At 72.4% G+C, this 57,671-nt stretch carries 47 protein-coding genes, 1 tRNA gene and 1 pseudogene (2 of these 49 only partly in view); 28 read left to right on the top strand and 21 right to left on the bottom strand.

From position 1 onward, the window contains the following. Positions 1 to 441, bottom strand: the beginning of a protein-coding gene (locus tag FB457_RS17280) for a pyridoxal phosphate-dependent aminotransferase (RefSeq protein WP_047017041.1). The gene continues 750 nt to the left of window position 1, outside the view; 441 of the gene's 1,191 nt are visible here — the first part of the coding sequence; the start codon lies at positions 439 to 441; its stop codon lies beyond the left edge, outside the window. A gap of 100 nt (positions 442 to 541) precedes the next feature. Between FB457_RS17280 and FB457_RS17275 the strand changes: the two genes are divergently transcribed. The 7 genes from FB457_RS17275 to fbaA all read left to right on the top strand — a co-directional run bounded on the left by FB457_RS17275 (position 542) and on the right by fbaA (position 7,101). Next, on the top strand, positions 542 to 766 hold the full coding sequence (locus FB457_RS17275) for a hypothetical protein (protein ID WP_047017040.1): 225 nt from the start codon (positions 542 to 544) through the stop codon (positions 764 to 766). Between the two features lie 224 nt (positions 767 to 990). Next, positions 991 to 1,509 (top strand): DUF2617 family protein, encoded by a 519-nt coding sequence (locus FB457_RS17270; RefSeq protein WP_047017039.1) that lies wholly within the window; start codon positions 991 to 993, stop codon positions 1,507 to 1,509. A gap of 118 nt (positions 1,510 to 1,627) precedes the next feature. Next, positions 1,628 to 3,280: a polyamine aminopropyltransferase gene (locus FB457_RS17265; protein WP_145782329.1), complete on the top strand. Its 1,653-nt coding sequence runs from the start codon at positions 1,628 to 1,630 to the stop codon at positions 3,278 to 3,280. 178 nt (positions 3,281 to 3,458) lie between these two features. After that, entirely contained in the window at positions 3,459 to 4,370 is a 912-nt protein-coding gene (locus FB457_RS17260) for an SRPBCC family protein (protein ID WP_145782357.1), read from the top strand. Positions 4,371 to 4,580: 210 nt separating this feature from the next. Continuing rightward, positions 4,581 to 5,336: an aldose epimerase family protein gene (locus FB457_RS17255; RefSeq protein WP_145782356.1), complete on the top strand. Its 756-nt coding sequence runs from the start codon at positions 4,581 to 4,583 to the stop codon at positions 5,334 to 5,336. 10 nt (positions 5,337 to 5,346) lie between these two features. Further along, positions 5,347 to 5,904, top strand: a complete 558-nt coding sequence (gene pyrE / locus FB457_RS17250; RefSeq protein ID WP_047017035.1) for an orotate phosphoribosyltransferase — start codon at positions 5,347 to 5,349, stop codon at positions 5,902 to 5,904. Between the two features lie 174 nt (positions 5,905 to 6,078). Then, positions 6,079 to 7,101 carry a class II fructose-bisphosphate aldolase gene (fbaA, locus tag FB457_RS17245; RefSeq protein WP_018839944.1) on the top strand — a complete coding sequence of 341 codons (1,023 nt, stop codon included), beginning with the start codon at positions 6,079 to 6,081 and terminating at the stop codon, positions 7,099 to 7,101. A gap of 272 nt (positions 7,102 to 7,373) precedes the next feature. On the opposite strand, the gene FB457_RS17240 is transcribed toward fbaA, so the two are convergent. Then, positions 7,374 to 7,784, bottom strand: coding sequence for a hypothetical protein (locus FB457_RS17240; RefSeq protein WP_253911331.1), 411 nt, complete (start codon positions 7,782 to 7,784; stop codon positions 7,374 to 7,376). A gap of 276 nt (positions 7,785 to 8,060) precedes the next feature. On the opposite strand from FB457_RS17240, the gene FB457_RS17235 reads away from it, so the two are divergent. The 4 genes from FB457_RS17235 (at position 8,061) to FB457_RS17220 (ending at position 11,677) form a co-directional block, all read left to right on the top strand. Next, a complete protein-coding gene (locus tag FB457_RS17235) occupies positions 8,061 to 8,474 on the top strand; it encodes a DUF3151 domain-containing protein (RefSeq protein WP_047017034.1) in 414 nt (137 codons plus the stop codon). A 195-nt stretch (positions 8,475 to 8,669) separates the two neighbouring features. Next, positions 8,670 to 9,560 carry a tryptophan 2,3-dioxygenase family protein gene (locus FB457_RS17230; RefSeq protein WP_047017033.1) on the top strand — a complete coding sequence of 297 codons (891 nt, stop codon included), beginning with the start codon at positions 8,670 to 8,672 and terminating at the stop codon, positions 9,558 to 9,560. Continuing rightward, positions 9,553 to 10,932, top strand: a complete 1,380-nt coding sequence (gene kynU / locus FB457_RS17225) for a kynureninase (protein WP_145782328.1) — start codon at positions 9,553 to 9,555, stop codon at positions 10,930 to 10,932. Before FB457_RS17230 ends, kynU begins: the two co-directional genes overlap by 8 nt. Next, positions 10,919 to 11,677 (top strand): alpha/beta hydrolase, encoded by a 759-nt coding sequence (locus tag FB457_RS17220; protein WP_145782327.1) that lies wholly within the window; start codon positions 10,919 to 10,921, stop codon positions 11,675 to 11,677. Before kynU ends, FB457_RS17220 begins: the two co-directional genes overlap by 14 nt. A 107-nt stretch (positions 11,678 to 11,784) precedes the next feature. Here the strand turns inward: FB457_RS17220 and FB457_RS17215 are convergent, their stop codons facing one another. Both FB457_RS17215 and clpB read right to left on the bottom strand, forming a co-directional pair. Continuing rightward, positions 11,785 to 12,351: a type III secretion system chaperone family protein gene (locus FB457_RS17215; protein WP_047017030.1), complete on the bottom strand. Its 567-nt coding sequence runs from the start codon at positions 12,349 to 12,351 to the stop codon at positions 11,785 to 11,787. Between the two features lie 160 nt (positions 12,352 to 12,511). Then, positions 12,512 to 15,118 (bottom strand): ATP-dependent chaperone ClpB, encoded by a 2,607-nt coding sequence (gene clpB, locus FB457_RS17210; protein WP_047017029.1) that lies wholly within the window; start codon positions 15,116 to 15,118, stop codon positions 12,512 to 12,514. An 891-nt stretch (positions 15,119 to 16,009) separates the two neighbouring features. Here clpB and FB457_RS17200 point away from each other — a divergent pair. The 3 genes from FB457_RS17200 to FB457_RS17190 are packed head-to-tail and all read left to right on the top strand — an operon-like array spanning position 16,010 to position 18,996. Further along, complete coding sequence (locus FB457_RS17200) at positions 16,010 to 17,011, top strand: hypothetical protein (protein ID WP_078898358.1); 1,002 nt, start codon at positions 16,010 to 16,012, stop codon at positions 17,009 to 17,011. A gap of 31 nt (positions 17,012 to 17,042) precedes the next feature. Next, positions 17,043 to 18,023, top strand: a complete 981-nt coding sequence (locus FB457_RS17195) for a helix-turn-helix domain-containing protein (RefSeq protein WP_047017028.1) — start codon at positions 17,043 to 17,045, stop codon at positions 18,021 to 18,023. A 7-nt stretch (positions 18,024 to 18,030) separates the two neighbouring features. Next, positions 18,031 to 18,996 carry a hypothetical protein gene (locus FB457_RS17190; RefSeq protein WP_047017027.1) on the top strand — a complete coding sequence of 322 codons (966 nt, stop codon included), beginning with the start codon at positions 18,031 to 18,033 and terminating at the stop codon, positions 18,994 to 18,996. A gap of 217 nt (positions 18,997 to 19,213) precedes the next feature. On the opposite strand, the gene FB457_RS17185 is transcribed toward FB457_RS17190, so the two are convergent. Then, complete coding sequence (locus FB457_RS17185; RefSeq protein ID WP_253911330.1) at positions 19,214 to 19,531, bottom strand: helix-turn-helix domain-containing protein; 318 nt, start codon at positions 19,529 to 19,531, stop codon at positions 19,214 to 19,216. A 220-nt stretch (positions 19,532 to 19,751) separates the two neighbouring features. On the opposite strand from FB457_RS17185, the gene FB457_RS17180 reads away from it, so the two are divergent. Then, on the top strand, positions 19,752 to 22,994 hold the full coding sequence (locus tag FB457_RS17180) for an NACHT domain-containing protein (protein WP_047017026.1): 3,243 nt from the start codon (positions 19,752 to 19,754) through the stop codon (positions 22,992 to 22,994). Positions 22,995 to 23,002: 8 nt separating this feature from the next. On the opposite strand, the gene FB457_RS17175 is transcribed toward FB457_RS17180, so the two are convergent. The 4 genes from FB457_RS17175 to dnaK are packed head-to-tail and all read right to left on the bottom strand — an operon-like array spanning position 23,003 to position 27,362. Continuing rightward, positions 23,003 to 23,473 carry a heat shock protein transcriptional repressor HspR gene (locus FB457_RS17175; protein WP_047017025.1) on the bottom strand — a complete coding sequence of 157 codons (471 nt, stop codon included), beginning with the start codon at positions 23,471 to 23,473 and terminating at the stop codon, positions 23,003 to 23,005. 5 nt (positions 23,474 to 23,478) lie between these two features. Further along, positions 23,479 to 24,666: a molecular chaperone DnaJ gene (gene dnaJ, locus FB457_RS17170; protein ID WP_047017024.1), complete on the bottom strand. Its 1,188-nt coding sequence runs from the start codon at positions 24,664 to 24,666 to the stop codon at positions 23,479 to 23,481. 42 nt (positions 24,667 to 24,708) lie between these two features. Continuing rightward, positions 24,709 to 25,500: a nucleotide exchange factor GrpE gene (gene grpE / locus FB457_RS17165; RefSeq protein WP_047017023.1), complete on the bottom strand. Its 792-nt coding sequence runs from the start codon at positions 25,498 to 25,500 to the stop codon at positions 24,709 to 24,711. Beyond that, the gene (dnaK, locus tag FB457_RS17160; RefSeq protein WP_047017022.1) at positions 25,497 to 27,362 is read right to left on the bottom strand and encodes a molecular chaperone DnaK; all 1,866 of its coding nucleotides are present in this window, start codon (positions 27,360 to 27,362) and stop codon (positions 25,497 to 25,499) included. The genes grpE and dnaK overlap by 4 nt, the downstream gene beginning before the upstream one ends. Positions 27,363 to 27,741: 379 nt before the next feature. On the opposite strand from dnaK, the gene FB457_RS17155 reads away from it, so the two are divergent. The 5 genes from FB457_RS17155 to FB457_RS17135 all read left to right on the top strand — a co-directional run bounded on the left by FB457_RS17155 (position 27,742) and on the right by FB457_RS17135 (position 36,263). Then, entirely contained in the window at positions 27,742 to 30,042 is a 2,301-nt protein-coding gene (locus FB457_RS17155) for a (Fe-S)-binding protein (protein WP_145782325.1), read from the top strand. 255 nt (positions 30,043 to 30,297) lie between these two features. After that, positions 30,298 to 31,809, top strand: a complete 1,512-nt coding sequence (locus tag FB457_RS17150) for an FG-GAP repeat protein (RefSeq protein ID WP_047017020.1) — start codon at positions 30,298 to 30,300, stop codon at positions 31,807 to 31,809. Positions 31,810 to 31,977: 168 nt separating this feature from the next. Further along, complete coding sequence (locus FB457_RS17145) at positions 31,978 to 33,459, top strand: FG-GAP and VCBS repeat-containing protein (protein WP_047017019.1); 1,482 nt, start codon at positions 31,978 to 31,980, stop codon at positions 33,457 to 33,459. Between the two features lie 138 nt (positions 33,460 to 33,597). Further along, the gene (locus tag FB457_RS17140) at positions 33,598 to 35,091 is read left to right on the top strand and encodes an FG-GAP and VCBS repeat-containing protein (RefSeq protein WP_145782324.1); all 1,494 of its coding nucleotides are present in this window, start codon (positions 33,598 to 33,600) and stop codon (positions 35,089 to 35,091) included. Between the two features lie 299 nt (positions 35,092 to 35,390). Then, positions 35,391 to 36,263 carry a Yip1 family protein gene (locus tag FB457_RS17135; protein ID WP_047017017.1) on the top strand — a complete coding sequence of 291 codons (873 nt, stop codon included), beginning with the start codon at positions 35,391 to 35,393 and terminating at the stop codon, positions 36,261 to 36,263. Positions 36,264 to 36,279: 16 nt separating this feature from the next. Here the strand turns inward: FB457_RS17135 and dcd are convergent, their stop codons facing one another. Together dcd and FB457_RS35260 are read right to left on the bottom strand one after the other, a co-directional pair. Beyond that, positions 36,280 to 36,855: a dCTP deaminase gene (gene dcd, locus FB457_RS17130; protein ID WP_047017016.1), complete on the bottom strand. Its 576-nt coding sequence runs from the start codon at positions 36,853 to 36,855 to the stop codon at positions 36,280 to 36,282. A gap of 28 nt (positions 36,856 to 36,883) precedes the next feature. Then, positions 36,884 to 37,054: a hypothetical protein gene (locus tag FB457_RS35260; protein WP_164492553.1), complete on the bottom strand. Its 171-nt coding sequence runs from the start codon at positions 37,052 to 37,054 to the stop codon at positions 36,884 to 36,886. A gap of 201 nt (positions 37,055 to 37,255) precedes the next feature. On the opposite strand from FB457_RS35260, the gene FB457_RS17125 reads away from it, so the two are divergent. The 4 genes from FB457_RS17125 (at position 37,256) to FB457_RS17110 (ending at position 42,666) form a co-directional block, all read left to right on the top strand. Continuing rightward, positions 37,256 to 37,329 (top strand) — tRNA-Gly (locus FB457_RS17125). A 1,239-nt stretch (positions 37,330 to 38,568) separates the two neighbouring features. Next, positions 38,569 to 40,761 carry a P-loop NTPase family protein gene (locus tag FB457_RS17120; RefSeq protein ID WP_047017015.1) on the top strand — a complete coding sequence of 731 codons (2,193 nt, stop codon included), beginning with the start codon at positions 38,569 to 38,571 and terminating at the stop codon, positions 40,759 to 40,761. 5 nt (positions 40,762 to 40,766) lie between these two features. Continuing rightward, complete coding sequence (locus FB457_RS17115; RefSeq protein ID WP_047017014.1) at positions 40,767 to 42,365, top strand: type 1 periplasmic-binding domain-containing protein; 1,599 nt, start codon at positions 40,767 to 40,769, stop codon at positions 42,363 to 42,365. A 73-nt stretch (positions 42,366 to 42,438) separates the two neighbouring features. After that, positions 42,439 to 42,666, top strand: a complete 228-nt coding sequence (locus tag FB457_RS17110; RefSeq protein ID WP_047017013.1) for a hypothetical protein — start codon at positions 42,439 to 42,441, stop codon at positions 42,664 to 42,666. 497 nt (positions 42,667 to 43,163) lie between these two features. On the opposite strand, the gene FB457_RS17105 is transcribed toward FB457_RS17110, so the two are convergent. Genes FB457_RS17105 through FB457_RS17090 form a run of 4 tightly spaced genes read right to left on the bottom strand, consistent with a single transcriptional unit; the run spans position 43,164 to position 47,192 of the window. Beyond that, positions 43,164 to 44,225 carry an ABC transporter ATP-binding protein gene (locus tag FB457_RS17105; protein WP_047017012.1) on the bottom strand — a complete coding sequence of 354 codons (1,062 nt, stop codon included), beginning with the start codon at positions 44,223 to 44,225 and terminating at the stop codon, positions 43,164 to 43,166. Next, complete coding sequence (locus tag FB457_RS17100) at positions 44,222 to 45,067, bottom strand: ABC transporter permease (RefSeq protein ID WP_253911329.1); 846 nt, start codon at positions 45,065 to 45,067, stop codon at positions 44,222 to 44,224. The genes FB457_RS17105 and FB457_RS17100 overlap by 4 nt, the downstream gene beginning before the upstream one ends. Further along, the gene (locus FB457_RS17095; RefSeq protein ID WP_347611859.1) at positions 45,064 to 45,957 is read right to left on the bottom strand and encodes an ABC transporter permease subunit; all 894 of its coding nucleotides are present in this window, start codon (positions 45,955 to 45,957) and stop codon (positions 45,064 to 45,066) included. The genes FB457_RS17100 and FB457_RS17095 overlap by 4 nt, the downstream gene beginning before the upstream one ends. Continuing rightward, complete coding sequence (locus FB457_RS17090) at positions 45,927 to 47,192, bottom strand: ABC transporter substrate-binding protein (protein ID WP_186461990.1); 1,266 nt, start codon at positions 47,190 to 47,192, stop codon at positions 45,927 to 45,929. Before FB457_RS17090 ends, FB457_RS17095 begins: the two co-directional genes overlap by 31 nt. 167 nt (positions 47,193 to 47,359) lie before the next feature. On the opposite strand from FB457_RS17090, the gene FB457_RS17085 reads away from it, so the two are divergent. Beyond that, positions 47,360 to 47,977: a CDP-alcohol phosphatidyltransferase family protein gene (locus tag FB457_RS17085; RefSeq protein WP_047017009.1), complete on the top strand. Its 618-nt coding sequence runs from the start codon at positions 47,360 to 47,362 to the stop codon at positions 47,975 to 47,977. On the opposite strand, the gene FB457_RS17080 is transcribed toward FB457_RS17085, so the two are convergent. Next, positions 47,952 to 48,680 (bottom strand): TVP38/TMEM64 family protein, encoded by a 729-nt coding sequence (locus tag FB457_RS17080; protein ID WP_052770373.1) that lies wholly within the window; start codon positions 48,678 to 48,680, stop codon positions 47,952 to 47,954. The two genes, FB457_RS17085 and FB457_RS17080, sit on opposite strands and share 26 nt — an antisense overlap. Continuing rightward, complete coding sequence (locus FB457_RS17075; protein ID WP_145782323.1) at positions 48,677 to 49,456, bottom strand: methyltransferase domain-containing protein; 780 nt, start codon at positions 49,454 to 49,456, stop codon at positions 48,677 to 48,679. The genes FB457_RS17080 and FB457_RS17075 overlap by 4 nt, the downstream gene beginning before the upstream one ends. A gap of 204 nt (positions 49,457 to 49,660) precedes the next feature. Between FB457_RS17075 and FB457_RS17070 the strand changes: the two genes are divergently transcribed. Next, positions 49,661 to 51,070 carry a dihydrolipoyl dehydrogenase family protein gene (locus tag FB457_RS17070; protein WP_047017007.1) on the top strand — a complete coding sequence of 470 codons (1,410 nt, stop codon included), beginning with the start codon at positions 49,661 to 49,663 and terminating at the stop codon, positions 51,068 to 51,070. 455 nt (positions 51,071 to 51,525) lie between these two features. Here the strand turns inward: FB457_RS17070 and FB457_RS17065 are convergent, their stop codons facing one another. Further along, positions 51,526 to 52,629 carry a radical SAM domain-containing protein gene (locus FB457_RS17065; protein ID WP_222439504.1) on the bottom strand — a complete coding sequence of 368 codons (1,104 nt, stop codon included), beginning with the start codon at positions 52,627 to 52,629 and terminating at the stop codon, positions 51,526 to 51,528. 1,011 nt (positions 52,630 to 53,640) lie between these two features. Here FB457_RS17065 and FB457_RS36215 point away from each other — a divergent pair. After that, positions 53,641 to 53,718 (top strand): annotated as a pseudogene (locus FB457_RS36215) (ion channel); the annotation flags it as partial. A 353-nt stretch (positions 53,719 to 54,071) separates the two neighbouring features. Continuing rightward, positions 54,072 to 54,245, top strand: coding sequence for a hypothetical protein (locus FB457_RS36210; protein WP_253911328.1), 174 nt, complete (start codon positions 54,072 to 54,074; stop codon positions 54,243 to 54,245). An 80-nt stretch (positions 54,246 to 54,325) separates the two neighbouring features. On the opposite strand, the gene FB457_RS36205 is transcribed toward FB457_RS36210, so the two are convergent. From FB457_RS36205 to FB457_RS17040, 3 genes are all read right to left on the bottom strand, one after another. Beyond that, the gene (locus FB457_RS36205; protein ID WP_253911327.1) at positions 54,326 to 54,487 is read right to left on the bottom strand and encodes a BON domain-containing protein; all 162 of its coding nucleotides are present in this window, start codon (positions 54,485 to 54,487) and stop codon (positions 54,326 to 54,328) included. Positions 54,488 to 55,082: 595 nt separating this feature from the next. Continuing rightward, positions 55,083 to 56,834 carry an IlvD/Edd family dehydratase gene (locus tag FB457_RS17045; RefSeq protein WP_047017004.1) on the bottom strand — a complete coding sequence of 584 codons (1,752 nt, stop codon included), beginning with the start codon at positions 56,832 to 56,834 and terminating at the stop codon, positions 55,083 to 55,085. A 12-nt stretch (positions 56,835 to 56,846) separates the two neighbouring features. After that, on the bottom strand, positions 56,847 to 57,671 hold the 3' portion of the coding sequence (locus FB457_RS17040) for an Nramp family divalent metal transporter (protein ID WP_047017003.1). It continues 636 nt past the right edge of the window; 825 of the gene's 1,461 nt are visible here — the last part of the coding sequence; the start codon falls outside the window, past its right edge — the gene reads right to left on this strand; the stop codon is at positions 56,847 to 56,849.

The raw sequence follows: 57,671 nt of genomic DNA, 5'->3' as shown, positions 1-57,671 counted from the left end.
CGCGCCGGGGCGCAGGGTGACCGGGACACGGCGGGCGCCGGCCATGGCGATGCAGGCGGCGTACGAGTCGTAGTAGGGCTCCAGGGCGATCACCTCGTCGCCCGGCTCCAGCAGCGCGAGCAGCGCCGCGGCGACCGCCTCGGTGGCCCCGGCGGTGACGAGCACCTCCGACTCGGGGTCCCACTCCAGCCCGTACCACCGCCGCTGGTGCTCCGCGACGGCGTGCCGCAGCTCGGGGATCCCGGGCCCCGGCGGGTACTGGTTGCCGCGGCCCTCCCGGATGGCCCGTACGGCCGCCTCGGCGACCTCCGCGGGGCCGTCGGTGTCGGGGAAGCCCTGGCCCAGATTGATCGAACCGGTGCGTACGGCGAGGGCCGACATCTCGGCGAAGATCGTGGTCACGAAGGGGGTCAGACGGCTGCTCAGCGGTGGACGTCCCATGGGGACATGCTTGCACGGCGGAGGGTTGAGGAGGCCGTGCGCGGGGCACATCCGGTGATACAGCGGACCTCCGCGGGGGCGGGGGAGATGGGAAGGTCCGATGGGATTCATCGTTTTCGGCGTGGCCGCGATCGGGTTGGTCGTGGCGTTGTCCTTCACCCTCTCCAGGCATCCCGCCGACCGCGGCGTGCCGTCCGGCACGCGCCGCAGGGGCTTCGCCGGCAGGAGCGGCGGCGGGGCGGACACCGGCTACTGGGGCGGGGACTCCGGCGGCGGGGACTGCGGCGGGGGTGGCGGCGGTGACGGAGGCGGCGGCGGGTGCTAGTTGTCACATAGTGAACAACTGACCAGTCGCGCGCCCGCCCGATGGAAACCCGGTGAAGAAGGGTAAAAACGCTGTCGGCGGGCCGCACTTCATGATTCCGTATTTCCCGGGCGCATTCCCCTTCTGCCGGGGCGTGCCCGTGTGCCTCTCGGCCTGCGCCCGCACTCGCGGTCCCGCCATGTGGCGGGCGGCCCGATGTCTTCCATCTGCCTGCGGAGCGACCCATGCTCACCACTCTCAAGACCTCGTACACGGATACCCGGGCCCAGGACCTCGCATGGCGGCTCGGGATGGAGCCCATGCCGGCCCTCGCGGTGCTCGACCTGCGCCTCGGCACCGCCGACGTACAGCTCAGACTCCTCGGTGCCTCCCATCAAGTGCTGCTCAGCGACGGCGACTCGGCCTGTTCCGAGACCGTCGCCTGCCTGCCCGGCAGCAACACACCGCTCCCTCTCGGCGTGGCCAAGCAGGTCGCCGGGTGGGAGTACGAGTTCGCAGCCCGGGTCGAGACGCTCACCCGGGGGGCCTTCGAGTCCCGCGCCCAGGAGCTGCTGGCGCTGGTCGCCGACCACCCGCGCGGGCTCGCCGGCACGTTCCCCGGCAGCCCGCACGCGTTCACCGCGCTGCTGGTGCACCGTCAGGGTGACGTCGTCGGCTGGCGCACGTGGCACTCGTATCCGCAGGAAGGACGCCTGGTGGCGACGCGGACGACAATGGCCGCGCGGGTCGCGGAGCCGGTCTAGGACGGTCGCCGGGCGCGCCGCCGGCGCCCTGGACCGGGGGCAATTCACCCATGTCCAGGGCATATTGCACACGTGTGGGTGACAAGAGGCGGCACCGGCGCAAACGTATCGTTCCTCCGTGATCGAACCGTACGAGCAGACGACGCGCGCCCCCGGCCGCGCCCCCGCGCTGCCGGGCGCGCCGCCGCCCGCCCTGCCGGTGCCGCCCGCCACCGGGCGGTTTCTCGTGCTCGCCACGGTCTTCGTCTGCGCGGCCTGCGGGTTGGTGTACGAGCTGGAGCTGGTGGCTCTCGGGTCGTACCTGATCGGCGACTCCGTCACCCAGGCGTCCGTCGTGCTGTCCGTCATGGTCTTCGCGATGGGCGTCGGCTCGCTGCTGGCCAAGCGGCTGCGGATCCGCGCGGCCGTCGCCTTCGGCGGAGTCGAGGCGGTGCTCGCGCTGCTCGGCGGCCTCTCGGCGATGGCGCTGCACGCGTGCTTCGCGTGGTTCGGCCAGCCGCGGTTCGTGCTCGTGGCGTACGCGCTGGCGATCGGCGTGCTGATCGGCGCCGAGGTGCCGCTGCTGATGACGCTGATCCAGCGGGTCCGGCGGCAGGACCCGGGCGGCGCGGTGGCCGACCTCTTCGCCGCGGACTACGTGGGGGCGCTGGCCGGCGGCCTGGCCTTCCCGTTCGTGCTCCTCCCGTGGCTCGGGCAGCTCGCCAGCGCGCTCATCACGGGGGCGGTCAACGCGACGGCGGGATGCGCCCTGGTGCTCTATCTCTTCCGGCGCGACCTGAGCCGGCGTGCGCGCTGGGCGCTGTTCGCGGGGAACGCGACGGTCCTGGCGCTCCTCGCGCTCGCCGCACTTCTGTCCGCCCCTTTCGAACGTGCGGCCAGAAACGCGGTCTACGGCTCGGAGGTGCGGGTGGCGCAGACGACCGACGTGCAGGAGATCGTCCTGACGGCGGAGAAGGGCGGGTCCGTGGAGCTCTACCTCGACGGGCAGTTGCGCGTCGACTCCGCGGACGAGCAGCGCTACCACGAGGCGCTGATGCGGCCCGCGCTGGCCGCGCCGGACTCGCGGCGGCGGGTCCTCGTCCTCGGCGGCGGCGACGGCCTCGCGGCCCGCGAGGCGCTGCGGCACGCGGACGTCGCGGAGGTGACGCTCGTGGAGCTGGACCCGGCGCTGAGCCGGCTGGCGGCGGAGGACCCGCGGCTGACGAGGCTCAACGAGCACGCGTACGGGGACCCGCGGCTGCGGGTGGTGCACGCGGAGGCGTTCGACTGGCTGCGGCGGTCGGCGCCGCCGGGGCGGTACGACGTGATCGTGTCGGATCTGCCGGGGCCGCGGAACACGGGGAGCACGAAGCTGTATTCGCAGGAGTTCTACGGGCTGGCGGGGCGGGCGCTGGCGGACGGGGGCCGGCTGGTGGTGCACGCGGCGTCGTGGGCGGGGCGGGGTGCGGGGTCTGGGGCCGGGGCCGGCTCAGGGGCGGGGTCCGCTTCCGGGAGGGGGACCGGAAGCGGGAGCGGGGCCGGGACGGCGGCGGGGCCGGGGGCCGGGGACGCGGTGCACAGCCTGTGGACGGTGGCGGCGACCTTACGGGCCGCGGGGCTGGCCCCGTGCGCGTACGAGGCGGGCGACCGCGACGACCGCTGGGGCTTCGTGCTCGCCGCCCGCCGCCCCCTCGCCGCGACGCTGCCCCCGGGCGCGGCCCCGCTGGCGGCGCCGCCGGAGGCGGCGGACTTGACGCCGTCGACGCTGCTGCACCCGAGGTATCGGGGGTGAAAACGGGCCGGGTTGCGGCCCTGCGGGTCTGCGCCTCACCGGATCGGGTGGACTTTCCGCTGGTCGGGGTGGGTGCGGTGGTCTTCGGAGGCGGTGGAGTGACCTGTTCCGCCACCCGCCGCAGAACCCTGTGCCGGGCAGGTTCCCCGTGGGTAGGCTCCGCCCCATGGAGCGAGAGGTGCACGTACCGCAGCCCGCTGAAACCGTTCGCCGCGCCCTGTCCGACGCCGTGCGGGTCGCCCGCAGCGTCCCGGGGCTGACGCTCGACGAGGACGGGGCGGAGGAGCCGGGCACGCTGCGCGGCCGGCTGCGGCTCCGCGTCGCCGGCTCCAGCATCACGTACCGCGGCACGCTGCGGCTGACGCCGGGCGGCCCCTCCGTCGCGGTGGAGGCCGAGGGCGAGGAGTCGCGCGGCAGCGGGACGGTGACCGTGTCGCTGGCCCTCACGCCGCGCGAGGCGGTGGAGGAAGGGACGGCGACGCTGCTGTGCACGGGCACGGTGGCGAGCACGGGGCGGCTGGCTGCGGTGGAGGCGGGGCAGGCGCAGGCGGCGGGCGTACGGCTGCTGGAGCGCTTCGCGGAGAGCCTGGCGGCGGACCTGGAGGCGGAGCCGCTTGCGGAGGAGCCGGCTGGGGAGCCGGAGCACCCGGACGACGCCGTACAGCCGGGCGACGGCACCGACGCCGGGCTCGGCGACGACAACGAGCGGGCCATTCCCGGGATCCCCGCCCCCGAGCATTCCGGCGAGACGCCGCCCGGCACGGGCAAGGTCTTCGACGCCGAGGTGCCGCCGCCGTCGCTCGACCCGCTGGCCGACGACGTGCTCGACGCCCTCGCCGACGAGGAGGAGGACGCGGACGAGCCGGTCGACGACCTGCTGGAGGAGCCGGAGGCCGCGCACGCCAGGCGCACGATGATCGGCCGCAGCGCGGAGGAGGTCGACCACGCCCCGCCGCGGGGCCGGTACGCCCCCACCCCGGCCGCGGACGCACCCGCACAGGCGGCGGGCCTGCGCTGGCTGGCCCCGGCGGCGGCCCTGGCGGTGGCCACGGCGGTCATCCTGAGCCGAGCTCTGCGCCGCCGCCACTGACCGCCTCCGCCGCGGCCGGCGGGCTGCGCGGGGCCGGGCTGCCGGGCCCTGCTCTCCGCCCCCGGCCCGAGGCCCGTCGCTTCCCGCATACGCGCCCGCCCGCCGCCGGGCGCGTCCGTCGTCCCGGGTCCCTCGCGGCGGGGTGGCGCGGGCCTCGTCTAGGCTCGGGGCGTGCCCACACGTCTCACCGCCGGTGACGCCGAGTTGACGATGGATCCCCGCAACGGTTGCCGGGTCGCGAGCCTGCGCGTGGCCGGGACCGAGCTGCTGCGGGCCGGCGATCGCTACGGCTGTTTCCCCATGGTCCCCTTCTGCGGCCGCCTGGAGCTGGGCGAGTTCCGCAATGGCGGCGTCAAGCACCGGCTCCCCGCCGACGCCCCGCCGCACGCCATCCACGGCACCGGCCGCGACAACGCCTGGCGCACCGTGCGCGCCGACGACGCCTCCGCCGCGTTCTCGTACGACCTCGCCGACCCCTGGCCGTACCCGGGCCGCGTGACCCAACTGGTCGAGCTGGAGCCGGACAAGGTGACGCTCACCCTCGCCGTGGAGACCACCGGCGACTCCTTTCCCGCGCAGGCCGGCTGGCACCCCTGGTTCGTACGGCGCCTCTCCGACGACGGGAACGACCCCGGCGTGCGCATCGACTTCGCCGCCGCCTGGCAGGAGCAGCGCGGCGAGGACCACCTTCCCACCGGCAAGCGCATCGAGCCGCAGCCCGGCCCGTGGGACGACTGCTTCGGCATGCCCGACGGCGTCGACGTGACGCTCACCTGGCCCGGCCGGCTGGAGCTGACCGTCACCAGCCGCGCGGAGTGGGTCGTCGTCTACGACGAGCAGCCCGCGGCCGTCTGCGTGGAGCCGCAGTCCGGCCCGCCCAACGGGCTCAACACCCACCCGCGCCTCGTCACCCCCATCGATCCGCTGGAGGTATCGACCACCTGGGCGTGGCGCACGCTCGGTTAGGCTCACCGCCATGAGCGACGCACACGCCGACCTGCTGGGTCAGATCAAGGACAAGGCCGTCGTGCACGGCAAGGTGACCCTCTCCTCCGGCATCGAGGCCGACTACTACCTGGACCTGCGCCGCATCACCCTGGACGGCTCCGCCGCGCCGCTCGTCGGCCGCGTCATGCTCGACCTGGCCAAGGACTTCGCGTACGACGCGGTCGGCGGCCTCACCCTCGGCGCCGACCCCATCGCCGACGCCATGCTGCACGCCTCCGCCGCCGCGGGCGACCGCGCGCGCCCGCTGGACGCGTTCGTCGTGCGGAAGGCGAGCAAGACGCACGGCATGCAGCGCCGCATCGAGGGCCCGGACGTCGCGGGCCGCCGGGTGCTGGTCGTCGAGGACACGTCGACGACGGGCGGTTCCGCGCTGACGGCCGTGGAGGCGGTGCGCGAGGCGGGCGCGGAGGTGGTCGCCGTGGCGACGATCGTGGACCGCGACACGGGTGCGGCCGAGCGCGTGCGCGACACGGCGGGCGTGCCGTATCTCTACGCCTACGGGCTCTCCGACCTGGGCCTCGGCTGAGCCCAGCGGAGCGCTCCCGCGGGCCGGCACGGGTTATCCACAGGGCGGGGAAGCGCGGGCGGACATCTGGGAGGATGGGGGCACTCCAGGGGCGCCACGGCAACGGAGCCGGTCGCACTCGTACACGCACTGCAGACACCCGCACACACCCGCACGTCTCCAAGGAGCGGACAGATGCCCATCGCAACCCCCGAGGTCTACAACGAGATGCTGGACCGGGCGAAGGCAGGCAAGTTCGCCTACCCGGCCATCAACGTCACCTCGTCGCAGACCTTGCACGCCGCGCTGCGCGGCTTCGCCGAGGCCGAGAGCGACGGGATCGTCCAGATCTCCACAGGCGGCGCCGAGTTCCTGGGCGGGCAGTACAGCAAGGACATGGTCACGGGCGCCGTCGCCCTCGCGGAGTACGCGGCGATCGTCGCCGCGAAGTACCCGGTCAATGTCGCCCTGCACACCGACCACTGCCCCAAGGACAAGCTCGACGGGTACGTGCGCCCGCTGCTCGCCGCCTCCGAGGAGCGCGTCGCCCGCGGGGAGAACCCGCTGTTCCAGTCGCACATGTGGGACGGCTCCGCCGAGACCCTCGCGGACAACCTGTCCATCGCCCAGGAGCTGCTGCCCCGCGCGGCCGCCGCGAAGATCATCCTGGAGGTCGAGATCACCCCGACCGGCGGCGAGGAGGACGGCGTCACCCACGAGATCAACGACGAGCTGTACACGACCGTGGACGACGCGCTGCGCACCGCCGAGGCGCTGGGCCTCGGCGAGCAGGGCCGCTACCTGCTGGCGGCCTCCTTCGGCAACGTGCACGGGGTCTACAAGCCGGGCAACGTCGTGCTCCGTCCCGAGCTGCTGAAGGACCTCCAGGAGGGCGTCGGCGCGAAGTACGGCAAGCAGAGCCCGTTCGACTTCGTCTTCCACGGCGGCTCCGGCTCCTCCGAGGAGGAGATCGCCACGGCCCTGGAGAACGGCGTGGTCAAGATGAACATCGACACGGACACGCAGTACGCGTTCACCCGTCCCGTCGCGGCGCACATGTTCCAGAACTACGACGGCGTGCTGAAGGTCGACGGCGAGGTGGGCAACAAGAAGGCGTACGACCCGCGCGCCTGGGGCAAGCTCGCCGAGGCGTCGATGGCCGAGCGCGTCCGGACCGCCTGCGACCACCTGCGCTCGACGGGCACGAAGCTGAAGTAGCGCCCCGCGGACACCGCCCCGGGCGGGCCGGCCCCGGTCTTGACGTGGCTGGGTGCGGGGCCCGGCCGGGGGTGTCCGTGAGGCGCGGGGTGTGCCGGGGCGACCTCCGCAGCGTCGTCGCGGGCCGGGCCCGGCAGCGACATTGCGCGTCAACGGACGTACACATGGAAGAACTCGGCGTCAGTGTGTGCCCTGCGGGCACCGCCGACGCCGAGTTCTCCGTCCCATCAGACCTTCCCGAGCAAAGGTCTACGGCTGAACGTCCTCCGGACTCAGCCGAGAAGGCCCGGCAGGAGGGTCGTGTTCTCCGTCTCGGCCTCGGCCTCGGCTTCGTTGTCGTCGTTGCCGATGCCGCAGATGTTCTGGTTGGCGGTCGCGTCGGCGTTGCCCGAGCCCAGGATCGGCACGGTGACGTCGCCAATGTTGAGGAAGCCGTACTGGCGGCGGTCGACGCTGTTGTCGATCTCCTGGTCACACTTGACGACCGTGGTGATCTCGTCACCCTTGTCGTAGTGCTTGCCCTTGGGCGCCGACTTGGGTGCCGCCGTCGTGCTCTCGGTCGAGGTCACACCGTGCGGGGCCGCGGCCTCCGTGGTGTCGTCGGCGGCGGCCACACCGGCGCCGAGCATGGAGATGCTGCCGAGCATCGCGCCCACAACCACGGCCTGACGAAGCTTGCGCATGCCGTCCCTACTTTCTGTGTTTTGAGTGTGAATACCAGTCATCACACCAGTTAGTGCCTTTTGTACATGTTTTCTGGCGCTATCTCGGAGGGGACACGCCACGCGCCGCCCGACTGCGTCCTCGAAAGTTTCGGTGCGCCGACGGCCGGCGAGCAGCCGGTCACCTCGCATCGACCAGGCAAGGCCGGCTCTCCGTGGTGAGGACCCGGCCGGGAACCGCCGTCCATGCCGACCGCGGCGGTCACCGGCTGACCCGGTCGTGGCAGGCTGGAACCCATGGCGATTCACGAGAACCTCCTCGGCGGCCCACCCCCCACCTACCTGCCCGAGGACCCGGGGCCGCGCGACCTGCTCGCGAGCGGCGCCGCCCCGTCCGAGGTGGCGGCGAAGTTCCCGGCGTCCTCGCTGGCCTGGGCGCAGCTCGCGGACGAGGCGTTCGAGGCCGGCCGCGCCGTCGAGTCGTACGCGTACGCGCGCACCGGCTACCACCGCGGCCTGGACGCCCTGCGCCGCAACGGCTGGAAGGGCCAGGGCCCGGTGCCGTGGGAGCACGAACCGAACCGCGGCTTCCTCCGCGCCCTCGCCGCCCTCGCCCGCGCCGCGCAGGCCATCGGGGAGACCGAGGAGTACGAGCGGTGCAGCACGTTCCTGCGCGACAGCTCGCCGACCGCGGCGGAAACCCTCTCCTGACGAGCCGGCCCGAGGGCTGACCAGGGCCGGCCCCGCCCGGCCCGGTCGGCTGCTCTTGCCTCCCGCCGCCGTGCCGCGGATGATGCGAAGTGGGTACGGCGCACCGGATGCCGCCGTACCCGAGGGGACCGGGGCCCTGTTGCCGGCAGGAAGGGGCGGACCGCTACCCGGTGGCTCATGTGTGGGAGACAGCTCATGGACAGCCGTGCTCACGACCCCCTGCCCGCGGAGACCGACGGTCGCCAGACCCCGGAAGACCGCCAGACCCCTGACGGGCACCAGCCCCCGAACCTCGACTTCCGGGGCACCACTCCGTACGAGGACTACGTCCAGGCGGACGTCCTCACCCATCTGCAGCACCCGCTCTCCGACGACCCCGGCGAGCTGGTCTTCCTGGTGACCACGCAGGTCATGGAGCTGTGGTTCACCGTCATCGTGCACGAGTGGGAGACCGCCGCCGAGGCGCTGCGCCGCGACGACCTGCCGGTGGCGCTGGCGGCGCTGCGGCGCAGCACGTACGAGCTGCGCTCGCTGAACGCCTCCTGGGAGCCCCTGGCGCGGCTCACCCCGCGGCAGTTCAACTCCTACCGCGCCGCCCTCGGCGAGGGCTCGGGCTTCCAGTCGGCGATGTACCGGCGGATGGAGTTCCTGCTCGGCGAGAAGTCGGCGTCGATGCTCGTGCCGCACCGCGGCGCACCGCGGGTGCACGACGAGCTGGAGAAGCAACTGGGCGAGCCCAGCCTGTACGACGAGGTGCTGCGCTACCTCGACGCCAAGGGCCACCGCCTCTCCGCCGACGTCCTGGACCGCGACCCGGCGCGGCGGTACGAGCCGCACCCCGAGGTCGAGGCCGCGTGGGCGGCGGTCTACGCGGGCCCGCAGGACTCCGGTCTGATCCAGCTCGGCGAAGTGCTGACGGACATCGCCGAGCTGGTCTGGCGCTGGCGCAACGACCACCTGGTGGCCACCCGCCGCGCGATGGGCGGGAAGGTCGGCACGGGCGGCTCGGCGGGGGTGTCGTGGCTGGAGAAGCGCGCGGCGAAGCAGGTGTTCCCCGAGCTGTGGACGGCGCGGAGCCATGTCTGAGGCGTACGTGCCGGGGGCGGCGGTCCCGGCAGGCGGCGGCGTGGTGACGGAGTTCGCGGCGCTGGCGAAGCGGGCGGCGGCGCTGGACCTGGCGGACCCGCTGCGGGCGAAGCGGGCGGAGTTCGTCCTGGACGACGCGGAGCCGCCCGGCGCGGTGCGGCCGGACGGTATCCGGCCCGGCGCCGTCCGGCCCGCCGCGGTCCGGTCCGACGGGACGCCGCCCGGCGCGACAACGTCCCCCGGCCCGCCGGTCGTCTACCTCGACGGCAACTCCCTCGGCGCTCTCCCCGCCGCCGTCCCGGCCCGCGTCGCGGACGTCGTGGCGCGGGAGTGGGGGACGCTGCGGATCCGGTCGTGGACGGAGTCCGGCTGGTGGACCGCGCCCGAGCGGATCGGCGACCGGATCGCGCCCTTGCTGGGCGCCGCGCCAGGGCAGGTGGTCGTCGGCGACTCCACCAGCGTCAACGTCCTCAAGGCCGTCGTCGCCGGGGTGCGCATCGCACAGTCCGGCGCGGGGGCGGCCCGGGACGAGGTGCTGGTCGACGCGACGACGTTCCCCACCGACGGCTACGTCGCCGAGTCCGCCGCCCGGCTGACCGGCTGCGCGCTACGGGCCGTGGAGCCGCACGAGATCGCCGCCACCGCGGGGCCGCGGACCGCCCTCGCGCTGGTCAACCACGTCGACTACCGCACCGGCCGGCTCCACGACCTGCCCGGCACCACCGCCGCGCTGCACGCGGCCGGCGCGCTCGCCGTGTGGGACCTGTGCCACAGCGCCGGCGCGCTGCCCGTCGGGCTCGACGCGCACGGGGTGGACCTGGCGGTGGGGTGCACGTACAAGTTCCTCAACGGCGGCCCGGGGTCGCCCGCGTACCTCTACGTGCGGCGCGACCTCCAGCCCCGCTTCGACTCCCCGCTGCCCGGCTGGAACTCCCACGCCGACCCCTTCGCCATGTCCGCCGGTTACCTCCCGGCGGACGGCTCCGTGCGCGGGCGCGTCGGGACGCCGGACATCCTGTCGATGCTGGCGCTGGAGGCGGCGCTTGAGGTGTGGGACGGCGTGGCGATCGAGACGGTGCGGGAGAAGAGCCTGGCGCTGTCGGACTTCTTCCTGGAGTGCGTCGCGGCCCTCCCGGGCGGTCCTTCGCTCACGCCGCTCACCCCGCTGCCGCACGCGGAGCGCGGCAGCCAGGTCGCGCTGCGGTGCGCGGACGCCGAGGTGGTGATGGGCGAGCTGATCGCACGCGGGGTGGTCGGCGACTTCCGGGCGCCGGATGTGCTCCGTTTCGGCGTGACGCCGCTGTATACCTCGTTCTCGGACGTATACCGCGCTGCCGGAGTGCTGGGAGAGGTGCTGGATGACCGCCGTTGACGAACTGGACGACGAGGCCCGCACGCTGTTCGCCCTGAAGCGGGTCCCACCCACCCGCACGCTGGCGTACGGGGACCATCCGTCGCAGGTCGTCGACCTGTACGGGGACCCGGCCGCCCGGCCGGTCGTGGCCCTGCTGCACGGCGGCTTCTGGCGGGAACGCTACGACCGCACGTACCTGACCCCGCTGGCGGCGGCGCTGGCGGAGGACCTGAACGGGTGCGTGGCGCTGATCGAGTACCGCCGCGTGGGCGGTGCGGAGGGCGACGGCGGCGGGGGGTTCCCCGCGACGTTCGACGATCTGCCGCCCGCGCTCGCCGCGCTGCCCGGGGCCGGGCCCGTGGTCCTCGCCGGGCACTCCGCGGGCGGCCACCTCGCGCTCTGGGCCGCCTCGCGGTGCCCGACCGCCGTCTCCCGCGTCGTCGGCGTCGCCGCGGTCGCGGACCTGGCCCGCGCCCACGAACTGGGCCTCAGCGACGGCGCCGTCGCCGGGCTCCTCGGCGGCGCCGGGCGTGTGGCGGAGCGGCTCGACGAGACGGACCCGATGCGGATGCCGGCCCCGGCGGCGCCGGTCGTGCTGCTCCACGGCGAGGCCGACGCCGACGTACCGGTGGAGCTGTCCCGCCGCTACGCCCGCGCCGTGGGCGGGCGGCTGCTGGAGCTGCCCGGCACCGGCCACTATGCACCCGTCACCCCGCGCACCCGCGCGTACGAGACGCTGCGCACCGCCCTGACGGAACCCTGACCGCGCCCGCTCCGACAGCCCCGACCGCACGGCCGCACGCCGGCCGGACCCGCACGCCGGGACCGGCGGCTCCGCCCGACCCGGCCGCGCCCGCGCCCGTCGCGCCCTCAGCCCTCCTTCGGCCCCTCACCGCCCGCGTCGCCGGGCCCGTCCTCGCCGTCGCCGCCCTCGTCCAGCTCCTGCTGCAGCCCCAGCGTCTCCACCAGCCACTTGTCGAACTCGATCGACGCCCGCACCCAGCTCACCGTGCTCGACACGAAGTGCTCCAGCGCCACGCCCGTGCCGATCAGCATCTGCGCCTCGCCGATGAGCCGGACGGAGCCGTCGTCATGCGTGTGCGTGTAGACCTTCGGCCACAGCGTGCGCCGGTTCCAGTCGTCGATGGCCTCCAGCAGCTCCGGCTTGTCGTCCAGCGAGTGCTGCCGGTCGTAGAAGGTCCGCACCGAATAGAGCTGCTGCTCGTCCTCGCCGCGGAACATGAAGTACGTACGGAACTGCTCCCACGGCGCCGCGAGGTCCCCCTCCTCGTCGACGACGTACTTCAGCTCCATCTGGTCCAGGAGCTGCTTGACCAGATCCTGGTCGGGCACGATGGGCCCCTGCGGGCCGCCGCTGCCGCGGGATTCGGGCTGCTGGCCCCCGAAGTTCGGAATCGAGGACGGGTCGATGCTCACGTGGGGTTCCCTTCGAACGGTTCGGCGCCCATCCTCCCCCACCGGGGGCCCGTGCCCGCAACCCGGCGGCGACACCCTGTGGACAACTCGCTGCGCCGGAGCAGCGCGCCGGGCGGCACCACCGCCCGGCGCGGGCCGGCAGGCCCCGTCCGGCCGCCCCCTACTGCGCCGCGCCGACCAGCAACTGATCCCCGAGCACGTCCACCCACACGGTGTCCCCGTCGCGCACCTCGCCCGCCAGGATCTCCTTCGCGAGCTGGTCCCCGATCGCCGTCTGCACCAGCCGCCGCAGCGGCCGCGCCCCGTAGCTGAGGTCCGGCTCCGGCTCGTCCTCCGGGACGCCCAGGCGCGCCAGCCAGGCCAGCGCCGCGTCGCTGACCTCCAGCGTGAGCCGGCGTTCCGAGAGCCGTTCCTGCAGATGGGCGAGCTGGATGGCGGCGATGCGCTTGAGCTGGTCGCCGCCGAGCGCGTTGAAGACGACGAGATCGTCGAGCCGGTTGAGGAACTCGGGCCGGAAGACCTTCCGCACCGTCTCCAGCACCCCCTCCCGCTTCTGCTCGTCCTTGATCATCGGATCGACGAGGAAGGTGGAGCCGAGGTTGGAGGTGAGGATGAGGATGGTGTTGCGGAAGTCGACCGTACGGCCCTGACCGTCCGTCAGCCGCCCGTCGTCCAGCACCTGGAGCAGGATGTCGAAGACCTCGGTGTGCGCCTTCTCCATCTCGTCCAGCAGGATCACCGAGTACGGGCGCCGCCGTACGGCCTCCGTGAGCTGACCGCCCTCCTCGTACCCGACGTACCCCGGGGGCGCGCCGACCAGGCGGGAGACGGAGTGCTTCTCGCCGTACTCGCTCATGTCGATGCGGACCATGGCCCGCTCGTCGTCGAAGAGGAAGTCGGCCAGCGCCTTCGCCAGCTCGGTCTTGCCGACGCCGGTGGGGCCGAGGAAGAGGAACGAGCCCGTCGGCCGGTTGGGGTCGGCGATGCCGGCGCGGGTGCGGCGCACGGCGTCGGAGACGGCCCGTACGGCCACGTCCTGCCCGATGAGCCGCCGGCCCAGCTCCTCCTCCATGCGCAGCAGCTTCTGCGTCTCGCCCTCCAGCAGCCTGCCCGCGGGGATGCCGGTCCAGGAGGAGATGACGTCGGCGATGTCGTCGGAGCCGACCTCCTCCTTGACCATCGTGTCCCGCTTGACCTCCTCCTCCGCGGCCGACGCCTCCTCCAGCTCGCGTTCGAGGGCGGGCAGTTCGCCGTAGAGGAGCTTGGAGGCGGTGTCGAAGTCACCGTCGCGCTGCGCGCGCTCGGCCGTGCCGCGCAGCTCGTCCAGCCGCTCCTTCAGCTCGCCCACCCGGTTGAGGCCCTGCTTCTCCTTCTCCCAGCGGGCGGTGAGGCCGCGCAGCTCCTCCTCCTTGTCGGCGAGGTCGCGCTGGAGCCGCTCCAGCCGCTCGCGGGAGGCGACGTCCGACTCGTTCTTCAGCGCCAGCTCCTCCATCCGGAGGCGGTCGACGGCGCGCTGGAGCTCGTCGATCTCGGTGGGCGAGGAGTCGATCTCCATCCGGAGCCGGGAGGCGGCCTCGTCGACGAGGTCGATGGCCTTGTCGGGGAGGAAGCGGGAGGTGATGTAGCGGTCGGAGAGGGTCGCGGCGGCGACGAGCGCGGAGTCGGCGATGACGACCTTGTGGTGGGCCTCGTACCGCCCCTTCAGGCCGCGGAGGATCGCGATGGTGTCCTCGACGGTGGGCTCGGCGACAAGTACCTGCTGGAAGCGGCGCTCCAGGGCGGCGTCCTTCTCGATCCGCTCGCGGTACTCGTCGAGGGTCGTCGCACCGACCATGCGCAGCTCGCCGCGGGCGAGCATGGGCTTCAGCATGTTGCCGGCGTCCATGGCGGACTCGCCGCCCGCGCCGGCGCCGACGACGGTGTGCAGCTCGTCGATGAACGTGATGACCTGTCCTTCACTCTCCCGGATCTCGGCGAGCACGGTCTTCAGCCGCTCCTCGAACTCGCCCCGGTACTTCGCCCCGGCGACCATGGCGCCGAGGTCGAGCGCGACGAGCCGCTTGTTCTTCAGGCTCTCGGGCACGTCCCCCTTCACGATCCGCTGCGCGAGGCCCTCGACGACGGCGGTCTTCCCGACGCCGGGCTCGCCGATGAGGACGGGGTTGTTCTTCGTACGCCGGGAGAGCACCTGCACGACGCGGCGGATCTCCTGGTCCCGCCCGATGACCGGGTCGAGCTTGCCGTCGCGGGCGGCGGCGGTGAGGTCGGTGCCGAACTTGCCCAGCGCCTGATACGTACCCTCGGGGTTCTTCGTGGTCACGCGCCGGTCGCCGCGGATCTTCTCGAACGCCTGCACGAGCGCCTTGGCGCTCGCCCCCTGCTTCTTCAGCAACTCCTTGGCGGCACCGCCCTCGGCGGCGACCCCGATGAGCAGGTGCTCGGTCGACACATACTGATCGCCGAGCTTCCGCGCCCGCTCGGCGGCATCGGCCACGACGGCGAGCAACTCCCGGTCCGCCCGCGGCGGCGACACGGTCGCCCCCTGCACACTGGGCAACCCGCCGAGCAGCGCCTCGGCCCCGGACCGCACGGCGGCCTGGTCGGCGTCGACGGCGGCCAGCAGGTCCTGAAGGTTCTCGTTGTCCGCCACGTCGAGCAGGGCGAGCAGCAGATGTACGGGGGTGATGTCCGGATTGCCGCCGGACACGGCACGGCTGTTGGCGCCGGCGATCGCTTCCTGGCTCTTGTTGGTCAGCTCCGCGTCCACTGCTGTGTGCTCCTCCTTGCCGGGGTGCCGGTCCTGGGTACGCCTCGGCCGCACTCGGCGTGCCTGAGGCCACGTAGCTAAGTTGAGTCTACTCCACTCAACTCCAACCCGGCACCGGCAACCGGCGACCGCGACGCGCCCGCCGCCCTCTAAGCATGCGCGCAGGAACACGCAAAAGCGGTGCCATCGCGGGGTTGCGTCCGCGATGGCACCGCTGGTGTGCCCTCGGGCGATCTGGACACGGGGGATACCGCCCGGTCAGGCACAGTGGGGGGTGATGCTCTCGCTATCAGGTACGCCGTCGGCTGCTACGGGAACGTGATCCTCTTCGCCAAGATTGACGAAGATCACGCCGCAGCGCACCACGCAGCGCACGTAACGCCCCGACCTCCGGCGGAAGGCCTGGACGACCCCGCTTCCGTCACGCAGGATGGTGATCGGCTCTCCGAGGAGGGCAACCGCCAACCTGTCTCCGGCACGGGGCACCGCCGTAGCGAGATCGACGGAGTGCCAATGGTTCTCCGTCTTTCGGCGGTGGTCTGGGTTCATCGTGATACCTGTGTCTGTTAAGTCCTTGTCTGTCTGAGGTTGTCAATGTCCAGTCCCCGGGCTAGCCCCAGGTCGGGTCTTGCTGTGCCGCCACCGCCGCCTGGTCCGAACCCTGCTCACCCGGACCGGCATTGGAGCCTGCGCCAAAGGGACTTGCTATGACGCTGAGTACAGCCGCAGTCACGAATGCAACTGCCCACCGTGTCAGTCTTTTTGCCATCGGGAGTCCCGGCCTCCCTAATGAATCCGCTTCCCACAGAAGAAGGTGCCTCACGCGAAGGCTGTTCACCACCTCTGCACTGCATCATGTTCCTGAATCACATCTTCCTGTGGGAAGGATAAATGGGCAAAAATCAAGGCGAATCAGACCATCCTCATGGATACGCCGACCTCTGTACCGCGAGTTCGGAGCTTTACGCCCGCGCGCTGCGGGCCGGGCGCGTCTCCCGGTCGGAGGGAGAAGAGGTGCCGTGTCTGATCGACCTGATGCTGCTCCTCCCTGACCCGGACGACTCACGATGGCTCCGGCCGGTACCTCCGTCCACCGCTCTGGCCCGACTTGAGCACCCCATCGAGCGCGAGATTCAGGAGCGCAGGGACCAGACCCTAGCGCTGGCGGACGCGTTCGAACCGTTCCTCTCCATCACTCAGGGACGCACCACCGTCAGCAGCGCCATCACCGAACTGAGCGGCGTGACCAACATCGACGCGATCGTCGGCAGAGCGACGGCGGAGTGCGAGAAGGAACTCCTCACCGTCCAGCCGGGTGGGACCCGCCCCCCGGAGCTCCTCGACAAGGCGGTGGACCGGGTGCGTCCGCTGGTCGACCGCGGCGTGCGCATTCGGAGCCTCTACCAGCACACCGCACGGCACAACTACGGCCTGCTCGCCTATCAGGAACGGGTCGCCAACGACCTCATGGAACTGCGCACGCTCGAGGAGCTGGTCGATCGTCTGATCATCATCGACCGCAAAGTCGCCTTCGTTCCCGCGCACCGTGACCGGCCGGTGAAGTTGAACCGGGATTCGGCGGTGGAGGTCCGGCATCCCGGTCTCGTCGAGTACTTCGTCGGCGTGTTCCATCACCTCTGGCAACTCGCCACGCCCCTCGACGAGGATGTGCACTACGAGCACCCGGAGCCGGACGGCATAACCGGTGTCCAGCGCAGCATCGCCAAGTTGCTCGTCGAAGGGCACGTCGACGAGGTCATCGCCGACCGGCTCGGCATGAACGTCCGCACCTGCCGCGCCCATATCGCCAAGCTCGCCACCACCCTCGGCAGCAACGGCCGGGCCCAACTCGGCTACCTCATCGCACGCTCCGGCATCCTCGACCAGTCCTGACCTCAATCACCGCTCCTGGGAGTACACGGAGATGCACGCAGGGCACGATCACGAGCACGGCCACAGCCTCCAAGAGCCCTGCCCGGCTGCCCGCGAGGCATACACCGTTGCCGTGCGTGACGGCCGGATAGCGGCTGCGGACGCGCGGAGCGCACCGTGCCTGAGCGACCTCGCCCTTCTCTCTCCCGACCCCGACGACCCGGACTGGCTGCTGCCGGTCCCCGCAGCCGACGCCATGATGGGGCTTCTTGTATCCCGGGAACGGGAGATCCGTGAGCGGCAGCAGCACGCGGCCGATCTCGCGAAGAGCTTCAGCCGGTTCATCGATATCGGCATCGAGGTCGCCTCCGACAACTCACCGATCACGGTGCTGGAGGGCCTCGGCACGATCAACACCGCGCTGGATCTGGCGGTCGGTGAGTGCTCATACGAACTTCTCACCATCCAGCCCGAAGCGGCCACGCGCGGCGCCCGTGCCCTCGGCGAGGCACTGCAGCGAGTCCGCCCGCTCGCCGAGCGCGGCGTACGGATGCGCACCCTCTATCAGCACGCTGCCCGTGAAGCGCCCATGACGCTGGCGTACCTGCGGTTCGTCGGCCCACAGCAGGTCGAGGTCAGAACGCTTGAGGAGATCATCGAGCGCCTTATCATCGTCGACCGCCAAGCGGCTTTCCTTCCGGCCCGCCCGGACCGCCAGGTCGCCCTGGAACTCCGCCACCCCGGGCTCGTCTCCTATCTCGTGGGCGTCTTCGAGCAGTTCTGGCAACTGGCCACCCCCCTGGAGGAAGCCGCCTACACGGACGCCACCCACGAGGGCATCACCGGTGTCCAGCGCAGCATCGCCCGCCTGCTGGTCGAGGGCCACCTCGACCAGAACATCGCCCGCCGCCTCGGCATGAACGTCCGCACCTGCCGCGCCCACATCGCCAAGCTCGCTTCCGCACTGGGCAGCAACAGCCGTGCACAACTGGGCTATCTCATCGCCCGCTCCGGCATCCTCGACGAGACCTGAGAGAGACATGTCCCACCCCCACCACACCACCGGCCTCTGCGCCCCGGGGAGGAAGCTCTACGCCTCGGCCCTGCGCTCCGGCCGCATCTCACACGAGGCCACGGCGACCGCGCCGTGCCTCTTCGACCTGGACCTGTTACGGCCCGAGCCCGGCGACACCCAGTGGCTGGTGCCGACGCCTCCGACGCAGGCGCTCGCCGGGCTCGTCGAGCCCCTTGAAAGAGAGCTGGGCGAGTACCGGCTTTTCGTGTCCGCGCTCGCCGACACGGTCGAGAAGCTGACGTCGCTCGATCCGGACGACCCGGCCACCTCCGCGTTCACCGTCTGGACGGGGAAGGAGCGGATCGACGCCGCCCTCGCGCGGGCCCTGGAGGACTGCACGGAGCAGTTCCTGGCCATCCAGCCGGCCAGCGGGCGGACCAACTGGAACCCCGCGACGATGCGCACCACCACCCACCGCGTCCGGCGGATGAGCGAACGCGGCGTCACACAGCGGATCCTGTACAACCACACGTACCGGCACCACCCGAGTCAGCTCGCCTACCTGGACGAGCTGAGCGACACCGGGCTGGAGGTACGCACCCTGGAGGTCATGCCCGAGCGACTCCTCATCGTCGACCGGGACATCGCCTTCCTCCCCGCGCAGCCGAGCCGCGAGGTGGCCATGGAGATCCGCCACCCGGGCCTGGTCTGGTTCCTGCGCGCCATCTTCGAGTACTTCTGGGAACTCGGCGTCCCATGGGGCCGCCAGCCCCCCGAGCACGACACCCGGGGAGGCATCACCGGCGTCCAGCGCAGCATCGCCAGGCTGCTCGTCGAGGGCCACCTCGACGAGGCCATCGCCCGCCGCCTCGGCATGAACGTCCGCACCTGCCGCGCGCACATCGCCAAGCTGTCCACCGCCCTCGGCAGCGACAGCCGCGCCCAACTCGGCTATCTCATCGCCCGCTCCAGCATGCTCGACAGGGCCTGACCCGTGGGGGTCTCCGGAGCCGGTACAGCCACGCCCCCGGCACACCCCGCGAGCGCGGGCGGGCGGAACCGGGGGGAGAGGGCGGAGGAGCGGAGTCGCTGGTGCGCGTGAGGCCGGGAAGCGAGCGCACCAGCGCTCCGTCCGAGGGGTGCCGCCGGCGCCCGCGTACGACGATGGCAGGTCGCCTCCGCGGCGCCCCAGAGGGCACTGGCCCTCATCATTCACGAACGTGGCGCCCCCGGCCATTGCCTCTTGGGGCAACCCGGTCGGGGCCCGCCACGGCCGGCATCAGGGCGCGGCGGTGGCGGTCGGCGACCAGGGCGGCCTGGACGCGGGACTCCACGTTCAGCTTGCGGCAGATGTTCGTCAGATGGGCGCGGACCGTCCGCTCCGCCACCCCCAGTTGCGACGCCAGCCGGCGATTGGTCGGGCCGTCGGCGAGCAGGAGGAGCACCTCGCGTTCCCGGTCGGAGAGGAGCGCGAGACCGACCGGGGGAGCCTGTCGCGCCGTGTTGTCCGCAGCGTGATACCTCACAATATGAACTCCCGGACCAACTGAGCCGTACGTACGTCACGTTCGGCGACTTGTCCCCGTTCTCCACCAGAACATTGGCTTACCGTCCGTATCAACTCCACCCGAACCCAGCATCATCTTCCTGAAATTCATAATGCTGAGGGTGTACATAGCCGAACGAACCGGACCTTCGGCGAACACCGCCGGTGACCTGTCACCGCCCGCTTATATCGTCTGCCCCATGGAACCCGCAGCCGTCGGCGCCAGGCTCGCGTCCGCGGTCGTGGCGCCCCTCGTCCGGCGGCTGTTCCGCAGCGAGGGCCCCGGGGCGGGGCTCGCCGGGCGGCCGGTGCGGATGGCAGCGCTGGTGTCGTTCCGCGGCGAGCGCCGGGAGCTGGACGAGGACGGCCTGCGCAAGCTCGCCGGCACGCTCGTACGCCGCGCCCTCGACGGCCCCGGAGGCGAACCCGCCCCCGTCCCCGCCGGCGAGGCCGAAGCCGTCGCCGGCGCGCTCGCCCGCAGCCTCACCGCCCTCGGCGACCTCGACCTGGACGACGTACAGGCGGTCCAGCTCGGCCCCGAAGCCCTCGCCCGCCGGCTCCGCCGCGCCGCGGCGCAGCGCGGCGGCGATCCCGTACGCGAACTCTCCGCCGACGCCGCCTCCTTCCACGACACCCTCCTCGACACGGCCTGCCTGCACATCCTGCACTTCTTCAGCCAGCGCTCCACCTTCGTCGCCCGCACCCTCGTCGAGCAGTCCCGCCGCCAGGCCGACCAGATCGCCCGCCTCGACGCCCTCATCGCCCGCACGCCGCTCCCCGCCGCACAGGACGCGGCCTTCGAGCGCGAGTACTTCGCGTACGCCGCCAAGAAGCACGGCAGGCTCACCATCTACGGCGTCGATCTCGCCGACTCGCCCGCGAAGTGGCCGCTGGACGTGGCGTATCTGCGGCTGGAGGCCGCCGCCTCGACGCAGGCCGCCCCGTCCCCGTTCCCCTTCGACGACACCGACCCCCTCTCCGACCCCGTGCTCCCCGCCGACCAGGCCCTCGCCGCCTACGAGCGCGTCCTGCTCCGCGGCGCCGCCGGCTCGGGCAAGACCACCCTCGTGCAGTGGCTCGCCCTCTCCGCCACCCGCGCGGGCTCCGGCGCGGAACACTCCATGGACTACCTCGCAGGGCGTGTCCCCTTCGTCCTGCCGCTGCGCACCCTCACCCGGCACGGCCAGCGCCTCCCCGCCCCCCGCGACTTCCTCTCCGCCACCGGCAGCCCCCTCGCCGGCGCGCAGCCCGACGGCTGGGAGCACCGCGTGCTCACCGCCCGCCGCGGGCTGCTCCTCGTCGACGGCATCGACGAGGTCCCCCGCGCCGAACGCGACCGCACCCGCCGCTGGCTCTCCGACCTCGCCGACGCCTACCCCGGCAACCGCTGGCTCGTCACCTCCCGCCCCTCCGCCGTCGGCGAGGACTGGTTGGCCGCCGAGGGCTTCACCGAGCTGACCCTCGCCCCCATGCGCCCCGCGGACCTCACCCGCTTCATCGCCCGCTGGCACGAGGCCGTACGCGCCGGAGCCGTCCGCACCGGCGCCCCCGCCGCGGACGACGCGCAGCTCACGGCGTACGAGCAGCAGCTCACCGCCGCCGTGCGGCACACCTCCGATCTCGGCCGGCTGGCCACCAACCCGCTGATGTGCGGCCTGATGTGCGCCCTCAACCGCGCCCGCCGCGGCTACCTCCCGCGCGGGCGCAAGGAGTTGTACGAGGCCGCCCTGTCGATGCTGCTCAGCCGCCGCGACCGCGAACGCGACATGGCCGTCCCCGACCTGCGCGAGGAACCCCAGCTCCAGGTCCTCCAGCGGCTCGCGTACTGGCTGATCCGCAACGGCCGCACGGAGCTGGACCGCGCCCGCGCCGAGTCCCTCGTCGCCGCCGCCCTCCCGGCGGTCCCGGAGGTCGCGGCCCTGGGCGACGCGGCGGCCGTACTGGAGCACTTCCGCGACCGCAGCGGCCTCCTGCGCGAACCGGCCCCGGGCGCCGTCGACTTCGTCCACCGCACCTTCCAGGACTACCTCGGCGCCCGCGCGGCGGTGGAGGAGGGCGACATCGGCGTCCTGGCCGCGCACGCGGCGGACGACCAGTGGGAGGACGTCATCCGCATGGCGGTGGCCCAGGCCCGCCCGCGGGAGCGCGAGGAGATCCTGCGGGAGCTGCTGGCGGCGGCGGAGCGGCGGGAGGGAGTCGAGGGGGTACGCATCCGGCTGCTGGCCGCCGCGTGCCTGGAGCACGCGGCGGAGTTGGCACCGGGCGTGCGGGAGGCGGTGGAACGGGCGACGGAGGCGCTGATCCCGCCGAAGACGCCGGTGGAGGCCCGGGCACTGGGCGCGGCGGGACCGCTGGTGCTGGACCTGCTCCCGGGCCCGGAGGAGGCGGGCGAGGAGGCGGGCGACGAGAGCGCGGCCCTGATCGCCGCCGCCGCAAGTCACGTGGACTCGGACCGCGCCATCGCGTTCCTCGCCCGCTACGCCGACCATCCCTCGCTCGGCGTACGCAGCCAACTCGTCTGGGCCTGGCACCGCTTCGACACCGAGGAGTACGCGGACGAAGTCATCGCCCGCCTCGACCCGGACGGGCTGTACTTCACCGTCACCTCCGACGCCGAGTTGCGCGCCCTGCGCAGACTCGGCGGACGCCCGATGGTCGACGTGCGCGGCCCGCTCGACCCCGTCGGGCTACAGGACGGACTCGCCGCAACCCGCCTCACGGATCTGATCGTCCGCAACCAGCCCAGGCTGATGGATCTCGCCTTCCTACGCGGGCAGAGCGAGCTGCGCTACCTGCGGCTGAACGAGTGCGCCGACCTGTACGACGCCTCGGCTCTGGCCGGGTTGCCGCTCACCGTCCTCATCCTCGACACGGTGCCGGGCCTGGTCGAGTCCGTACCCGGGCTCCTCGCCAACCACCCGCAGTTGGAAGCCCTCTCCCTGTCGCCGGAGCGGCGCCGCCCGCTGGACCTCGACACACTGCCAGCCCTGCCGGCACTGTCGACACTCAATCTCCTGACCGCCCGGACCGCCGGGCTGCACCCCCTGGCCAGGCACCCCGGACTCCGCCATGTCTACCTGGGCTGGCGCCACGAGGCCACCGCGTACGACTGGCCGGCCCTGGCCGCGCTCCCGCTGCTCGAAGGGCTCCGGTGCCGGCCGGACCTGCTGACCGTCGCCCCCGCCGACGCCACGCTGCCGGGCATCACGTTCCTCGGCCTGGTCGGCGACCGGCCCGCCGACGAACTCGACCTGAGCCGGTTCCCGTCCCTCTTCCCCCGGCTCGACCACCTCGTGCTCGACCTGCCGCCGGGCAGCGGCCCGCTGGAGCTCTCCCCGCTCGCCGCGCTCGGCACCCTGCGCGAGGTCTCCCTGCGCCCGCACATGAGAAACCTCCACGCCGGGCTCCCGCCCCGCGTGGAGGTCACCTACCTCGCCGACTGAGCCGCGGCTCAGCCCCGCTTCTTCTTCGGCTTCCACACCACCAGCGCGCTCGTCTGCTGCACCTGCTGGTACGGCACCAGGTCCCGCCGGTACGACGCGTGCACCTGCGCCTCCCGCTGCGCCATCGCGGAGGCCGCACCGTCCAACGCGTCCGTCAGCTCCGCCACCTTCGCCTGGAGCGCGGCGACCTGCGTCTCCAGCTCGATGATCCGCTTGATCCCGGCCAGGTTGATGCCCTCGTCCTGGCTCAGCGTCTGGACCTGCCGCAGCAGCGCGATGTCCCGCGCCGAGTAGCGCCGGCCGCGGCCCGCCGTGCGGTCCGGGGAGACCAGGCCCAGCCTGTCGTACTGGCGGAGGGTCTGGGGGTGCAGGCCCGAGAGTTCCGCGGCTACGGAGATGACGTAGACCGGCGTCTCCTCGGTCAGCTCGTACGGGTTGCGGCCGCGGGGGGCGCCGCGTCCGCCGTTTCTGCCGTTCATCGTCGTCAAGCTCCCTTCGCGGCCTTGAACAGCTCCGCGCGCGGGTCCTCGCCCGCGGTCGCCTTCCGGTACGACTCCAGCGACTCGCGCGCCGTGCCGTCCGTCTCCTTCGGCACCGCCACTTCGACGGTGACGAGCAGGTCCCCGCGCGTGCCGTCCTTGCGGACGGCGCCCTTGCCGCGGGCGCGCATCGTGCGTCCGTTGGGCGTGCCCGGGGGCAGCTTCAGGGTGACCGGCGGGCCGCCGAGCGTGGGCACCTTGATGTCCGCGCCGAGGGCCGCCTCCGGGAACGAGACGGGGACCGTCACCAGCAGGTTGTCGCCCTTGCGGCCGAAGACCGGGTGGCCGTCGACGTGCACGACGACATACAGGTCGCCGCCGGGGCCGCCGCGCTCGCCCGGGCCGCCCTTGCCGCGCAGCCGGATCCGCTGCCCGTCCTGCACCCCCGCGGGGATGCGGACCTGCATCGTGCGGGACGACTTGGCGCGGCCGCTGCCCTTGCAGACGTCGCAGGGGTCCTGGGCGATGAGCCCGCGGCCCTTGCAGTCCACGCACGGGTCGGTCAGCGAGAAGCCGCCACCGCCGCCGCGGGAGACCTGACCGGTGCCCACGCAGGTCGGGCAGACCCGCGGGGAGCCGTTCTTGTCGCCCGTGCCGGCGCAGGTCTTGCAGGGGGCGGACGACGACATCCGCAGCGGGACCGTGGCGCCCTCGATGGCCTCCGTGAAGCTGAGCGTGACCTCCGACTCGATGTCCTGGCCCCGGCGCGGCTGCGTACGCCCGCCACCGCGGTTGAACAGCCCGCCGAAGACGTCGCCGAGACCGCCGCCGAAGCCGCCGGTGGTGGTCTGGCCGCCGCCGGGGGCGCCGGGGCCCGAGCCGCCGAAGAGGTCGCCGAGGTCGAAGTTGAACGAGCCGTTGCCGCCCCCGCCCGGACCCGGGCGGAAACCGCCGTTGCCGAAGAGGGTGCGCGCCTCGTCGTACTCCTTGCGCCGCTGCGGGTCGCCGAGCACGTCGTTGGCCTCGGAGACCTCCTTGAAGCGCTCCTCGGCCGCGGCGTCGCCCTTGTTGGCGTCCGGGTGGTACTGCCGGGCGAGCTTGCGGTACGCCTTCTTGATCTCGGCCTCGGTGGCGTCCTTCGGGACGCCGAGAACCTTGTAGTAGTCCTTCTCGATGAAGTCCTTGGTGCTCATTCCCGGCGTCCCTCCTCTCGTCCCTCGGCGGCCGTTACGGCGTCACCCCTCGTCCGGGCCACCGCTGTCCGTCTCTCCGCCGGACCCCGGCTTCGCGGGTCCGGAGGCGTCCGAGCCGCCGCCGTCCGCGGCGCCGGCGGATTCCGGTCCGCCGTCGTCCGCGTCCGCCTGCTTCTCGTCCGGCTTCTCGCCCTCCTTGCCCTGCGACCCGGGCGTCGCCCCCGGCTGCGGCTCCGCCACGGCGACCCGCGCGGGCCGGATCGTACGCTCGCCGATCCGATACCCAGGCTGGAGAATCTGCACGCACGTCGTCTCGGACACATCCGGCGAGTAGCTGTGCATCAGCGCCTCGTGGATCAGCGGGTCGAAGGGCTCGCCCTCCTTGCCGAACTGCATGAGGCCCATCTTGGCGACGACGGTCTCCAGCGACTCGGCGACCGACTTGAACCCGCCGACCAGTTCCTCGTGGTCCCGGGCCCGGCCGATGTCGTCGAGCACGGGCAGCAGCTCGGTCAGCAGGTTCGCGTTCGCGACCTCCTTGACCGCCACCCGGTCCCGCTCGACCCGCCGGCGGTAGTTCTGGTACTCCGCCTGGAGCCGCTGCAGGTCCTTCGTCCGCTCGTCGAGCGCCTTGCGGGTCTCGTCGAGACGAGCCGCAAGCGGGCTGTTCGCGTCCCCGTTCCCGGCGGTGGCACCCGGCCCGGCTCCGTCGGCGCGCCGTGCGCCGGCGGGCGCGTTGCCCGCCCCGTCCGGGCCGCCCTGCTGTGCCTCCGCTGTCTTTGCGTCGGTGGGGACGTCGGGCTTCTCCTCGAAGCCCGGGGTCTCCTCCGTCACGCGGCACCACCCTTGGGCTTGTCGTCGTCCACGATCTCGGCGTCGACGACGTCGTCGTCGGCACCGGCGGGCGCGTCCTGCTGCGCCTGCTGGGCGCCCTCGCCGCCGGCGGCGGCGGGGCCGGACGCCTGGGCGTCGGCGTAGAGCGCCTGACCGAGCTTCTGGCTGGTGGCCGCGGCCTTCTCCGTCGCCTCCCGGATCGCCGCGGTGTCCTCGCCCTTCAGCGCCTCCTTGAGGTCGGAGATCGCGCCCTCGACCTCGGACTTCACGTCGCCGGGCACCTTGTCCTCGTTGTCCTGGAGGAACTTCTCGGTGGTGTAGACGACCTGCTCGCCCTGGTTGCGCGTCTCCGCCGCCTCGCGGCGCTTGTGGTCCTCCTCCGCGTACTGCTCGGCGTCGCGCATCATGCGCTCGATGTCGTCCTTCGGCAGCGCGGAGCCGCCGGTGACGGTCATCTTCTGCTCCTTGCCCGTGCCGAGGTCCTTCGCGGCGACGTGCATGATGCCGTTGGCGTCGATGTCGAAGGTGACCTCGATCTGCGGCACGTTCCGCGGGGCCGGCGGCAGGCCGGTCAGCTCGAACATGCCGAGCTTCTTGTTGTACGCGGCGATCTCGCGCTCGCCCTGGAAGACCTGGATCTGCACCGACGGCTGGTTGTCCTCGGCCGTGGTGAAGGTCTCGGAACGCTTCGTCGGGATCGTGGTGTTGCGCTCGATGAGCTTGGTCATGATGCCGCCCTTGGTCTCGATGCCGAGGGACAGCGGGGTGACGTCGAGCAGCAGGACGTCCTTGACCTCGCCCTTGAGCACACCGGCCTGGAGGGCGGCGCCGACGGCGACGACCTCGTCCGGGTTGACGCCCTTGTTGGCCTCCTTGCCGCTGGTCAGCTCCTTGACCAGCTCGGCGACGGCCGGCATGCGGGTGGAGCCGCCGACGAGGACCACGTGGTCGATCTCGCCCAGCTCGATGCGGGCGTCCTTGATGACGTTGTGGAACGGCGTCTTGCAGCGCTCCAGGAGGTCCTGGGTGAGCTGCTGGAACTGCGCCCGGGTCAGCTTCTCGTCGAGGTGCAGCGGGCCTTCGGCGGAGGCGGTGATGTACGGCAGGTTGATCGTCGTCTCGGAGGACGAGGAGAGCTCGATCTTCGCCTTCTCGGCGGCCTCGCGGAGCCGCTGCAGCGCCATCTTGTCCTTGGACAGGTCGACGCCGTGGCCGTTCTGGAACTGCTTGACCAGGTAGTCGACGACGCGCTGGTCCCAGTCGTCACCACCGAGGTGGTTGTCACCGTTGGTGGCCCTGACCTCCACGACGCCCTCGCCGATCTCCAGCAGGGAGACGTCGAAGGTGCCGCCGCCGAGGTCGAAGACCAGGATGGTCTGGTCTTCCTTCTCCATGCCGTACGCGAGGGCGGCGGCGGTGGGCTCGTTGACGATCCGCAGGACGTTGAGGCCCGCGATCTCGCCGGCCTCCTTGGTCGCCTGGCGCTCGGAGTCGTTGAAGTACGCCGGGACGGTGATGACCGCGTCGGTCACCTTCTCGCCCAGGTACGCCTCGGCGTCCCGCTTCAGCTTCTGCAGGATGAACGCGGAGATCTGCTGGGGGGTGAACTCCTTCTCGTCGATCGGCTGCTTCCAGTCGGTGCCCATGTGGCGCTTGACCGACCGGATGGTCCGCTCGACGTTGGTGACCGCCTGGCGCTTCGCGACCTCGCCGACGAGCACCTCGCCGTTCTTGGCGAAGGCGACGACGGACGGCGTGGTCCTGGCGCCCTCGGCGTTGGTGATGACGCTGGGCTCACCGCCCTCGAGAACACTGACGACAGAGTTCGTCGTGCCCAGGTCGATGCCGACCGCACGTGCCATGTTGTCTATCCTCCGGATCAGGTGCTCTGCCTTGAGCTGGACAGGCTCAAGGGTGCCATGCCGACCACGCCCGGCGCAATTCACCTGAGTCATCTCCACTCAAGTTTTGTGCGTCATTGCAGGTGGGAACGGGTTTTCGGGCTACGGGCCGAGGGTCCCGGCGGCGCCGGGGACGCGACGCACATCACCGGCCGGGCGGCTTCAGGGGGCCGGGGCCGCCCGGGTACCCTCAGGCGGAGAAGAGATAAGTTACCGCTTAGTAGTGGCTGGGTAAGCCGAGTATCAGGGCACGTACTCCACGTGCGGCCCGCACTCGCACGCAGCAGATTCAGCAGACACGCAGAGCAGACAGCAGAGCAGTCCGGTCGAGGAGCCCTCCATGCAGCTCGCCGCCATCGTCGTATCGCTGGTGATCACCGCGGTCGGCACCGCGCTCTTCGCTCGCGCCATCGGGCAGATCATCGCCTTCGTCCGGCTCGGCAAGCCGGTCCCCGCCGGCAGCCGCACGGACGACCCGGTCGCGCGCAGCACCACGCTGGCCAGGGAGTTCCTCGGCCACACCCGGATGAACCGCTGGGGCATCATCGGCATCGCCCACTGGTTCGTCGCCATCGGCTTCCTCACCCTGGTGCTGACCCTCGTCAACGCCTTCGGCCAGTTGTTCGTCGCCGACTGGCTGCTGCCGGTGATCGGCGAGTGGCTCCCGTACGAGCTGTACGTCGAGTTCATCGCGCTGATGACGACGCTCGGCATCCTCACGCTCATCGTGATCCGGCAGCTCAGCCTGCCGTCGAAGGCGGGCCGCAAGTCCCGCTTCACGGGCTCGACGATGTGGCAGGCGTACTTCGTCGAGTACGTCATCCTCGTCATCGGCATCTGCATCCTCGTGCTGCGCGGGCTGGAGGGCTCGCTGCACCACATCGGCGGGTACGAGGCCGCCTACTTCGCGTCGTACCCGGTCACCGCCGCGGTCGACGGGCTGAGCACCGGCGCCGTGCAGAACCTGGTCTACCTCTTCGCGATGATCAAGATCTCGACCTCCTTCATCTGGGCGCTCGTCCTCGGCCTCAACGCCACGATGGGCGTGGCCTGGCACCGCTTCCTCGCCTTCCCCAACATCTGGTTCAAGCGCAACGCCGACGGAGCGGTGGCCCTCGGCGCGCTCCAGCCGATGACCTCCGGCGGCAAGCCGATCGACTTCGAGACCGTCTTCGACGACGAGGACGGCGAGGAGACCGTCTTCGGCGTCAGCCAGGTCGAGCACTTCTCGTGGAAGGGGATCCTCGACTTCTCCACCTGTACGGAGTGCGGCCGCTGCCAGTCGCAGTGCCCGGCCTGGAACACCGGCAAGCCGCTCTCGCCCAAGCTGCTCGTCATGTCGCTGCGCGAGCACGCCGCCGCCAAGGCCCCGTACCTCCTCGCCGGCGGCGGCAAGTCCGCCGAGGGCGAGGAGAAGGCCACCGCCGAACAGCTCGCCGACGTACCGGCCGGCGCGCTGGCCGAGGCGGAGCGCGCGCTGATCGGCACCGCGGCGGAGCAGGGCGTCATCGACCCCGACGTGCTGTGGTCCTGCACCACCTGCGGCGCGTGCGTCGAGCAGTGCCCCGTCGACATCGAGCACGTCGACCACATCGTCGACATGCGCCGCTACCAGGTGATGATCGAGAGCTCGTTCCCGTCCGAGGCGGGCACGATGCTGAAGAACCTGGAGAAGAAGGGCAACCCCTGGGGGCTGGCCAAGAAGCAGCGGCTGGAGTGGACCAAGGAGCTGGCGGCGGACACGGGCATCGAGATCCCGGTCGTCGGCAGGGACGTCGAGGACCTCTCCGAGGTCGACTACCTGTACTGGGTCGGCTGCGCGGGCGCGCTGGAGGACCGGGCGAAGAAGACCACCAAGGCGTTCGCGGAGCTGCTGCACATCGCCGGCGTGAAGTTCGCGATCATGGGCGGCGACGAGAAGTGCACGGGCGACTCGCCGCGGCGGCTGGGCAACGAGTTCCTCTTCCAGCAACTGGGCGAGGAGAACGTCGCGATGCTCAACATGGCGTTCGGCGAGGACCCGGACGAAGGGGTGACGGTCGAGAAGGCGAAGAAGAAGATCGTCGCTACCTGCCCGCACTGCTTCAACACCATCGCCAACGAATACCCGCAGCTCGGCGGCCACTACGAGGTCATCCACCACACGCAGTTGCTCCAGCACCTCGTGGACGAGGGCCGGCTGGTCCCGGTGACGCCGGTCGAGGGGATCATCACGTACCACGACCCCTGCTACCTGGGCCGGCACAACAAGGTCTACACGCCCCCGCGCGAGATCATCGCCAAGGTGCCGGGCGTACGGAACGAGGAGATGCACCGGCACAAGGAGCGCGGCTTCTGCTGCGGCGCGGGCGGCGCGCGCATGTGGATGGAAGAGCGCATCGGCAAGCGGATCAACGACGAGCGTGTGGACGAGGCGCTGTCGCTGAACCCAGACATTCTCTCCACGGCGTGCCCTTTCTGCCTCGTGATGCTTACGGACTCCGTAAACGGCAAGAAGAACGCGGGAACGGCGAAGGAGTCGCTGGCCGTCGTGGACGTGGCGCAGCTTCTGCTCGACTCGGTGAGGACCCCGGCCCAGGAGCCGCCGGGGGACGGCACCGAGGCGGCGGAGAGCGAGCCGGAGCCGCAGCCGGCGACGTAGCGGTGCGGCGGCGCGGTACGGCGCCGTAGTACGGCGAGGAACGGCCGTACGGCGTGCGGCAGACGTGACGTAGGACGGAACGCCACAGGCAACCCCCCACGGCGGCCGGCTCCGTGAGCCACACGGGGCCGGCCGTGGGGTGTCAGGCGCCGGTGCTGGCGCATTGGTTGGTACAACCATCGCCGGGTGAGGCGTGTCGTATGACGCGGGAGTGAACGCGACCCGACCGTCAGACCCGCGCCGGAAGGACCCCCCATGCGTATCCGCACCCTCGCCGCCCTGACCGCCTGTCTCGCCACCGCCGGCTCGGCGGCCGTCTCCGCCCCGGCGGCGGGGGCGGAGGACCGGGACGGGACGGCGCCCGCCGTCTCGGCCGGCTCCGCGGGCTCCGCCGCCGACGCCCGTGCCGTACGGGCCGACTTCGACGGCGACGGCTACGACGACCTCGCCACCGGCGCCCCCGGCGGCAGGGTCGCGGGACACGCCGAGGCCGGCTACGTCCTCGTCAGCTACGGCTCCCCCGAGGGCGTCGCCGCCCCCGCCTCCACCGCCCTCAGTCGGGGCACCGCCGGCGTCCCCGGCGCCCCCGCGGCGGACGACCGCTTCGGCGACCGGCTCGCCGCCCGCGACCTCGACGGGGACGGCCTGACCGACCTCGCCGTCACCGCCCGCGCCGATGACGGCGACGCGGCCGGCTCCGTCACCGTCCTGTGGGGCCGCGCGGGCGGCCTGACCGGCGCCGGCGCCACCCGCGTCCAGGTGCCCGGCGGCGGCGGCCACGCCCGCGACCTGCACGCCGGCGACTTCGACGGCGACGGGAAGGGCGACCTGCTGGTGCCCAGCACCCGCAGCGACAGCGCCGAGGCGTACACCGTCCTCTACGGCCCGTTCACCCGCGCCGGCGCCCCCGCGCGCGAGAGCGGGCTCGTCGAGATGAAGCCCGAGGACAGCCTCGACGGCGTCGCCGTGGGCGACGTCACGGGCGACGGCGCCGACGACCTCGTGGCGTTCTTCAGCTTCCAGGGCAACGCCGAGGCCGGCTGGTTCTGGAAGGGCGGCCCCGGCGGGCTGACGCGGAGCGGCGCCGCGCTGCCCAACGGCGCCTCGCCGACCATCGGCGACTTCGACGGCGACGGGAAGGGCGACCTCGCGTACCGCAAGGTCGGCGCGAGCGTCGAGGACCTCCCGTCCGGCAAGGGCAAGGTCAGCGTCGTCTACGGCACCGCGAACGGCCCCAGCGAGACGCGCCGTTCCGCCTTCACCCAGGGCACCGCGGGCGTGCCCGGCACCAGCGAGCGCGGCGACCAGTTCGGCGCCCGGCTCGCGGCGGGCGACGCGAACGGCGACGGCTTCGCCGACCTCGCCGTGGGCGTGCCGTACGAGGCCATCGGCAGCAAGCAGTCTGCGGGCTCCGTGGTGCTCCTCAAGGGCGGCTCCGGCGGGCTCAAGGCCCGTGGCGCGCAGGCGTTCCACCAGGACACCCCGGGCGTGAAGGGCGTGGCGGAGACCGGGGACCGGTTCGGCGCGGCGCTGGCGTTCGGGGACGTCACGGGCGACGGCCGGGCGGAACTGGCCGTGGGCGCGCCCGAGGAGAACGGCACGGGCGCGATCTGGTCGCTGCGCGGCGCCGCGGGCGGGCTGACGGCGACGGGCTCCGTGGCGTTCAGCCCGGACGACTTCGAGGGGCCGGGGCGTACGGGCGGGGCGCGGTTCGGCACGGGCTTCGCGGACGAGGACCTGGGTCACTACCTGATGGGCCGGGAGTGACCGGATGAATCCCACGAACTAGGTTCATTACCCAACAAGTTCGCGAAAAGCTGCATGAGGCATATGAAAGGCGGTAGTTCATACAACCTCGGGTGAACGTCAGGTGTCTCACCGGGTGAGAGGCCCACTGAGTAGCCGTACTCCGTCACCTACGTTCAGGAGCCCGACATGCCACGCAGCCGCCGTACGCCCACGACCGCCACCGCCTTAGCGGCCTCTCTGGCCGTCGTCGCCGGCGCCGCCCTCGCGGGCGGCGCCGCACCGGCCGCCGCCGCGCCCGCGGAAGGCGCGGTCGCGGCGCCCGCGAAGTTCCACGACGACTTCAACGGCGACGGCTACCCCGACCTGGTGGTGGCCGCCCCCTCCGGCACCGTGGACGGCGCCGCGCGCGCCGGGTACGTCGCCGTGCTCTACGGCTCGGCCGGCGGGCTCGACACCGCCAGGCGCACGGTCGTCAGCCAGTCCACCGCGGGCGTCCCCGGCACCTCCGAGGCCGGCGACGCCTTCGGCGCCACCCTCGCCTCCGCCGACGTCGACCGCGACGGGTACGCCGACCTCGCCGTCGGCGTCACCGGCGAGGACCTCGGCGGCGTCGCGGACACGGGGCGCACGATCGTCCTCTACGGCTCCTCCGGCGGGCTGTCCGGCAGCGGCGCGCAGGACCTGCGCCCCGCCTCCCTGACCGAGGGCAACGCGTATGCGACCGGCCTGGCCGCGGGCGACTGGTTCCACGACGGGTCGACCGCGCTGGCGATCCTGTCGAAGGACCACCTGGAGCTGTACGGGGGCTGGGGCCGGGCACGTACCCCTGCGCGCGCCCAGGCGGGCCACCCCTTCGCCGACTTCCCGCAGGACTTCACGCCCACCGGCCTGGTCGGCGGCGACTTCGAGGGCGACGGCGCCGCCGACCTCGTGGTCACCGGCCGGAAGTGGTACCTGGAGTACCTGCAGGGCCACTCCCTGTACCTCAAGGGCGGCGGCCCGGAGGGCTACACACGCACGGAGTTCGCCGGCGGTCCCGTCGGCGTCGCGGGCGACATCGACAAGGACGGCGCCGACGACCTCGCGATCGGCGATCCCTCGGTGCTGGAGCACGGCGAGTACGAGCTGTCGGGCGGCGCCGTCCAGGTCTGGTACGGGGCCGCGGGCGGGCCGGGCTCGGGGCAGCCCGAGGTGTGGCAGCAGGGCAGCGGTGGCGTACCCGGGGCGTACGAGGTGGAGGACCGCTTCGGCAGTGACGTCTCCCTCGGCGACGTCAACGGCGACGGCTTCCTCGACCTCGCGGTCGGCGCCGAGGGCGAGGCGATCGGCACCGGCGCCGGGGCGGGCGCCGTCTGGCTGCTGCGCGGCTCCGCCGGCGGGCTGACCACGACCGGGGTGCAGCACTTCAACCAGGACACCCCCGGGATCCCGGGCACCGCGGAGGCCGGCGACCTCTTCGGCTCCGACGTCCGGCTGCACGACCCCAACCGCGACGGCCGGTCCGGGCTGATCGCGGGCGCGCCGGGCGAGAACGCGGGGCAGGGGTTCGCGTGGGTGCTGCAGGCCCGTAGCAGCGGGCTGATCGCGGACGGGTCGTGGAACTTCAGCGGCGCGTCGGTGGGCGCGAACGGGGCGAACGCGCGGTTCCCGGAGACGATCGCGGAGTAGCTCCCCCTCACCGCCGTTTCCGTAGGCGGAATGACACTTTCTGTCACCATACGAACCAACTAGCCGTATTCCTACAACCTTTGGCCGCGGTACGGGGTCTTCTGATCGCCGTCATCGACCGCGCCCGGGAGCTGCCGCATGCATCACCGACTCCGTACCGCACTGGCCACCGCGACCGCCGCCGCCGCGCTCTCGGGCGGCCTGGCCGCCCTCGCCGCCCCCGGCGCGGCGGCCGCGGAACCCCCGGGCGCGATCGTCGACTTCAACGGAGACGGAGACCCCGACGTCGCGGTCTCCGCGCCGGACGCGTACGTCGCCGGCGTAAGGGGCGCCGGCCAGATCGTCGCCCATTACGGGGCGGAGAACTCCACCGCCGCCGGCATCACCGCCCGCCGCGCCAAGCGGCTCAGCCAGCACAGCGCAGGCGTCCCCGGCACCGCCGAGGACGGCGACGGCTGGGGCGGCTGGACCGCCGCCGCGGACTTCGACGGCGACGGGTACACCGACCTCGCCGTCGCCGCCCCCGGCGAGAAGGTCGGCGGCGACGTCAACGGCGGCACCATCCAGATCCTGTGGGGCGGGTCACAGGGCCTCGCCGGCGGTACGACACTGCCCGACCCGCGCCCGTACGAGCACGACCTCTTCGGCCGGGGCATCGCGGCAGGCGACTTCGACGGCGACGGCACCGCGGACCTGGCCGTGGCGTCCACGAGCGCGTCCATGGACGTCTTCACCGGCGGCTTCGGCCGTACGAAGGGCGACTACGGGGCGTGGGACACGGTCGCGGTGCCGCTGGACAACGGGAGGATCTGGGGCCGGTTCGATCTCGCCGCGGGCGACGTCGACGGGGACGGCGACGACGATCTCGTCGTCAACGGCCACGTGGACTGGGAGCGCAGCGGCGTCTACGTGCCGGGCTCCCCGGACGGCCTGACCGACGCGGGGCAGCGGCAGCTCTCCGGAGGCGACACCACCGTCGTCGGGGACGTGAACGGCGACGGCCGGGCCGACATCGTCACCGGGCTGACGCGCGACGACCAGGGCACGCCGGGCGCGGCGGTGGGCGGCAAGGTCTCCGTCACCCTCGGCTCCGCGGACGGCCCCGCCGGCACCACGGACCTGAGCCAGGCCACGCCGGGCGTCCCGGGCACGCCGGAGCAGGGGGACTCCTTCGGCGGCCAGTTGGCCCTCGGCGACGTGAACGGCGACGGGCACACGGACCTGGCCGTCTCCGCGGCGAACGAGACCCTGGGCGCCGCCGAGAACACCGGCACCGTCACGGTGCTCTACGGCGCGGCGGACGGCTCGAGCTCCGGCTCCGGCTCGGGCTCGGGCTCGGGTTTCGGCGGGGCGGGCGCCACGCTGGTCCACCAGAACACCCCGGGCGTCCCCGGCACCAACGAGACCCGCGACCGCTTCGGCGTCGGCATCCTCCTCTCGGACCTCAACGGCGACGGCTTCGACGACCTGACCGCGGGCGCGGCCGGTGAGAACGACGGCAACGGCGCGGTCTACGCCCTGCGCGCCGACGCCGGCGGGGTGGCGGCGGACGGGGCGGCGGCGATCTACCCGTCGTCGGTGGGGATGCCGACGACGGGGCGCCCGGGGTACGGGGCGGAGTTCGCCGGCTGAGGACGCGCGGCGCCGCAGGGACGGCGACGTACCGCAGCGCCCCCGCTGCTGCCGCTGCCGCAGAGACGGCCAGGGCCCGGACCTCCCCCGGCCGGGCCCTGGCTCATGCCAGGGAGCCCGCACCGTGCGCGCCCCCACCCCTGTGACCCCCCACACCATCCACCCCACCCACCCCGGACCAGTAGGGCGGATCCCCTACGGGAAGTACCGTCTTGGCCATAAACATCCCCCGTATTCCCGGGCCCCGGTGACCTCGGCGGGCAAGACCAGGTACGTTCGATCGCGTGGCAGGATTCAGAATGGGCCGGGGACGCGAGCCCCACGGCAGTCGGCAGCAGGGGCGGCCGCAGGGCCCGCCCCAGGGCGGCCCCCCGCCTTACGGCGGTCCGCAGTACGGCGGTCCCCCGCCGCCGCACGGGCAGGGGCACGGGCAGCCGCACGGCGCCCAGTGGCGCCAGCCCCCCGGCAGCCACGGCCCGGGTCCCGAGTACTACGGCGGCCACGACCCGTACGCCGCCGACCGCCCCGGCAACACCCAGCCGTACGGCGTCGGCGGGGTGCCGGACGACTACGGTCCGTACCAAGACGGCCACGTCTACCGCGCCGGCGAGGCGGCGGCCCCGCCCGTAGGCCCGCGGCTGCACTGGAAGGACCTGCTCAGCGGGATCGTCTTCCACCCGAACCGCACGTTCTGGCAGATGCGCGACCACAGCATGTGGGGCCCCGCGCTCACGGTGAGCTTCCTCTACGGCCTGCTCGCGGTCTTCGGCCTGGAGCAGGCGCGCGACGAGGTGCTCAACTCCACGATCTCGGCGAGCATCCCGTGGATCGTCGTCACGGGCATCGCGGTCACGCTCAGCGGCCTGGTGATGGGCACGGTCACGCACACCCTCGCCCGCAACCTGGGCGGCGCGGGGGCCCTGGCGCCGACGGTGGGGCTGGCGATGCTGATCGTGGCGCTCACGGACGCGCCGCGGCTGCTGATCGCGATGTTCATCGGCGGGGAGCACGCGTTCGCGCAGGGCGTCGGCTGGCTGACGTGGCTGGCGGCGGGGGTGCTGCTGACGTCGATGGTGAGCAAGTCGCACGACCTGCCGTGGCCGCGGGCGCTGGGGGCGTGCTCGATCCAGTTGGTGGCACTGCTGGCGCTCTTCAAACTGGGCACGCTCTGAGCCGCTACGGGCGTCGTCAGATCACGGTCCGGTGGAAGTTCTGGTACGACCGCGAGGGCGTGGGCCCGCGCTGCCCCTGATACCGGGAGCCGTACTTGGCGGACCCGTAGGGGTGCTCGGCGGGTGAGCTGAGCCGGAACATGCAGAGCTGCCCGATCTTCATGCCCGGCCACAGCTTGATGGGCAGCGTGGCGACGTTGGAGAGCTCCAGCGTGACGTGCCCGCTGAACCCGGGGTCGATGAAGCCGGCGGTGGAGTGCGTGAGCAGCCCGAGCCGCCCGAGGCTGGACTTGCCCTCGAGCCGGGAGGCGATGTCGTCGGGCAGCGAGATGACCTCGTACGTCGAAGCCAGCACGAACTCCCCGGGGTGCAGGATGAAGCACTCGTCGCCCTCGGGCTCCACGAGCCGCGTGAGGTCGCTCTGTTCGACGGCGGGGTCGATGTGGGGATAGCGGTGGTTCTCGAACACCCGGAAGTAGCGGTCGAGGCGTACGTCCACGCTGGACGGCTGGATCATCGCGTCCTCGAAGGGCTCGATCCGGACCCGCCCGGCGTCGACTTCGGTCCGGATGTCCTTGTCAGAGAGCAGCACGCCCCGACCCTACCGGCTGCCCGGCGGGCTACCGCGTCTCGCCCTTGCCCACCGGCACGACGTTCCGCAACCGCGCACACCGCGGACACCGCACGAGCCCACCGGACCCGATCCGCCGGGCGGCGCCGACGTTCTGCATCGGGAGCGAGGCGGTGCTGAAGACGTGCCCTTCGGCACATCGGACGACGGTGGTCTCCATCAGGCTCCTTCCCCGTAACGCAATAAATGCCACACTACGGGACGAACCCCCCACCCCACACACCACCCCCCGCCTCAAGGTAACCCCAACTCCCGCCCCACCCCGGCACCTCCACCCCACAACGCCAACAGCCCCCCGACGACCTCGCCGGGGGGCGCACATACGGTAGAGTGACAGCGAAGCGCCCCAGGGGCGCTCTACGCGGGCGTAGTTTAATGGTAGAACATGAGCTTCCCAAGCTCAGAGCGCGGGTTCGATTCCCGTCGCCCGCTCCAGACAGAAGGCCCAGGTCAGCGACCCGGGCCTTTCGTGTTTCCCGAAACTCGCGGTCACGCTGGATCTCCAGGACCGATCAGCGGCTGGGACCCCCATCCGCACGGGCCGTACTCCCTCATGCCGCCCGCGGAGTTCCGGTCGGCCCCGAGCACGGCGATGCCCCTCCGCGTGGAATACCGCCGGTTACGCTTCGGGCCCGCCGGCCGGCGTACTACCGTCCGGATGCCCAACGGTCCCCACACCAGTGTCATCTTCTCCTCCCGAGGGAGTACGACATGACCGGTGACGCAACACCTACCGGCGCGAAGCCTCCGTCGACCGGGGCACGCCAGGGCATGAGTGATCACGAGATCACCGAGAGATTGTCGGAGCTGGCCCGGGCCTCGGCAGTCCTCTTACGGGAATCCGAAGCCGAGCAACAGCGCATGGAGGAGTTGAACGCACTCAACGGAGCCGACATCGAGCAGCGCACCAAGAGGCAGGGACGCGCATGGGCGCGGCGGCGCCTCACACGTTCATGGACGACGAGGAATTGGCCACGTTGCCCAGGGCAGACGAGCACGCACGCGAACTCGTAAGACTTGCTGCGCTCATCGGCCCGCCCCCTCCCGGATGGAGTTCCGGCTCGGAGGAGAACCGCGAGGACGGCTGGACCATGACCGTCGATCTGGCGGCGCGCTCCGGTTTGAGGATCCGCCGGGATGACTCAGGCGCGGCAGGACCGGGGGCCGTGTGGCACGACCCGAGCACATATCTGGCGGCTCTGCCGCAAATCGTCGAGGACCTTCCTGCCGGATCTCAAGCTGACTTCCCGGCCACCGACGCCGCCGACACCCTCCACATTCGATCTACGTCTGCTGTGCTGTGGCGGAGAAGACGAGCACGGACTCACGTTGCGCTACTCGGGAGTGACCGAGGCGATCGTTGCCACCGACGACAACGGAGTGGACCCGCTTTCGGCCACGGCATAGCCCCGCACTCAGCAGCGCGCACCGGCGATTGCGCGCGACATACGAGCAACCTTGCCTCTGCCTACTCGACGGGCCAGAGTGAGCCTGGCGGTGCCCCGCTTCACCGTCCATGAGGAGGCGGCCTGGGGGGGAGGGGGTGTGAATGCGCCAACTCCTCTGCTGAGGTGGGTATTTCTCAGACGTTTTCGATGCTGTTCGCTAACGTTCTCTGCCACATGGGTCACTCGTCCGCCCCTTCCACGCGGGGCGCAGCCCAGGGGAGAGTGCGTGCCTGGAGAAGTGGGGTTCGGCAGCCTGCTGGGCGAGAAGGGTTTCTTCGCCCATCTCTTCGGGCGGTCGCCGTCGGGCTCCGGACGGAAGTTGCTCTACGAGGACGACCTCCCCGTGGTGCTCCTCAACGGCGGCCCCGGCATGGGTAAGACGCGCCTGCTGCATGCCGTGCGCGACCACTTCGCGACCGAGGTGCCGGTGATCTACCTGGACTGCCGCAAGGAGATGTATGCCGCCCGCGCCCGCACCGAGCCCGACGCCCGGTCGGCGGCCACCGAGGCGCTGTTCGAGGTGGCCGGGCGGCTGCGGACCTGGAAGGGAACGGGCGGCTCGTTCACCTTCCCGCGACTCTTCCCGGGTCTGGCGGTGCTCGCGACCGGCGTGCGTCAAGGCACCGCAGAGGCGGTGGCGACGGAGGTGGAGCGGTACGAGCAGATAGCCCAGCGGCGGCGGGCGTTCGGGCTGCGGGCGGGCGACTTCTGGAGTGGCGTCATCCAAGGGGGAATCCGCAATCTCCTGATGGCCTGGGCCGGGGTGGCCCTCGGCCCGTATCCGGCGGCCGTCCTCAATGCCGTGGCGGACGAGCTGATCAAGCGGTCCGCGCACCGCGGCCGGGCGGAGCTGGAGCGGATCTACGGCGCGTACCCCGGGGCCGCGGGGCAGCCCAAGCACGGGCTGATGAACCTCGCCGCCGACTTCCACGCCGGCGGCGAGGCCCGTCGGCCCGCCGAGGACTTCCTCTTCCGCGTGCTGCGTGAAGACCTGGAGGCCGACTACGCTTCCGCGAGCGGCTATATGCGCCGCGTCGGCCGCCCTGGCCTGCTCCTCGACCACGCCGACGCGCCGCTCGGCCAGGGGCTGTTACGGGCCGTGCTCGCCGACCGCCGCGACGGGCAGCGCGACCGCACAGTGGTCGTCGGTACGGCGCGCCGCGCGGACGGCGGGGAGTTCCTGCACGCCGGGCTGCCCCCGGACGAGGTGGAGCCGCCGGCGGCGTTCCGGCCCACCGACGGCTATCCGGCAACGTGGACCAGGCGCACGACGGGCGCGCCGGGCGGCGCCAATCAGGCGGTGCTCGCGGACGGGGTGCTGCAGCTACGCATGCCGTATCTCAGCGGCGTCCAGATCGGCGAGGAGACCGCGCGGCTGCGCTCCCTCGGCGCGCCGACCGGCGGCGCCAACGCCCTGCGCCTCGACTCCGCGGTGGCGCGGCTGAGCAGCGGGCGGTTGCACTCGGTAATGCGCCTCGCCGCGGCCGCCAAGTCTTTCCAGATGCCGCCCGACGCCAACGACCGCGACCTGCTCGCCGCCCCGCTGCGCGAGAGCGGAGCCGCCGAGCGACCGGTCGCGGACGTACTGCTTGAGGAGCTGATCGAGCGGGAGTTGCCGACGAAGCTGCCGGCTCAGCACGAGGACCACTGGCTGGACCTGCTCACCCACCTGTCGATCGCCCACGACCCCGAGTGTGCGGATGTCCTGCTCCGCCACTACCAGCAGGGCCACGTGGACCCGCTGACCGCGGCCCAGGTCTCCAGGCTGCTTCTCGATACGGGCTGGCCGCGCTGCGAGCGGCACTTCATCGGGGACTTCGGGCTGCGCCAGCTGCTGCTGCACCGGTTGTACGGGCTGCTCCCCGACGGCGCCGCGTGGAACGCCGACCACCAACTGCTGCGCGACCACTATCCACCCGAGCCGGCCGCCGCGGCCGACCTTGCTGCCTCCCTACCGGATGAAGCGCCCCCCGCCTTCCGCTCCCCCACGGCCCACCACCTCAACCACCACCTGGTCTCCGGCGGCGTACCGGACGTGGTCCGCCACCTGGTGCGTCGGCTCCCCGGCCGACCGGAGGCGTGGTGCGCGGAGCTGCTCGAGATCGCCCAGGCACCGTACCTCCTCGGAGCGGACGCCCGCAGGCAGCGGGCCCTCGGACGGGTGTCGATGGAGGGCGAGCCGCTGGACGTCACCGTCGACCGGCTGCTGCATGCGGTGTGGCTGTGCGAGGAGCGCACCCGCCCGACCGGGGAGGAGATGGCCGGCGCGCTGACCACGTTGCTGAATCTGCTCGCGACCATGGGCTTCGACGGGGCGGGGCGGCTCGTCGCCGCCACGGCCGACTGGCCTGGCCTGGTGGCCAATCAGCAGCCGCTGCTGCGCTGCACGTGCACCCATCAGATGGGTCGGAGGAGGTAACGCGGATGCCCAGGTGGTTGAAGCTGCTCATCGGACTGCTGGCCGCGGCCGCCGTGGTGGCGGTCATCTGTGGCGGCGTGAAGATCTACGAGGAGGCCCAGGAGCCGGACACCTGCGCCGACGGGGTCGAGAAGATCGACGGAGAATGCATCGGCGTCACGGCGGAGGGTTATGACTTCGGCACGCCTGAGATCCGCGATGTGGCCCGCGCGATCGCCACCGAGAACAACCGGGTCGAGGACGAACCCCACGTCACCGTGGCCATGGTGCTCCCGCTCCAGTCGGACAACCCCGCGACCCGGCGGGAGATCCGCAGCGACCTCCAGGGCGCCTACCTGGGCCAGCGGCACGTCAACAAGGGCGTCGGCGAACCCCCGAAGATCCGCCTGGTGCTCGCCAACCCCGGCCGCTACTACCGCCACCAGAAGCAGGTGGTGGACACCCTCCTGGACATGGCCGAGTCGAGGTCGGACCGGCTGCGCGCCGTCACCGGCTTCAACCTCAGCCTCGACACCACCGAGGCGGCCATCAAGCGCCTGACCGAGCACCGGATCCCGGTCCTCGGCTCCCGGATCAGCGGCGACCGGCTCGCGAACAAGGACAATGCCGACGGCACGGACCGGCCGACATTCCCCGGCCTGGCCCGGATCATCTCCACCAACGGCGCAGCCGCCCGGGCGCTGGCGGACTTCAACGGCGAGCAGGGCCGCAGGGACGAGCGGACCGTGCTGGTCTACGACTCCCGCGAGGACAGCTACGTGGAGTCACTGGCGGATGCATTCAGCAGCATCGAGGAGGTGGGCCCGGCCGGCCAGGCGGCGATCCCGTTCGAGTCCCCGGCCCTGGACGAACCCGGCACGACCGGCAACCAGTTCGGCCACATCGCAAACAGTATCTGCGGCTCCCGCGCCGACACGATCTACTTCGCCGGCCGTACCCTGCACCTGCGGATCTTCGCGCTCAAACTCGCCGCGGTGGAGTGCGGCACGCGCAAGTACACCATCATCAGCGGCTCCGACGCCGCCTCCCTGCGGCAGAACCTGTCAGAGCAGGACTGGGAGGGCCTGCGGGGTGAGGACGGGAAGCCGAAGGTGAGGGTGCAGTACGCCGCGCCGGCACACCCGGACGCGTGGGATACGGAGATCAAGGAGTGGCCGGAAGAACACGGCGACGAGCCGCTCCCCCAGTACCTCACGGAGCCCAGGGATGCCCTGCAGGAGTTGGAGGATGAGATCAAGGCCGTAAAGGACGAAAACATCTCCCTCGGCTCCGCCCCCGACCTCCGCGACTCCCGCACCATGCTCGTCTACGACGGCCTCGTCACCATCGGCGAGGCGTTGCACCAGGTGCAGCAGGGCGGCTCAGATGACGTGCCGAGTACCCGCGACGTCGGCGGCCAGTGGCCGCTGCTGCAGTCTCAGCTCCGGATCCGCGGCTCCAGCGGCCTGATCTGCCTGACCAGCAGCGGAAACCCGTACGACAAGCCGGCCGCTGTGGTCCAGCTAGATCCCGGCACGGAGGGTCGCGGCAAGCTGAAGTACGTAGGTCTGGGCTGGCCCACCGGCGATCCCCAGCCGAAGAACTGTGTCATCCCCAGCGGGTAGCTGGGAGACCATGCAATAGGGGGAGTGCCAACGGACTTGGCAAGCTGAACCGGCCACTGACACATGACGGGGCATGCATCGCGGCACCGACCGTACGATCGCGCCGGCTACGCGATTCCGTCTCGACGGCCCACTTCTTCAGGGTGGCACCCAGCGTCTCCACCTGCTGCGAGGCGAGGCCGCAGGCGATGAACTGATCGTCATCGAAGCTGTCGATGGCCGGCAGCGTCTGGGCCAGCATCGCGGGCTCGAAGCCCTCATCGCGTTGCTCGGCGCGGGCGAGCGCTGCGTCCTGGTGTAGCGACCGGAGGTCAGCGCCGCAGCCACGTCGACGTAGTCGCGGAGGGCTGCGCCTGCACCCGCCGCCGCCCGAACACCTGCACCTTCGCTCATGCAATCCGCCCATCACGATCAGAACCTCCGGCTCGCAGTCGGCCCTCCGGATCAGCCGTTCAGAACGTGCACTTCGGTCATCTCGACCTGCCGTGCCAGATCCGTGCCAGACACGGCGGTCAACACCGGTCAAGCAGGGGTAGAGATTCACCGGCCGCGCCCATCCCGCCGACTCACGTTCGTGCAGGTCGCGGGCACGACTGGGCCGCGAAGGCTGGGGCATTCCCAAGCTCAGAGCGCGGGTTCGATTCCCGTCGCCCGCTCCATGACGAATCCCCAGGTCGGCGACCTGGGGATTATGAGTTGTCCGGACCCATGGAGAGCCGCGTGCCTGCCCGTTGACCGGCTAGCACAAGCGGCTGCGCAAAAGCCGCGATCCAGCAGGTAGGGCGCCCTCGCAGCCGGTCAGCCGGGCACCACCCAGCGGTGTTCCACGGGCAGTCGCAGCCGGATCTGTTCGCCGACGGCCGGCGGCGGGCCGGGCGGGAGCAGGGCGTGTACGGGGCCGGCGTTCGTCTCGGCGCGCAGGGCGGTGAAGGCGCCGTCCGGGCGCACGGTGCCTACGGTGGCGGGCACCGCGTCGGGTCCGTCGCCCAGCGTGACCGTCTCGGGCCGGATGACGAGGTAGCCGGGCCCGCGGTGGTGGACGTGGTCGGGGAGCTTCAGCCGGCCGAGCGCGCAGGTGAAGTGTCCGGTGGCGGTGCCGGGGAGTGCGGTGGGTGCGCCGAGGAAGTGGGCCACGGTGCGGGAGGCGGGGCGGGCGTGGAGGTCGGCGGCCGGGGCGTGCTGGAGCAGGCGTCCGCCGTGCAGGATGGCGACGGTGTCGGCGACGGCGGCGGCCTCGGAGCGGTCGTGGGTGACCAGCACGGTGGTCAGGCGCAGTTGACGCTGCACCGAGGCGAGCAGTTCGCGCATTTCGTGCCGTAGCCCGGTGTCCAGGGCGCTGAACGGCTCGTCGAGCAGCAGCACTCGGGGCCGGGCGGCGAGCGCGCGGGCCAGGGCGACCCGCTGCGCCTGGCCGCCGGAGAGCTGGCGCGGGTAGCGGCCTGCGAGGTCCGCCACGCCGACGCGCGCGAGTTCGTCGTGGGCGGCAGTACGGGCGGCGCGGCGGTGCTGCCCGCGCAGCCGGACCGGGAGGGCGACGTTGTCGAGCGCGGTGCGGTGGGGCAGCAGCATGGGCTGCTGGAAGACGACGGCGGCGCCGCGGCGCTCGGGCGGTGTCCGGGTGATGTCGTGCCCGCCGACGTGGACGGTGCCGTGGTCGGGCCTCAGCAGTCCGGATATCACCTGCACGGTGGTGGTCTTGCCGCAGCCGGACGGGCCCAGCAGGGCGAGCAGCCGGCCGTCGCCGACGTCCAGGTCGAGGCCGTCCAGGACGGTTGCCCGGCGCCCGCGCTGCCCGGGGTGGGTGACGGTGATGCCGGACATGCGCAGGCCGTGGGCCGGGGCGGGGGGCGTCGGGGTCATGAGGCGGCGGCCCTCTCGGTGCGCGGGGACGGCGGGGTGGGGTCGGCCCACGGTGCGCGGCGGCGTCGCAGGAGGGCGGCGGCCAGGCCGAACAGCAGGACCGGGGGTACGGCGATGAGGATGCCCAGCACCGCGGTCAGCGGCTGGTTGCCGCTGCCTGCCGCGGTGGAGAACAGCAGCAGCGGCAGCGTGGTGACCAGTCCGCCGCCGACGAGCACGGTCATCAGGTATTCGCTCCAGGACACCAAGAAGGCCAGCGTGGCCGCGGCCAGCAGCGCCGGGGCCAGCAGCGGCAGGGTGACGTTGCGCAGCACGGCGGTGCGGGAGGCGCCGAGCGTCCGCGCCGCGTGTTCCATGCGGATGTCGTAGGTGGCGTGGGCGCCGGTCATCACGAGCACTGTGTACGGCAGTGCGGGCACCAAGTGCACCAGGGCCACGCCTACGGCGTGATCGGCGAGCCCGGCGCGTACAAACATCTCCTGCACGCCGACGGCGAGCGCGAACGGTGGCACCAGCACCGGCGCGAGCAGCAGCACACGCAGCAGCCCCGCGGCCGGCGGCGCGTACAGCACCAGGCCGCGGGCGGCGAGCGCGCCGAGGGTGGTACCGACGACGGCGGTGCAGGAAGCCAGCGCCAGGGAGGTGCCGAGCGCGTCGAGGACCTGCTGCTGCGGATCCGCCACGCGAGCCCAGGCCCGGGTGGAGAAGTCCTGCGGCAGCAGCGCCGGATACACCCAGCGGCCCGTGAACGCCCACAGCAGCAGCGGCAGTACGGGGGCCGCCACCCAGACCGCGAGGACCGCGTACCCGGCCGACCGCCCCACCTTGTTCAGCCGGTTCACCGGCCGGCCCCGACTCGTGCGCGCAGCAGTCGCCGGGAGATCACCGCGGCGGCGAGGGCCGCCAGCGCGACCACGGCGCCGATGACCACGGCGAGCGCCAGGGCGCGCGGCCGGTCCTCCAGTGCGACCGAGCGGTACAGCTCCACCGCCTCCACCGGCAGCGCGCGCGGCGCGGTCGCCCCGAGCAGCGCGGGGATTTCGTAGGCGGCGAAGGTGAAGGCGAACACCAGCAGGCACGCCTCCAGCAGGGCGGGCGCGAGCAGCGGCCAGGTGACGTGCCGCAGGCGCTGCCAGCGGCCAGCGCCCAGGGTGCGCACGGCCGTCTCCAGGTCACGTACGGCGGGCGTGTGCGCGGCCAGCAGCATCAGGACGATGAACGGTGCCTCCTTCCAGACGTAGCTGAGCACGATGGCGATCTGGCCCTCGCCGGCGACCAGCGCGGGGAAGTCGGCGGGCTCGTCAGTCCAGCCGGCGGCGCGGGCGAGGCGGGAGAGGAGTCCGGAGCCGGCCAGCAGCAGGGCGAAGGCGGCGGCGGCCAGGGCGTGCGGCACGGCGAGGGTGGCCCGGGCCACCGCCTCCACGACGCCCCGGGAGCGCCGGGCGGTGCTGACCGCGCCGACCACCGCCAGGGCGAGGACCGCGGATCCCGCCGTGCCGGCGGCGGCGATCTTCAGGCTGAGCAGCAGGGAGCCGACGAGGACCGGGTCGTCGAGCAGCCCGGCGTACGCGGCGGGGCTCCAGCCGGCGCCGAGGCCGTCGGCCAGGCTGCCGCGCACGGCCAGGGCGAGACCGCAGCAGGCCAGGGCCACGACGGTGAGCGCAGGCAGCACCAGCAGCAGGCCCCGTGCGCGGTGCGTGGTCATGAGCCCGTCGGCACGTGCTGCTTCCATCCCTTGTCCAGCGGGGCCACCCAGTCGCCGCTCAGTTCCGGCCGGGCGTTGCGGGAGAGTTCATCGATCGGCAGTGTGGTGGCGGGGGTGTCGAGGGCGGCGAACTTCTTCCGCCACCGTTCGGGCAGCCGCTCGTGGTCGAGGACGGTGTACGCGCCCCAGCCACCGGGCTGCGCCTTGGCGTGCTGCTGTGCGGGCGAGAGCATCAGGTCGGACAGCACCAGAGCCGCCTCGCGGTGCGCGGCGTTCTCCGGCACGGCGAGGTAGCTGGTGTTGCCCAGCGTGCCGTCCTCGGGCACGAACACGCGGGTGCTCTTCGGGTAGTGGCCTCTGGCGACCAGGCCCGGCACCTCGGCGGGATTGTAGGTCATCGTCATGTCCACCTCACCGTTGGCGAAGAGGTCGCCCTGGGCGGCGGCGTCCTTCGGGTAGGTGGTGCCGTCGCGCCACAGATGCGGCTTGAGTCCGGCGAGCTGCTCCCACAGCGCCGGCGTCACCTTCTCGTACGCGCTCTCGCTGTACGTCTGCGGGACCGCAGCCCCGTTCTGAGCGGTGGTGTACAGCATCTGGCGGACGAAGGCGGAGCCGGTGAAGTCCGGGGGCGCGGGGTAGGTGAAGCGTCCGGGGTTCTTCTCGGCCCACTCGATGAGCCCGGCGGTCGTGCGCGGCGGATCCGGAATGCGGGCGGAGTCGTAGACGAACGCGAACTGCGCCCGGCTCCACGGGGTTTCACAGTCGTCCACCGGGGTGCCGAAGTCGTGGGTGAGGGTCGGGTCGGAGTCGTCGACGTACTTCTGGTTGGGCATCAGGCCGGTGTACCCGCACAGCCACAGGCCGGCCTCCTTGCCGGTGCGGAAGTTCTCGCCGTTGACCCACACCAGGTCGACGGCCCCACCGCTGTCCTTGCCCGCCCGGATATCGCCCAGGACCTTCTGTACGGCGTCCTGGGTGTCGGCGACCGGCACCCGCTTGACGCCGATGCCGAGCTTCTCCGCCGCCGGCACGACCTCGTCGTCGACGTAGGCGTTGGCCCCCTGGTCGCCGCCGTACATGAACAGGTTCACCGTCTGGCCGCGGGCTGCGGCACGCAGCTCGGACCAGTTCTTCGGCAGCGCCTCCTGGTCTCCGCCGCCCGAGCAGGCCGCCAGCAGCATCGCGGCGGCCCCCGTCCAGGCCGCCGCACCCGTACCGCTCCGGCTGCGCCGCAGGGCGGGCCGCCGAGTCCGTATCCGCATCCAGGCAACTCCTTGTCGTCGTCCGTGCCTTACCCATATCCACGGCAGTGACCCGGCGGAGAGCCCGAGCCGCACCCGGCCGTGCTGAGATGGAGCACGACGGCAGGTCCGGGAACGTCCCTCTGTGGCGGTGGCAGCGGGGCCCGGGAGTACGGAAGGGACACCTGATGCTGGACGCGCGGGCGCGGGCGATGCTGGCCGGCCCGATGGGCAGGTTCGCCGCCCGCCTGGACCGCCCGGCCGTCACGCCGAACCGGCTCACCGCACTCGGCGCCGTTCTGGGCCTGGCGGGCGCCGGGGCGGCGGCGAGCGGCTGGTGGACGACGGCCGCCGTGCTGTGGCTGGCCTCCCGGCTGACTGACGGTCTGGACGGCCCGCTCGCCCGGCGCCGGGGCACCGCCGCCGGCGGGGCGGGCGGATTCCTCGACATCGCGGCCGACTTCCTCTGCTACGGGGCGTTCGTGGTCGGCGTCGCGGTCGGGGCGGGCGGCAGCGCGCTGCCGTTCCTGCTGGTGCTGCTCGCCTACTACGTCAACGGCACGGCCTTCCTCGCCTACTCCTCCCTCGCCGAGCGCACCGGACGCCGGCGGACGGACGACCGGCTCTCCCGCGGTCGCTCGCTGAACTTCCTCGGCGGTCTGGCCGAGGGCGGCGAGACCATCGCGGTCCACACCCTGTGGTGTCTGCTGCCCGCCCACGCCCATGCCCTCGCGTGGGTGTGGGCGGCGGTCGTGGCCGTCACCGCCGCCCACCGCGTCGTCACCGGCTATCGGCTGCTTCGCTGACGTCTCCGGTACGGGCGCGCAGCAGCTTCGTCGCCCACCAGCCGCCGGCGCTCAGCACCAGCAGCCCCGCCGGCGCGAGCCACAGCAGCGGGGAGCCCGGGTCGCCCAGCGCCCCGCCGAGGCCCGTGTAGACGAACGTGGCCGGCAGGATGCCCAGCGCGGTGGCCGCCACGTACGGCCCGAACCGCACCCCGGCGACCCCCGCGCCGTAGTTGACGGCGGCGAAGGGGAAGAGCGCCACCAGGCGCAGCAGCAGCACGGCGACGAAGCCGCGGCGGGAGAGGTGGACGTCCAGCCGGGCCAGCCTCCCCGCGCCGGTGTACCGGGCGACGGCCGGCCGGCCCAGCCAGCGGGCGAGTCCGAAAGAGAGCACGGCGCCCGCGATGGCCCCCGCCATGACGACCACCACGCCCACCGTCAGGCCGAACAGTGCCCCCGCGGACGCCGTCAGCACGGACCCGGGCAGCAGCGCGGTCACGGCCAGGGCGTAGCAGAGGACGAAGACCAGCGGTCCCCACACGCCCAGCCCGTCCACCCAGCGGCGTATGTCGCCCAGCAACCCGGCCCCGCCCAGGACGACCCAGCAGGCCGTCCCGGCGAGGAGCGTGACCAGAACGAGCAGCTTGACCAGGGCGCCGCGCGAGGAGCCGCGGCCGGGCGTCGCCGACGACTCGGGCAGAGTCCGGTCGGCGTCGGTGCTCATACGCCTTCCCGACCGGGGTACGGCGCCGGGTGCTCGGCCACGACGCGGCGCAGCGGCAGTTGTAGCCGGCGGCCGGGGCGCGCCCAGCGGGCGAGCGACCGCTTGGCGAACTGTGCCCGCCGCGCGGTCAGATCCGGCAGGTAGAGCGCGTCGGCCAGCAAGGCGGCTGCCCGGGGTGTCTCGATGGCGAGCGTGAAGACGTGCCGTTCGTCGGAGCGTACGGCGAAGCCTGCGCGGCGCAGCAGACCGGCCAGGCCGTCGCGGGCGTCCGGGTTGGGCCACGGCTGGTGCACCGCTCGCAGCGCGCCCATGACCCGGACCCAGCCGGCCGCACCGGCCACCGAGAGGCCCGAGGACGCGGGCACAAGCGCCGCGAGCCGCCCGCCCGGGCGCAGCACCCGCCGCACCTCGCCGAGCACCTGCGGCAGGGGGGTCACCACCGGCAGGCACATCGCCGCGCACACCACGCCGATGCTCCCCGTGCGCACCGGCAGGGCATCCGCGTTCGCCCGCACCAGCGGCGCACGGCCCCGGCGTGCCGCCTCGCCGAGTTCACCGCGCGAACTGTCGACGCCGATCCAGCCGGTGCCCGGGAGCAGTTCGCGCGTAGGCGCTGAGCCACAGGCCAGGTCCAGCACCGGGCCCGGGCCGGCGTGCAGCGGTTCGGCCAGCCAGGCGTACGGGGACGCCTCGGCCAGTGCGAAGATCCGCTCGGTGATTCCGGGGCGGGCGTCGTGGTAGGCGGTGACGTAGCGCTGCCACTCTTCTGTGTCCACCCACCGCTCCTCTGCACTGCCGTCGACCGTCGCGCCCGTCCCGCACCGCTCCGGCGAGGAATTCGCCTGGGCGCCGCCGCATTCCGCCGGATCCGACGTGACTCGCCGGGTAGCCCGAAGGAGTCCCGGAGGGTTCCCCGGCAAGCCGGGCTCCGTCCCCGCGCTGTGCCGGCGCCCGCACAGCCAGAGAAGCAATACTGCACCATGAGCCCATACGACATGGTCGTCATCGGCGGCGGAAGCGCCGGACTCACCGCGGCCCGTACCGCCGGCCGACTTGGCGCCCGCACCCTGCTGGTCGAGAGCGGCCGGCTGGGCGGGGACTGCCTGTGGACGGGATGCGTGCCCAGCAAGGCACTGCTGCACGTGGCAGCCGAGACCGCGGCCGCCCGTCGCGCCGGCGCCTACGGCCTCGCCGCCGCTTCAGGTCCCGTCGACCTTGCCTCGGCCATGCGCCACGTGAAGGGTGCCATCGCGGCGATCGAGCCGCACGACTCGGCGGAGTCGCTTCGCCCGCTCGGCGTGGAGACGGCCTACGGCCGGGCAGCCTTCTCCGGCCCCCGCACCCTCACCGTGGCCGAACGCGAGATCTCCTTCCGCTACGCGGTCATCGCCACCGGCTCCTCACCCACGCTGGTGCCGGTTCCGGGCCTGGCCGAGGCCGATCCCCTGACCAGCGATTCCCTATGGGACCTCGACCGGCTGCCCGAGCGGCTCGTGGTGCTGGGCGGCGGACCCATCGGCTGCGAACTCGGTCAGGCTTTCGCCCGCCTGGGGGCTCAGGTGACGCTGGTGGAGGCGATGGAGCGGCTACTCCCGCGCGAGGAACCGGACGCCTCCCAGGCAGTGCGCCGCGCCCTGGAAGCGGACGGCGTCACCGTCCTGGCCGGTTACCGCGCCGAGCGGGTCACCGGCAGTGCGATGCACGGCCCGGGCGGCCCGCTGGCCTACGACACCCTGCTCGCGGTCACCGGCCGCCGCGCCGACACTGCCGGCCTCGGCCTCGCGGAGGCGGGCGTACAGCTCACCGACCGCGGCGACGTCCGCGTGAACGACCGGCTGCGGACGGCCAACCCGCGCATCTACGCGGCCGGCGACGTCACCGGCCGCTCCGCCTTCACCCACCTCGGCGGTGTGCAGGGCGGCGCCGCCGCTGCGGAAGCCCTGCTCGGCGTGCGCCGCAGGATCGACTACGGCGCGGTGCCCCGGGTGACCTTCACCGACCCCGAGGTGGCCCGCGTCGGCCGCACCGCGGCAGAAGCCCGAGCCGAGCACGGCGATACCGTACGCGTGCACACCCTGCCCCACGACCGGGTCGACCGCGCCGTCGCCGAGGGCCGCACCGACGGCTTCACCACCCTCGTGCTCGGCCCGCGCGCGCGCATCATCGGCGCCACGGTCGTCGCGCCACGCGCCGGCGAGACCATCGCTCACCTGGCCGCGGCCGTCCGGCTCGGCTGGACGGCACCGCAGTACGCCAGGACGGTCCACCCCTACCCCACGTACGCCGACGGCCCCTGGCACGCCGCCCTCGCTGACGTCTACGACCGCCTGGCCCGGGCCGGCCGGATCACAGGAGCGGCACTCGCCCTGCGCAGGAAGCTGCGGCCGTGAGCGGGGCGGGGTACGACACCTCGTGGAGCCCCGCTCCGCCGCATGCGCACGCTGCCGGGCCGTGGGCCGAGTTGCCGCCCGCCCGTGATCAGCAGCAGCCGGACCCCGTGCCCGCCGAGGCGGAGACCGGCCGGTCAGCCGGGGCGCACGGGAAGAGGCCGTAGTGGGTGGACTTGTCACCGTGCATCTCGAAGGGGGCGAACTCTGCTTCTCCGACATCTCCGCCGACCGGCGCAGTTGACGGGGCGGGGCAGGCTGCCGTCGTCCTGGCGGGCGCTGAAGAACCGCTCGGTCACCAGTTGCCTACCCCCGCTCCAGCGGGGTGCCGTCGGGGGCGAGGTGCATGTCGGGGCTGGTGGCGGCGTCGAGGGTGCGCGGGTCGGCCCGCGGGGAGGAGGCGACGGCGCAGTACTCCCAGGCGAGGCGCGGCCGCTCGTAGCATCCGGATCCGGGGATCACTCCGATCCGCACGACCGACTTCCCCCCGGGGCGTCGCCGGTGCGGACTTCGGCGAGGGGCAGCAGCTTGCGCAGGGCGGCGTTCTCCGCCGGGTCGAGCACCGCGTGCTGCACGCAGGCCGGGACCAGGGTGCCGTTCTCGGGGTGGGCCATGGCGTAGTGGCAGGCCGCGAGCCGATCCTGGGTGGCGCGCAGCCGCGGGTCCTCCGCGGTCTCACCCCGCCGCGTCATCTCCCAGGCAGGCGAGACGTCGGCGGCGTCCATGAACGTGTGCATCACAAACGTCACCGGCCGCACCCGAAGCCCGGCGCGCAGCAGCCGGAGCGGCCCGGCCCGCCGCACCGTGCGCACCAGCCAGCCCAGGCCCGTGGCAACCACCCCCGGGTGCCGAACGGCGATACGGGCCAGCCGCGCGGCCAGCACCGGCGGCGGGGTGCCGGTGAAGTTCACCCTGCCCAGGTGGCGGAAGAAGACCTCCCGCACGGTCAGGTCGCGCGGGTCGGCGCCGTCGAGCACCGGGTGCCAGCGGTCACCGACGTAGAAGCCGTAGGCGACCCGGTTGCAGCGCACGTCGCCGTGCTCGAAGAGCCGGTAGTCCAGTCGGGCGCCGGCGCCGCGCTCGATCTCCGCCCACACCGCGTCCGGCGTCGCGGTCCTGTACGGCTCCTTCCACCTCCGTTCGTCGCCGAGGTGGGCGGCGGGCTGGAAGGAGAACATCCCGTAGCCCATGCGGCCGCAGTCGCGGATGACGTCGGCGACTTCGTCCAGGTTGCCGGGCGTGACGGTCATGTTGTGTGCGATGAAGTACCGGACCCCCAGCTCGCGGCGGAGTTTCACGAACTTCGCGGCGAACCGCCGCCGGTACGGGTTCAGTGCCCGCTCGCTCGCGGGCCGTTCGATGCCGCGCCGGCCGTACATGAACTTGTCGAAGTGCGCGGCGAACGACAGCCGGGAGAAGCGGCGCCGCCCGTCCGGGCCCACGGCGAGCGCACGCAGGTAGGCGTAGTCGACGTCGCCGTGGGTGAAGCTCATGGGCTCCCGGCCGTGGGCGCGCATCAGCTCCAGGGCTGCGGCATGATCGTCCGGGGCCAGCAGGCTCACCTCCCCGCCGATGAGCTGGGCGTGTGCCCGTGGCCCGCGCCGCTCGCGCAGCAGTCGCAGCTGGGCGCCGACGTTCTCGAGGGTGTGCGGCCGTCCACGCGCACCGCGTTGGCGTCCCTGGAGTGGTAGCAGGGCGTGCACTTGAGGTTGCACTTGGGAAACACGCCGTGGGTGCCCTCGCAGCCCACTGCGTGCCGTCCCATCACCTGACCGGGCGTCCGCGCCCCGACCGGCAGCTCCGTCCAGCGGCGCTCAAGCGCCGCGGTGAACTCCGGATCGTACGGACGCGTCAGCCGCTCCACGGCCCGCAACCTCGCCAACAGCCTCATTCCGCACCTTCCCACGGCTTCCCCGCCGGATGGCTTCCACCGGCGGCATGCCGCGGAAACCCGCCGAGGCGGGTGATCCCTTCCTACGGAGACGGAATTCGCGCATCCGCTCGCCGGGTTCCGTGGACACGCCATACCGATGCCCGTCCGGACGCTCCCGCGCGGCTGTGGCTCGCGAGACATCGCCGCCGGCTCGCTCTCCAGGTGATCGCACAGTCTGTGCGCAGGTGGCCGCACGGCCGGCAGCGGACCGCCGTGTGGGCGGCTACAGGTTGACCGCGCTCACCCATCGGGACGCGCGACCGCTCCCAGAGGCTGAGACTGCCCCGGCTCGTGGGAGGCTGCCGCCCCGGCCGGGAAGGGCCAGGACATGACGTGGTTCGTGACGTTCCTCGGCGCCGTCCTCGTGATGGCCATCGTCCGGGACATGTTTCACACGATCTGGCACCCGACCCGCCACGGCGGCCTGAGCAGACTGGTGATGACGGGGACGTGGCGCCTTTCCTCGTGCCTGAGCACCCGCCGCCGCGCGGCTGGGGTCGCCGGTCCTCTGGGCATGGTCTGCGTCGTCGCCGTGTGGGCGCTGACCGTGGCCGTGGGATGGGCCCTGATCTACTGGCCCCACATGCCGGAGAACTTCTCGTACTCCTCCGGCCCCGTCCCGGCCAGGCACACGGGCCCGGTGGATGCGCTGTACGTCTCCCTGGTCACGCTCTCCACCCTCGGCCTCGGAGACATCGCACCCGCCGGGGGCTGGCTGCGCGTGGTCGGCCCGCTGGAGGCGCTTGTCGGCTTCGCACTGCTGTCGGCGACCGTGGCCTGGATCCTCGGCATCTACCCCGCTCTGGCCCGCCGCCGCACGCTCGCGCTGCGCCTTTCCCACGTGCGCGGCGGCGTGATCTCCGGGGAACTCGACTCGAGGGGGGCGCCGCCCTGCTGGACGGCCTGGCCTCGGCCCTCTCGGTCATCACGGTCGACTTCCTCCAGTACGCCGAGTCGTACTACTTCTACGACGGCGACGAGAACATCTCGCTGCCCCGGCAGATCGGTCACGCCGTCGACCTCGCAGAACTGGCGGCAAGTGCCCGCCATCCCGATGTCCGGCTCGCCGCCGTGGTGCTGCGCAGGGCACTGGACGACCTGGCCGCCATCCTGGACGAGCGCTTCTTGCACACCGGGGCGGCCACAGCCGGCGTCTTCGCGACGTACGCCTGCGATCACGGCGGCCACAAGGGGGCCAGGCGGGTGGACGCATCCTCCTCAGGCCGCGAGGAGCGGCGTCTCTGAAGGGGAGCCGGACGTCGAGGACCGCCACGTCGGGCCGGAGAGGAGGACCGCGGCGGAGGCAGCGAACCCGACCGGTCCCCTCACGCCGCCGCCCCGGGCGCGTCGTCCGGTCGCTGAAGGCGGAACGCGGCGTCCACGACGCCTTCGACTCCGCGTGCCATCCGTGCGGCGAGCGGCACGAGGGTGGTGTTCCGGAACCGGCCGGTGAGGGTCACGACGCCGTTGTCGGCCTCGATGTCCACAGTGGACCCGCCCGAGGGGGAACGGCGGTTCGATGACGTGCCGACGGACCTCCTCGGCGATGTCGTGATCGGAGCGGAGGACGAGCGCACCCGGGTCCGCACGTGGACACAGGCCGCCGCCGACGTACTCGACAGGGCACGCTCGGAGCAGGGGGTGGCGGACCTCTTCACCTACGGACAGGAACTGGTGGCCCGCAAGCGCCACCAGCCCGGCGCCGATGTGATCTCCAGGCTCTGCGCGACAGACGGAGTCGGAGACGATGAGATCGCCATGCTGTCGATGGCGCCGAGCTCAGCCGCGAGGAACTGCGGGTTCGGATCGCCGCCGGGGACGTCGCCGTCCTCGACGTGCGCCCCGTGGAGGAGTACCGGGCCGGCCCGTGCGCCAAGTGGCCCGCCTGAAGGCCGACGCCGCCCGCGTGCAGCAGCAACTCAGCACCCAGGCCCGCCTGCCCGACGCACCGGCCTCCCGACCACACCCACCACCGGTCGAGGTGGCCTGCAACGGAGTCTCTCCTCGGACACGCAATGAAGCACATACCTGACGCGGGCTCTGTTTCGACGATCACGGTCCGCTTCTTTGGTTCGGTGCGGCTCAGTGTGAGTCGCGCGGTATGGCGTGGCCGCGGGAGCCGCGCAGGAAGGTGAGGTCGGCGCCTTCGTCGGCCTGGGTGACGAACTCGGTGTAGAGCCAGGCGTAGCCGGAGGTGTGCCTGGGCTCCGGTGCCGTCCAGGCCGCGCGCCGCTCGGCCAGCTCCTCGTCGGAGACCTCCAGGCTCAGCCGGCGCCCGGCGACGTCGAGTTCGATCTCGTCGCCGGTGCGGACCAGTGCCAGCGGGCCGCCGACGGCGGCCTCCGGGGCGACGTGGAGCACCACGGTGCCGTAGCCGGTGCCGCTCATCCGGCCGTCGCAGATGCGGACCATGTCCGTGACACCGGCCTTGAGCAGCTTGGTCGGCAGCGGCACGTTGGAGACCTCGGGCATGCCGGGGTAGCCCCTGGGGCCGGCGCCGCGGATAACAAGGATGTCGTCGGCGGTGACGTCCAGCTCCGGGTCGTCGCAGACCTCGTGGTACGCCTCGGGCGAGTCGAAGACCAGCGCCCGGCCCCGGTGCTGGAGCAGCTCGGGGGTGGCCGCAGACTGCTTGAGCACCGCGCCGTTCGGGGCGAGGTTGCCGCGCAGGACGGCGGTGCCGGTGCCGGCGTCCAGGAAGGGCGTGGCCAGGGGGGTGATCACGTCGTCGCCGACGCGCTCGGCGCCCTCGGTGTTCGCGGCGATGGACCGGCCGGTCACGGTGATCTGCTGGGCGTGCAGCAGGCCGCCGGTGACCAGCTCGCGGTGGACGGCCGGCAGCCCGCCCGCGTAGCAGAAGTCCTCCATCAGGTACGCACCCGAGGGCTGTAGGTTCACCAGGGTCGGGACCTCGCGCGTGAGCCGGTCGAAGTCGTCGACGCTCAGCTCGACGCCCAGGCGGCCGGCGATCGCGGCCAGGTGGATGATGGCGTTGGTGGAGCCGCCGATAGCCGCGTTGGTGCGGATGGCGTTCTCGAACGCCTCCCGGGTCATGACCTTCGAGGGCCGCAGGTCCTCATCGACCATCTCTACGATGCGCTTACCGGCGCTCTGCGCGATCTCGAACCGGCGGGCGTCGACCGCGGGCCAGGTGGCCGAGCCGGGCAGCTGCATGCCCAGCGACTCGGCCATGCAGGCCATGGTGGAGGCGGTGCCCATCGTCATGCAGTGGCCGTTGGAGCGGGCCATGCAGCCCTCGGCGAAGAAGCACTCCTCTTGGGTCATCCGGCCGGTCTTGAGCTCCTCCTCGAACTGCCAGACCGCGGTGCCCGAGCCGACGTCCCGGCCCCGGTACTTGCCGTTGAGCATCGGACCGCCGGTGACCATCACCGCCGGCAGGTCGACGCTGGCAGCGCCCATCAGCATCGCGGGCGTGGTCTTGTCGCAGCCGCTCAGCAGCACCACCCCGTCGAGCGGGTTGGCCCGGATGAGCTCCTCGACCTCCATCGCCATCAGGTTGCGGAAGAGCATGGCGGTGGGGCGCATCAGGGTCTCGCCGGTGGCCATGGTCGGGAAGGCGAGCGGGAGGCCGCCGGCCTGCCAGACGCCGCGTTTGACGGCCTCCGCGACGCGGTCCAGATGGGCGTTGCACGGCGCCAGCTCGGAGGCGCTGACGGCTATGCCGATCACCGGGCGGCCGTCGAAGACCTCGTGGCCGAAGCCCTGGTTGCGCATCCAGGAACGGTAGATCATGCCGCCACGGCCCGCCGCGCCGAACCATGCCTGGCTGCGGCGGTCGGACCGGGCTTTGCTGCCGACGCTGGCGTCAGTCACGTGGATTGCTCCTCAGAAGTTGTCGATGTACTGCTGGCGGATGGTGAGGGCGGCGAGCGTGCCGTAGAGGAGCACCGCCCAGATCAGCGCCGCAACCCGGTAGTTGCGGATCTTCAGGGGCGGGGGCAGGGACTTGCGGTTGAGGACGAGCAGCAGGATGGAGTACACGAACATCATCAGGCCGGAGACGCAGGCGGAGATGACGAGCAGCACCAGCGGCTGGTCGAAGCCTATGAGCAGGATCAGCGCGCCAACGGCGACGACGCCCCACACCAGCCAGAAGTACAGCCTGCTCTCGGAGACCGGGTGCTGGCGCAGGTAGGTCGACTTGAGGATGTCGGCGGCCATCCGCGAGGTGTAGTCCACGATGCCGGTCGCCGCGGTGAACAGCGAGAAGGCGCCGATCAGCCAGAACGTCGTGCCGAACCAGCCGCCGACGGCGGACTTCAGCTCCTCGCCCTCGGCCTCCACGAAGCTGACGTCGTTGGCCAGCCCTTCCACGCCGAAGACCGTGGAGTGCGAGAGCAGCGAGGTCAACGTGATGGTCACGATGGTGACCAGCACGAACGTCATGCCCTGCTCAAGGTTGGCCAGCCGCCACCAGCGCTGCCAGCGGGACATGTTCTCGTGGTCGGCCGGGTCGAAGACGTAGCCCGCGGGTGCCTCGGTGGTTGAGGCCGCCTCCTCCTTGCCGGTGATCGGGCTGACCAGGCGCGGCACGTAGCGGCCCATGCCAAAGCCCTTGTCGCGGATCCAGTTCGACTGGCAGAGGTTCTGTCCGCCGCCGGCCCCGGCGTAGGCGATGGCGCCCATGAGCACCGCGACGCCCAGCTCGGT

It is taken from the genome of Streptomyces sp. CNZ287 (assembly GCF_007827615.1).
This window is presented reverse-complemented; position numbering and strand designations above follow the sequence as displayed.

Coding starts and splice junctions, on each gene's coding strand:
- FB457_RS17115 (WP_047017014.1), top strand. CDS start 40,767: ATGCCCAGGTGGTTGAAGCTGCTCATCGGACTGCTGGCCGCGGCCGCC.
- FB457_RS35260 (WP_164492553.1), bottom strand. CDS start 37,054: ATGGAGACCACCGTCGTCCGATGTGCCGAAGGGCACGTCTTCAGCACC.
- FB457_RS17270 (WP_047017039.1), top strand. CDS start 991: ATGCTCACCACTCTCAAGACCTCGTACACGGATACCCGGGCCCAGGAC.
- FB457_RS17220 (WP_145782327.1), top strand. CDS start 10,919: ATGACCGCCGTTGACGAACTGGACGACGAGGCCCGCACGCTGTTCGCC.
- FB457_RS17145 (WP_047017019.1), top strand. CDS start 31,978: ATGCCACGCAGCCGCCGTACGCCCACGACCGCCACCGCCTTAGCGGCC.
- FB457_RS17135 (WP_047017017.1), top strand. CDS start 35,391: ATGGGCCGGGGACGCGAGCCCCACGGCAGTCGGCAGCAGGGGCGGCCG.
- FB457_RS17140 (WP_145782324.1), top strand. CDS start 33,598: ATGCATCACCGACTCCGTACCGCACTGGCCACCGCGACCGCCGCCGCC.
- FB457_RS17275 (WP_047017040.1), top strand. CDS start 542: ATGGGATTCATCGTTTTCGGCGTGGCCGCGATCGGGTTGGTCGTGGCG.
- FB457_RS17155 (WP_145782325.1), top strand. CDS start 27,742: ATGCAGCTCGCCGCCATCGTCGTATCGCTGGTGATCACCGCGGTCGGC.
- FB457_RS17200 (WP_078898358.1), top strand. CDS start 16,010: ATGGGCAAAAATCAAGGCGAATCAGACCATCCTCATGGATACGCCGAC.
- FB457_RS17235 (WP_047017034.1), top strand. CDS start 8,061: ATGGCGATTCACGAGAACCTCCTCGGCGGCCCACCCCCCACCTACCTG.
- FB457_RS17255 (WP_145782356.1), top strand. CDS start 4,581: ATGGATCCCCGCAACGGTTGCCGGGTCGCGAGCCTGCGCGTGGCCGGG.
- FB457_RS17080 (WP_052770373.1), bottom strand. CDS start 48,680: ATGAGCACCGACGCCGACCGGACTCTGCCCGAGTCGTCGGCGACGCCC.
- FB457_RS17085 (WP_047017009.1), top strand. CDS start 47,360: ATGCTGGACGCGCGGGCGCGGGCGATGCTGGCCGGCCCGATGGGCAGG.
- kynU (WP_145782328.1), top strand. CDS start 9,553: ATGTCTGAGGCGTACGTGCCGGGGGCGGCGGTCCCGGCAGGCGGCGGC.
- FB457_RS17095 (WP_347611859.1), bottom strand. CDS start 45,957: ATGGAAGCAGCACGTGCCGACGGGCTCATGACCACGCACCGCGCACGG.
- dnaK (WP_047017022.1), bottom strand. CDS start 27,362: ATGGCACGTGCGGTCGGCATCGACCTGGGCACGACGAACTCTGTCGTC.
- FB457_RS17175 (WP_047017025.1), bottom strand. CDS start 23,473: ATGAACGGCAGAAACGGCGGACGCGGCGCCCCCCGCGGCCGCAACCCG.
- FB457_RS17190 (WP_047017027.1), top strand. CDS start 18,031: ATGTCCCACCCCCACCACACCACCGGCCTCTGCGCCCCGGGGAGGAAG.
- FB457_RS17195 (WP_047017028.1), top strand. CDS start 17,043: ATGCACGCAGGGCACGATCACGAGCACGGCCACAGCCTCCAAGAGCCC.
- FB457_RS17240 (WP_253911331.1), bottom strand. CDS start 7,784: ATGCGCAAGCTTCGTCAGGCCGTGGTTGTGGGCGCGATGCTCGGCAGC.
- FB457_RS17110 (WP_047017013.1), top strand. CDS start 42,439: ATGCATCGCGGCACCGACCGTACGATCGCGCCGGCTACGCGATTCCGT.
- fbaA (WP_018839944.1), top strand. CDS start 6,079: ATGCCCATCGCAACCCCCGAGGTCTACAACGAGATGCTGGACCGGGCG.
- dnaJ (WP_047017024.1), bottom strand. CDS start 24,666: ATGAGCACCAAGGACTTCATCGAGAAGGACTACTACAAGGTTCTCGGC.
- FB457_RS17105 (WP_047017012.1), bottom strand. CDS start 44,225: ATGACCCCGACGCCCCCCGCCCCGGCCCACGGCCTGCGCATGTCCGGC.
- FB457_RS17180 (WP_047017026.1), top strand. CDS start 19,752: ATGGAACCCGCAGCCGTCGGCGCCAGGCTCGCGTCCGCGGTCGTGGCG.
- FB457_RS17070 (WP_047017007.1), top strand. CDS start 49,661: ATGAGCCCATACGACATGGTCGTCATCGGCGGCGGAAGCGCCGGACTC.
- FB457_RS17230 (WP_047017033.1), top strand. CDS start 8,670: ATGGACAGCCGTGCTCACGACCCCCTGCCCGCGGAGACCGACGGTCGC.
- FB457_RS17150 (WP_047017020.1), top strand. CDS start 30,298: ATGCGTATCCGCACCCTCGCCGCCCTGACCGCCTGTCTCGCCACCGCC.
- pyrE (WP_047017035.1), top strand. CDS start 5,347: ATGAGCGACGCACACGCCGACCTGCTGGGTCAGATCAAGGACAAGGCC.
- FB457_RS17090 (WP_186461990.1), bottom strand. CDS start 47,192: ATGCGGATACGGACTCGGCGGCCCGCCCTGCGGCGCAGCCGGAGCGGT.